At 63.6% G+C, this 40,731-nt stretch carries 46 protein-coding genes and 1 pseudogene (1 of these 47 cut by a window edge); 17 read left to right on the forward strand and 30 right to left on the reverse strand.

What is annotated here, in order from left to right:
• Window position 1: a 1-nt sliver of an anthrone oxygenase family protein gene (locus NKI64_RS28195; protein WP_023669364.1), read on the reverse strand. It extends 461 nt beyond the left edge of the window; a 1-nt sliver of its 462-nt coding sequence is all that appears in the window; only part of the start codon is in view: it crosses the left edge, with 1 base visible at window position 1; its stop codon lies beyond the left edge, outside the window.
• Window positions 2–302: 301 nt separating this feature from the next.
• On the opposite strand from NKI64_RS28195, the gene NKI64_RS28200 reads away from it, so the two are divergent.
• A complete protein-coding gene (locus tag NKI64_RS28200) occupies window positions 303–848 on the forward strand; it encodes a dTDP-4-dehydrorhamnose 3,5-epimerase family protein (protein ID WP_245259899.1) in 546 nt (181 codons plus the stop codon).
• Window positions 778–1,848 carry a glycosyltransferase family 2 protein gene (locus NKI64_RS28205; protein WP_352445119.1) on the forward strand — a complete coding sequence of 357 codons (1,071 nt, stop codon included), beginning with the start codon at window positions 778–780 and terminating at the stop codon, window positions 1,846–1,848. Before NKI64_RS28200 ends, NKI64_RS28205 begins: the two co-directional genes overlap by 71 nt.
• A gap of 77 nt (window positions 1,849–1,925) precedes the next feature.
• On the opposite strand, the gene NKI64_RS28210 is transcribed toward NKI64_RS28205, so the two are convergent.
• From NKI64_RS28210 to NKI64_RS28280, 16 genes and pseudogenes are all read right to left on the reverse strand, one after another.
• On the reverse strand, window positions 1,926–4,067 hold the full coding sequence (locus tag NKI64_RS28210) for a sodium-translocating pyrophosphatase (RefSeq protein ID WP_023689501.1): 2,142 nt from the start codon (window positions 4,065–4,067) through the stop codon (window positions 1,926–1,928).
• A gap of 260 nt (window positions 4,068–4,327) precedes the next feature.
• Window positions 4,328–5,095 (reverse strand): ABC transporter permease, encoded by a 768-nt coding sequence (locus NKI64_RS28215; RefSeq protein ID WP_023689502.1) that lies wholly within the window; start codon window positions 5,093–5,095, stop codon window positions 4,328–4,330.
• Window positions 5,092–6,030 carry an ABC transporter ATP-binding protein gene (locus NKI64_RS28220; RefSeq protein WP_023819344.1) on the reverse strand — a complete coding sequence of 313 codons (939 nt, stop codon included), beginning with the start codon at window positions 6,028–6,030 and terminating at the stop codon, window positions 5,092–5,094. The genes NKI64_RS28215 and NKI64_RS28220 overlap by 4 nt, the downstream gene beginning before the upstream one ends.
• A complete protein-coding gene (locus tag NKI64_RS28225; RefSeq protein WP_352671445.1) occupies window positions 6,027–7,190 on the reverse strand; it encodes an ABC transporter permease in 1,164 nt (387 codons plus the stop codon). The genes NKI64_RS28220 and NKI64_RS28225 overlap by 4 nt, the downstream gene beginning before the upstream one ends.
• Before the next feature lie 316 nt (window positions 7,191–7,506).
• A complete protein-coding gene (gene osmF / locus NKI64_RS28230) occupies window positions 7,507–8,418 on the reverse strand; it encodes a glycine betaine ABC transporter substrate-binding protein OsmF (protein WP_023689505.1) in 912 nt (303 codons plus the stop codon).
• A 177-nt stretch (window positions 8,419–8,595) separates the two neighbouring features.
• Window positions 8,596–9,813, reverse strand: coding sequence for an MFS transporter (locus tag NKI64_RS28235; protein ID WP_023689506.1), 1,218 nt, complete (start codon window positions 9,811–9,813; stop codon window positions 8,596–8,598).
• Window positions 9,810–10,310, reverse strand: a complete 501-nt coding sequence (gene nusB, locus NKI64_RS28240; protein WP_023682390.1) for a transcription antitermination factor NusB — start codon at window positions 10,308–10,310, stop codon at window positions 9,810–9,812. The genes NKI64_RS28235 and nusB overlap by 4 nt, the downstream gene beginning before the upstream one ends.
• Window positions 10,307–10,801 carry a 6,7-dimethyl-8-ribityllumazine synthase gene (gene ribH / locus NKI64_RS28245; RefSeq protein WP_023693260.1) on the reverse strand — a complete coding sequence of 165 codons (495 nt, stop codon included), beginning with the start codon at window positions 10,799–10,801 and terminating at the stop codon, window positions 10,307–10,309. The genes nusB and ribH overlap by 4 nt, the downstream gene beginning before the upstream one ends.
• Before the next feature lie 81 nt (window positions 10,802–10,882).
• Window positions 10,883–10,996 (reverse strand): annotated as a pseudogene (locus NKI64_RS32230) (hypothetical protein); the annotation flags it as partial.
• Window positions 10,997–11,042: 46 nt separating this feature from the next.
• The gene (locus NKI64_RS28250; RefSeq protein ID WP_352671448.1) at window positions 11,043–11,660 is read right to left on the reverse strand and encodes a riboflavin synthase; all 618 of its coding nucleotides are present in this window, start codon (window positions 11,658–11,660) and stop codon (window positions 11,043–11,045) included.
• 1 nt (window position 11,661) lies between these two features.
• Window positions 11,662–12,792, reverse strand: coding sequence for a bifunctional diaminohydroxyphosphoribosylaminopyrimidine deaminase/5-amino-6-(5-phosphoribosylamino)uracil reductase RibD (gene ribD, locus NKI64_RS28255; protein WP_352671451.1), 1,131 nt, complete (start codon window positions 12,790–12,792; stop codon window positions 11,662–11,664).
• A 2-nt stretch (window positions 12,793–12,794) separates the two neighbouring features.
• Complete coding sequence (gene nrdR / locus NKI64_RS28260) at window positions 12,795–13,289, reverse strand: transcriptional regulator NrdR (protein WP_352671453.1); 495 nt, start codon at window positions 13,287–13,289, stop codon at window positions 12,795–12,797.
• A gap of 138 nt (window positions 13,290–13,427) precedes the next feature.
• Window positions 13,428–14,012: an invasion associated locus B family protein gene (locus NKI64_RS28265; RefSeq protein WP_352671456.1), complete on the reverse strand. Its 585-nt coding sequence runs from the start codon at window positions 14,010–14,012 to the stop codon at window positions 13,428–13,430.
• A 79-nt stretch (window positions 14,013–14,091) separates the two neighbouring features.
• Window positions 14,092–15,405, reverse strand: a complete 1,314-nt coding sequence (gene glyA / locus NKI64_RS28270; RefSeq protein WP_023669349.1) for a serine hydroxymethyltransferase — start codon at window positions 15,403–15,405, stop codon at window positions 14,092–14,094.
• Between the two features lie 170 nt (window positions 15,406–15,575).
• Window positions 15,576–17,222: a Na+/H+ antiporter gene (locus NKI64_RS28275; RefSeq protein ID WP_352671459.1), complete on the reverse strand. Its 1,647-nt coding sequence runs from the start codon at window positions 17,220–17,222 to the stop codon at window positions 15,576–15,578.
• A gap of 183 nt (window positions 17,223–17,405) precedes the next feature.
• Window positions 17,406–18,659, reverse strand: coding sequence for a L,D-transpeptidase family protein (locus tag NKI64_RS28280; RefSeq protein ID WP_352671462.1), 1,254 nt, complete (start codon window positions 18,657–18,659; stop codon window positions 17,406–17,408).
• 127 nt (window positions 18,660–18,786) lie between these two features.
• On the opposite strand from NKI64_RS28280, the gene NKI64_RS28285 reads away from it, so the two are divergent.
• Entirely contained in the window at window positions 18,787–19,038 is a 252-nt protein-coding gene (locus tag NKI64_RS28285; protein ID WP_023821124.1) for a hypothetical protein, read from the forward strand.
• Here the strand turns inward: NKI64_RS28285 and ldtR are convergent, their stop codons facing one another.
• The 3 genes from ldtR to NKI64_RS28300 form a co-directional block, all read right to left on the reverse strand.
• Window positions 19,039–19,554 carry a transcriptional regulator LdtR gene (ldtR, locus tag NKI64_RS28290; RefSeq protein WP_023672997.1) on the reverse strand — a complete coding sequence of 172 codons (516 nt, stop codon included), beginning with the start codon at window positions 19,552–19,554 and terminating at the stop codon, window positions 19,039–19,041.
• A 203-nt stretch (window positions 19,555–19,757) separates the two neighbouring features.
• Window positions 19,758–20,180: a DUF6163 family protein gene (locus NKI64_RS28295; protein ID WP_023736468.1), complete on the reverse strand. Its 423-nt coding sequence runs from the start codon at window positions 20,178–20,180 to the stop codon at window positions 19,758–19,760.
• Window positions 20,177–21,214, reverse strand: a complete 1,038-nt coding sequence (locus NKI64_RS28300) for an enoyl-CoA hydratase/isomerase family protein (RefSeq protein ID WP_023697452.1) — start codon at window positions 21,212–21,214, stop codon at window positions 20,177–20,179. Before NKI64_RS28300 ends, NKI64_RS28295 begins: the two co-directional genes overlap by 4 nt.
• A 180-nt stretch (window positions 21,215–21,394) precedes the next feature.
• On the opposite strand from NKI64_RS28300, the gene NKI64_RS28305 reads away from it, so the two are divergent.
• The 3 genes from NKI64_RS28305 to hemB all read left to right on the forward strand — a co-directional run bounded on the left by NKI64_RS28305 (window position 21,395) and on the right by hemB (window position 23,043).
• Complete coding sequence (locus NKI64_RS28305) at window positions 21,395–21,646, forward strand: pyridoxamine 5'-phosphate oxidase family protein (RefSeq protein ID WP_245260289.1); 252 nt, start codon at window positions 21,395–21,397, stop codon at window positions 21,644–21,646.
• Window positions 21,606–21,899, forward strand: a complete 294-nt coding sequence (locus NKI64_RS28310; protein ID WP_245260449.1) for a hypothetical protein — start codon at window positions 21,606–21,608, stop codon at window positions 21,897–21,899. Before NKI64_RS28305 ends, NKI64_RS28310 begins: the two co-directional genes overlap by 41 nt.
• A gap of 88 nt (window positions 21,900–21,987) precedes the next feature.
• Window positions 21,988–23,043: a porphobilinogen synthase gene (hemB, locus tag NKI64_RS28315; RefSeq protein WP_023697453.1), complete on the forward strand. Its 1,056-nt coding sequence runs from the start codon at window positions 21,988–21,990 to the stop codon at window positions 23,041–23,043.
• 34 nt (window positions 23,044–23,077) lie between these two features.
• Here hemB and NKI64_RS28320 read toward each other — a convergent pair whose 3' ends face one another.
• Entirely contained in the window at window positions 23,078–23,404 is a 327-nt protein-coding gene (locus tag NKI64_RS28320; protein ID WP_023693250.1) for a DUF1330 domain-containing protein, read from the reverse strand.
• Between the two features lie 176 nt (window positions 23,405–23,580).
• Here NKI64_RS28320 and NKI64_RS28325 point away from each other — a divergent pair, with 176 nt between their 5' ends.
• The gene (locus tag NKI64_RS28325; protein ID WP_023682403.1) at window positions 23,581–24,276 is read left to right on the forward strand and encodes a winged helix-turn-helix transcriptional regulator; all 696 of its coding nucleotides are present in this window, start codon (window positions 23,581–23,583) and stop codon (window positions 24,274–24,276) included.
• Window positions 24,277–24,385: 109 nt separating this feature from the next.
• A complete protein-coding gene (locus NKI64_RS28330; RefSeq protein ID WP_352597469.1) occupies window positions 24,386–25,030 on the forward strand; it encodes a dihydrofolate reductase family protein in 645 nt (214 codons plus the stop codon).
• A gap of 189 nt (window positions 25,031–25,219) precedes the next feature.
• On the opposite strand, the gene ppk2 is transcribed toward NKI64_RS28330, so the two are convergent.
• The gene (ppk2, locus tag NKI64_RS28335) at window positions 25,220–26,140 is read right to left on the reverse strand and encodes a polyphosphate kinase 2 (RefSeq protein ID WP_023689516.1); all 921 of its coding nucleotides are present in this window, start codon (window positions 26,138–26,140) and stop codon (window positions 25,220–25,222) included.
• Window positions 26,141–26,383: 243 nt separating this feature from the next.
• On the opposite strand from ppk2, the gene NKI64_RS28340 reads away from it, so the two are divergent.
• Window positions 26,384–27,427 (forward strand): aldo/keto reductase, encoded by a 1,044-nt coding sequence (locus NKI64_RS28340; RefSeq protein WP_352671470.1) that lies wholly within the window; start codon window positions 26,384–26,386, stop codon window positions 27,425–27,427.
• 20 nt (window positions 27,428–27,447) lie between these two features.
• On the opposite strand, the gene NKI64_RS28345 is transcribed toward NKI64_RS28340, so the two are convergent.
• Complete coding sequence (locus NKI64_RS28345; protein ID WP_023700560.1) at window positions 27,448–28,419, reverse strand: glycosyl transferase family 90; 972 nt, start codon at window positions 28,417–28,419, stop codon at window positions 27,448–27,450.
• Between the two features lie 178 nt (window positions 28,420–28,597).
• On the opposite strand from NKI64_RS28345, the gene NKI64_RS28350 reads away from it, so the two are divergent.
• The gene (locus NKI64_RS28350; protein ID WP_023673009.1) at window positions 28,598–28,756 is read left to right on the forward strand and encodes a hypothetical protein; all 159 of its coding nucleotides are present in this window, start codon (window positions 28,598–28,600) and stop codon (window positions 28,754–28,756) included.
• Between the two features lie 72 nt (window positions 28,757–28,828).
• Here the strand turns inward: NKI64_RS28350 and NKI64_RS28355 are convergent, their stop codons facing one another.
• Together NKI64_RS28355 and NKI64_RS28360 are read right to left on the reverse strand one after the other, a co-directional pair.
• A complete protein-coding gene (locus NKI64_RS28355) occupies window positions 28,829–29,062 on the reverse strand; it encodes a DUF982 domain-containing protein (RefSeq protein ID WP_245259900.1) in 234 nt (77 codons plus the stop codon).
• 109 nt (window positions 29,063–29,171) lie between these two features.
• The gene (locus NKI64_RS28360; RefSeq protein ID WP_023730845.1) at window positions 29,172–29,837 is read right to left on the reverse strand and encodes a GntR family transcriptional regulator; all 666 of its coding nucleotides are present in this window, start codon (window positions 29,835–29,837) and stop codon (window positions 29,172–29,174) included.
• A 150-nt stretch (window positions 29,838–29,987) separates the two neighbouring features.
• Here NKI64_RS28360 and NKI64_RS28365 point away from each other — a divergent pair, with 150 nt between their 5' ends.
• Both NKI64_RS28365 and NKI64_RS28370 read left to right on the forward strand, forming a co-directional pair.
• Window positions 29,988–31,253, forward strand: coding sequence for a multidrug efflux MFS transporter (locus NKI64_RS28365; RefSeq protein ID WP_023693244.1), 1,266 nt, complete (start codon window positions 29,988–29,990; stop codon window positions 31,251–31,253).
• Between the two features lie 43 nt (window positions 31,254–31,296).
• A complete protein-coding gene (locus NKI64_RS28370; protein ID WP_023673013.1) occupies window positions 31,297–31,671 on the forward strand; it encodes a DUF423 domain-containing protein in 375 nt (124 codons plus the stop codon).
• 39 nt (window positions 31,672–31,710) lie between these two features.
• Here NKI64_RS28370 and NKI64_RS28375 read toward each other — a convergent pair whose 3' ends face one another.
• Both NKI64_RS28375 and NKI64_RS28380 read right to left on the reverse strand, forming a co-directional pair.
• Window positions 31,711–31,854, reverse strand: coding sequence for a hypothetical protein (locus NKI64_RS28375; RefSeq protein WP_023673014.1), 144 nt, complete (start codon window positions 31,852–31,854; stop codon window positions 31,711–31,713).
• A gap of 63 nt (window positions 31,855–31,917) precedes the next feature.
• Window positions 31,918–32,061: a hypothetical protein gene (locus tag NKI64_RS28380; protein WP_023673015.1), complete on the reverse strand. Its 144-nt coding sequence runs from the start codon at window positions 32,059–32,061 to the stop codon at window positions 31,918–31,920.
• 146 nt (window positions 32,062–32,207) lie between these two features.
• Between NKI64_RS28380 and NKI64_RS28385 the strand changes: the two genes are divergently transcribed.
• On the forward strand, window positions 32,208–33,290 hold the full coding sequence (locus NKI64_RS28385; RefSeq protein WP_023753660.1) for a LacI family DNA-binding transcriptional regulator: 1,083 nt from the start codon (window positions 32,208–32,210) through the stop codon (window positions 33,288–33,290).
• 15 nt (window positions 33,291–33,305) lie between these two features.
• Here the strand turns inward: NKI64_RS28385 and NKI64_RS28390 are convergent, their stop codons facing one another.
• Window positions 33,306–34,499, reverse strand: coding sequence for an OpgC family protein (locus NKI64_RS28390; protein ID WP_023753661.1), 1,194 nt, complete (start codon window positions 34,497–34,499; stop codon window positions 33,306–33,308).
• A 217-nt stretch (window positions 34,500–34,716) separates the two neighbouring features.
• Here NKI64_RS28390 and NKI64_RS28395 point away from each other — a divergent pair, with 217 nt between their 5' ends.
• A complete protein-coding gene (locus NKI64_RS28395) occupies window positions 34,717–35,388 on the forward strand; it encodes an alpha/beta hydrolase (protein ID WP_245263482.1) in 672 nt (223 codons plus the stop codon).
• A gap of 57 nt (window positions 35,389–35,445) precedes the next feature.
• On the opposite strand, the gene sthA is transcribed toward NKI64_RS28395, so the two are convergent.
• Window positions 35,446–36,834 carry a Si-specific NAD(P)(+) transhydrogenase gene (gene sthA, locus NKI64_RS28400; protein ID WP_023682415.1) on the reverse strand — a complete coding sequence of 463 codons (1,389 nt, stop codon included), beginning with the start codon at window positions 36,832–36,834 and terminating at the stop codon, window positions 35,446–35,448.
• Between the two features lie 190 nt (window positions 36,835–37,024).
• Between sthA and NKI64_RS28405 the strand changes: the two genes are divergently transcribed.
• The 3 genes from NKI64_RS28405 to NKI64_RS28415 all read left to right on the forward strand — a co-directional run bounded on the left by NKI64_RS28405 (window position 37,025) and on the right by NKI64_RS28415 (window position 39,416).
• Complete coding sequence (locus tag NKI64_RS28405) at window positions 37,025–37,495, forward strand: RDD family protein (RefSeq protein ID WP_023673020.1); 471 nt, start codon at window positions 37,025–37,027, stop codon at window positions 37,493–37,495.
• Between the two features lie 139 nt (window positions 37,496–37,634).
• Window positions 37,635–38,399 carry an arginyltransferase gene (locus tag NKI64_RS28410; RefSeq protein WP_023682417.1) on the forward strand — a complete coding sequence of 255 codons (765 nt, stop codon included), beginning with the start codon at window positions 37,635–37,637 and terminating at the stop codon, window positions 38,397–38,399.
• 120 nt (window positions 38,400–38,519) lie between these two features.
• Complete coding sequence (locus NKI64_RS28415) at window positions 38,520–39,416, forward strand: DMT family transporter (RefSeq protein WP_352650193.1); 897 nt, start codon at window positions 38,520–38,522, stop codon at window positions 39,414–39,416.
• Here NKI64_RS28415 and NKI64_RS28420 read toward each other — a convergent pair.
• Window positions 39,404–40,618 (reverse strand): AI-2E family transporter, encoded by a 1,215-nt coding sequence (locus NKI64_RS28420; RefSeq protein WP_023682419.1) that lies wholly within the window; start codon window positions 40,616–40,618, stop codon window positions 39,404–39,406. The genes NKI64_RS28415 and NKI64_RS28420 overlap by 13 nt on opposite strands.
• Window positions 40,619–40,731 lie beyond the last annotated feature (113 nt).

Raw genomic sequence — 40,731 nt, forward strand, 5'->3', positions numbered from 1 at the left:
TGTCTTTTCCCTGCCCGAATGTCGTTTCCCTGGCCAAAATCGCCGCAGAGGCGAGCCCGACACCGCGTCGATCGCAATGTCCTGGCCAATGGCCGGGGTATTAAAGCAGGCGAACGGTCCGGGCTTGGGTAGGATGGAACGATGTTTTGGGCAATGCGGCCCTCCGATTGCGTCGGAAACATCAAGTGCCGTGAGATCGAAGCCTATCAGCAAACCTTGACGCGTACTTGCCAGCGACCGGTCAAATTCGTATCAGACCGTGCTGGCCAATGGCGCATCACGCTGAATTGGGAGGAGCATCCGTGCCGGAAAAAACCCGGACAAAACCGACAGGCTGGATGGCGACCGGAACGGCTGACGGCCAGGTGGTCACGCCTGACTGGATACCCATCGAGCCGGTGGCGATCGATGGCGTGAGGGTCAAGGAGATCAGGCCGGTCGCAACCTCCACCGGCTATCTGACCGAGATCTTTCGCGAGGAGTGGGAGCTCGATTCGGAGCCGGTCGGCCAGGTCTTCCAACGGACCTTGTATGCCGGCGCGGTGACTGGCTGGCATGCACACGCGGTGACCACCGACCGGCTGTTCTGCTGCGTCGGCAGCGTTCGCATTTCGCTGTTTGACGGACGCAAGGCCTCGCCGACCTTCGGCGCCGTCTGGCACAAGATTATCGGCCCGTTGCGCCCGGCGGTCGTCATCATTCCACCCGGAATATGGCACGGTGTTGTTTCGCTCGGAGCGGAGACGGCGGTGCTGCTCAACCTCGTCGACAAGGCCTATGCCTACGATCAGCCCGACCATTGGCGCCTGCCGCCAGACACTGACCACATTCCCTACAGACTGGTGTAGCGTGGAAGCATCGGCGCAGCGCGATCAGGCCGGCGGCGAACCGCTGGTCTCGATCGTGATCGCGACGCACAACCGGCCGGCAGCACTGCGGCAGGCATTGACCAGCGTCATGCGCCAGACGTTGCAAGGCTGGGAAGCCTTGGTCATCGGCGACGATTGCAGGCCGGATACGGCGGCCGTTGTCGCTGAATTTGACGATGCCCGCATCGTCTACATCGATCTTCCTGTCAATTTCGGCGAACAGTCCGGTCCCAACAATATCGGCTTTGCCAGGGCGCGTGGCCGCTTCGTCGCCTTGCTCAACCACGACGATCTGTGGTTTCCCGACCATTTGGCGGCGATGACCGGCTGGATCGACGCCTCGGGCGCCGACGTGGTGCTGGCGCGCGGTGCCGTCATCCAGCCGCCGTCGGCGGCCGGCAATCCTGTCAATTCGATCTTCGGGATCGGCAAGGATGGTTTTTACGACCCCGTCACGACGGAAGGATTTGGCTCGGCACACATGTTTCGCCGCGCTTCGTTCAGCCTGCTCGGACCTTGGCGACCCGCCAGCCAGTGCTTTTGCGAAAGCTCGCAGGACTGGCTGTTTCGGGCATGGCGAAAGGGCGCGGTGATCGCGACGATGCCGCACCTCACGGTGATCAAGTTGCATTCCGGCATACGCAAGGGTTCCTATCTCGGCGACAATGCGCAGGAACAGAAGGATCTTCTGGATGCCATGCAGACGCCAGACGCCTTGCGCGTGAAAATCCTTGGCTGCGCGGGCGAACCCATTCGCCTGGCGGCATCGAGTTATCTCAGGCGCAGGCTGATGGCGGCTCTTGGCATCCATCCCCGCGCCCGCGCCTTCCGCCGCAAGTATAAGCGTGGCGCCTTCCTTGCCAAGCTGCGGCGCCTGCGTGGCCTGGCGCCGATGCCTGAGCGCGAACCTGGCGTGAGCGAATTGCTCGATCGCTACAGCAAGCGCGGCGATGCCGGGACCGAGCCGGATGAGGGTTGACTGCCACCAGCGTAAATCTCAAACAAAAACCCGCGGGATCGCTCCCGCGGGTTTGTTCCTGAAGCAGTGGCGTTGCCTTAGCCGTGCGCGAGCACGGCCAGCAGCAGAAGCGCCACGATGTTGGTGATCTTGATTGCCGGGTTGACCGCCGGGCCGGCGGTGTCCTTGTAGGGATCGCCAACCGTGTCGCCGGTGACCGAAGCCTTGTGCGCTTCGGACCCCTTGAGGTGCTTGACGCCGTCCTTGTCGACAAAACCGTCCTCGAACGACTTCTTGGCATTGTCCCAGGCGCCGCCGCCCGAAGTCATCGAGATGGCGACGAACAGGCCGTTGACGATGACGCCGAGCAACGAGGCGCCGAGCGCCGCAAAGGCGGACGCCTTGGAGCCCGAGATCAGCTGCACGCCGAAATAGACGACGAGCGGCGCCAGCACCGGCAGCAGCGAGGGGATGATCATTTCGCGGATCGCCGCCTTGGTCAGAAGGTCGACGGCGCGGGCATAGTTTGGCTTGGAGGTGCCGGCCATGATGCCCGGATCCTCGCGGAACTGCTTGCGCACTTCCTCGACGATGGCGCCGGCCGCACGGCCGACGGCCGTCATGGCGATGCCGCCGAACAGATACGGGATCAGACCGCCGAAGATCAGGCCGGCTACGACGTAGGGATTGGAGAGGTCGAAGGAGACATCGCCCATGCCCTGGAAGTACGGATATTTGTCGCCATTGGCGGCAAAGAACTTCAAATCGTTCGAATAGGCCGCAAACAGCACCAGCGCGCCGAGGCCGGCCGAACCGATGGCATAGCCCTTGGTCACCGCCTTGGTGGTGTTGCCGACCGCGTCGAGCGCGTCGGTGGAGTGGCGCACTTCCTTGGGCAGGCCGGCCATTTCGGCAATGCCGCCGGCATTGTCGGTGACCGGGCCGAAGGCGTCGAGGGCGACGATCATGCCGGCAAGGCCGAGCATGGTGGTGACCGCGATCGCCGTGCCGAACAGGCCGGCGAGCTGGTAGGTCGAGATGATGCCGCCGACGATGACGATTGCCGGCAGTGCGGTCGATTCGAGCGACACCGCAAGTCCCTGGATGACGTTGGTGCCGTGACCGGTCACCGAGGCCTGGGCGATGGAGTTCACCGGGCGCTTGTTGGTGCCGGTATAGTATTCGGTGATCACCACGATAAGACCGGTCACAACGAGACCGATCAGGCCGCAGATGAACAGGTTCTTGCCGATGATGGTCATGCCGGCGACGGTGCCGACCTCGCCCCAGCCGACGGTTGCCGAGGTAGCGACACCGAGACCGACGATCGACAGCAGGCCGGTGACGATCAGGCCTTTGTAGAGGGCGCCCATGATCGAGCCGTTGGAACCGAGCTTGACGAAGAAGGTGCCGACGATCGAGGTCAGGATACAGGCGCCGCAGATCGCGAGCGGATAGAGCATCGCCGCACCCAGAGCGGCGGTTCCGCCGAAGAAGATGGCAGCCAGCACCATGGTGGCAACGACGGTCACCGCATAGGTCTCGAAGAGGTCGGCGGCCATGCCGGCGCAATCACCGACATTATCGCCGACATTGTCGGCGATGGTGGCCGGGTTGCGCGGATCGTCTTCGGGAATACCGGCTTCGACCTTGCCCACGAGATCGCCGCCGACGTCGGCGCCCTTGGTGAAGATGCCGCCGCCCAGACGGGCGAAGATCGAGATCAGCGAAGCGCCGAAGCCGAGCGAAACCAGCGCATCGATGACGATGCGGTCATTGGGCTGCAGGCCCATCGGGCCGGTCAGAATATAGTAGTAAATCGACACGCCGAGCAGCGCCAGGCCAGCCACCAGCATACCGGTGATGGCGCCCGACTTGAAGGCGATGTCGAGACCGGCGGCGAGGCTGTTGGACGCAGCCTGCGCGGTGCGCACATTGGCGCGCACCGAGACGTGCATGCCGATGAAACCGGCGGCGCCCGAAAGCACGGCGCCGATCAGGAAGCCGACCGCGGCGGTGATCGAAAGCAGCCACCAGGCGAGCACGAGCACCACCACGCCGACGATGGCGATGGTGGTGTACTGGCGCGCCAGATAGGCCTGCGCGCCTTCGCGGATGGCGGCGGAGATTTCCTGCATGCGTGCATTGCCCTGATCGGCTGCAAGAACCGATCGTGTCGCCCAGATGGCGTAAAGGATTGAAAGCAAGCCGCAGGCGATGACGGCAGAAATGATGGTCATTGCCGAATTTTCCTCGATTGATGGCCCAAAAGAACCCCTCCCTGGGCCGTTGGTGCGGGGAGCGGATAAGCCTAGGCGGAATCCGTCCTTCGCAGCGGTGTATGCGAAACAGGGCTCGGAACGTCAAGATATTGTTCGGTTTTTGCCCCGCTTTCAGCCAAAAGGTTTAGGCCACAACATTCCCATTGCCGATGCCCTGCTATTAGATCGATTGAAATGACGCCGCGTCAGTCAATGCTTTGCCCGCAGTCCAGCGAAGGTCAGTCGCCAGTCTCCTGCCCCATCTTGCGCGCCGTGTAGCGCTCGATGGCGGACAGTCCGTCATAGATCAGCACCGCCAGCGCCGCGACGATCAGGCCGCCTTGCAGGACGAAGGCGAGATTGTTGGACAGCAGGCCGGCGATGATCACCTCGCCCAGCGTCTTGGCGGCAACCGTCGAACCGATCGTCGCCGTGGCCAGGCTGATCACCACCGACAGCCTTATGCCGCCCAGAATGATCGGCGCGCTCAGCGGCAATTCGACCTTGATCAGCCTTTGCCAGCCCGTCATGCCGGCGCCGCGCGCGGCCTCCATGATGTTGCCGGGCAGTGTCGTGAGGCCGGTCAGCACGTTCTCGAAGATCGGCAGCAGGCCGTAGAGAAACAGCGCAATCAGCGTCGGCTTCTCGCCGAAACCGACGGCGGGCACCGCCAGCGCCAGCACCGCCACCGGCGGAAAGGTCTGGCCGATGTTCACCAGACTGCGCGACAGCGGCAGGAATTCGGCGCCCGCCGGCCTGGTCACCAGGATGGCAAGCGCCACGGCAACGATGGTTGCGGCGACGGTAGCGATCAGCACGGTCCTGAGATGCAGCAGGGTCAGCGTCAGCAGGCTGCCCTGATTGTAGATCGCCGGCGCATTGTTTTCGGTCAGCGGCTTCAACAGCGGCTCGAACCAGCCGGGATTGGTGACGAAGGCTATGAGAAGCACCACCAGGGCAAGCCTGAGCAGCGAAGGCAGCCAGGCTTTTAGACCGGCCCCTTTCATGCCGGCCTCGCCGCGCGCTTCACCAGCCCGTCGACGGTGACGCGGCCGAGCAGCTTGCCGTCTTCGCCCTTGACCGGCAGCGCCGGCCGGCCCGACCACAGAAGCTCGGCCAGCGCGTCGCGCTGGCTGGCGTCGCCTGGGATCGCCTCGCCTTCGGCAGTCCCCTTTTCCACGGCGTCGCGCACGCGGCCGAGCGACAAGAGCCGGAACGGCTTTTCGCTGGCGCCGACCAGGGTTTCGACGAAGGCGTTCGCCGGCCGCGCCAGGATCTCTTCCGGCTTGGCGTATTGCACCAGCTTTCCGGCATCCATGACGGCGATCTTGTCGCCCATATGGACCGCCTCCTCCATGTCGTGGGTAACGAGGATGATGGTGGTGCCGAAGCGCTTCTGGATTGCCAGCAGGTCCTCCTGCGCCTTGGTGCGGATGATCGGGTCGAGTGCGCCGAACGGTTCGTCCATCAGAAGCACATTGGGCTCGGCGGCGAGCGCGCGGGCGACGCCGACACGCTGCTGTTGCCCGCCGGACAGTTCGTGCGGGTAGCGCGGGCCATAGGCCTCGGGGTCGAGCTGGTAGAGTGTCATCAACTCATCGACGCGGGCCTTGATGCGGTCCTTGTCCCAGCCCAGCAGGACCGGCACGGTGGCGATGTTCTGCGCAACGGTGCGGTGCGGGAACAGGCCGTGGCCCTGGATAGCGTAGCCGATGCTGCGGCGCAGCTCGTAGCCGGGCAGCGTGCGGTTGTCGTTGCCGTCGAGCTTGATGACGCCGGCGGTCGGCTCGACCAGCCGGTTGATCATTCGCAGCAGCGTCGTCTTGCCGGAACCGGAGGTACCGACAATGACGCAAACCGTGCGCGGCTCGACGACCATGGACACGTCGTTGACCACGGTCGTCGCGTCATAGCGCTTGGTAATGCCTTCGATCTCGATCATGCCGTTTCAACCCTGCGCCTGGTGGCGGTCATTTCGATTACTGCGTCGAGGATGATGGCCGCGGCAAAAGCCAGCGCCACCGTCGGCACGGCGCCAAGCAGCACCAGGTCCATCGCCGTCTGGCCAACTCCCTGGAACACGAAGACGCCAAAGCCGCCGCCGCCGATTAGTGCTGCGATGGTGGCCAGGCCGATGTTCTGCACCAGCACGATGCGGATGCCGGTGAGGATCACCGGAAAGGCCAACGGAAACTCGACGCCGAACAGGCGCTGGCCATCGGTCATGCCCATGCCGCGCGCTGCATCATTGGCCGCGCGGGGTACGCCGGCAAGCCCGACCACGGTGTTGGCCACCACCGGCAGCAGCGAATAGAGGAACAAAGCCACGAAGGCGGGCGCGGTGCCGATGCCTCTGATACCGAGCGCTGCGGCACCCGGAACATGCGCGGCAACCCAGCCGAGCGGCGCGATCAGCAGGCCGAACAGCGCGATCGAGGGTATGGTCTGGACGATGTTGAGCACATTGAGCACGCCGGCCCGCAACCGTTCGACGCGGTGGCACAGGATGCCGAGCGGCAGGCCGACGATCACCGCCGCCGCCAGCGACCCCAGCGCCAGTGTGATGTGCTTGGAGCCTTCCGCCCAGAAACTATCGGCGCGGTTTGCATATTCCTTGAGGATCGACAGGCTGTCCCACTGCCCCGATATCAGCAACAAGCCGATGGCCAGCGCCGCGAGGACGAGCACGCCGATGCGGGCCGGTGGCGACAGGTTGAGCCTGGTCAGCACGTCGGCGAGCAACAATGTGAAGGCAAAGATCAACAGCCAGAACCCGGAAGCCGGCGAGATGCGGGCGAAGGTGTTGCCGGCCGGCGTCAGGAAGGTGCCGGCGACACCGATCAGGATGGCAAGGGCGGCGAGCGCCACGACGCTTGCGGCCAGGCGCAGGACAAGCGGGGTTTTCAGCAAGGCAACAATTGCGGCCACGACGACGATCGCCAGCAGTAGCGGCCCGACTGTGGCCGGCAGCGCCTCCAGGATCGAGCGCGCCTGACCGGGAACGATACGATTGGCGCGGAAGGTGGCGAACGGAGCCAGAAACGCCGCATAGGCAACGATCGCCGCGATAACCATGCCGAGCTTGTCGAAACGCAGGGTCATGGATGCCCCTCATGAGGAGCGATTTTCCACGTTGCGCAGACTACGCTGGTGATCGGTGCAAGCCGACGCGAAGTCCGATCTCCCCCCTTGCGGGGGAGATGGCCGGCAGGCCAGAGGGGGGTGTGAAGGATCGTCAGCTCTCGAGCGTCGGCCTGTTCGGAAGCAACCCTGTCGAGGCACGCACCTGCTACCGGTTGTGAGGTCGGCGGGACAGCACCCCCCTCTGTCCTGCCGGACATCTCCCCCGCAAGGGGGGAGATCAGCAGCTTCCAGAGAGGGGTGTCTCGCACCAGCGTCACGATCAGCTATGCGCTGACTACTTCAAAAACCCGTTCTTCTTCAAAAAGTCCTCGGCGACACCCTTGACCGGCTCGCCGCCGACCTGGACGCGGCCGTTGAGTTCCTGCAGCGTGACGAGGTCGAGCTTGGCGAACACCGGCTTCAACAGCGTCTCGATCTCCGGATGCTCTTTCAGCACCGCTTCGCGGATGATCGGCGCCGGCTGGTAGACCGGCTGCACGCCCTTGTCGTCGGCGAGCACGACCAGGCCGGACGGCGCGATGCCGCCGTCGGTGCCGTAGACCATGGCGGCGTTGGCGCCGTTGGTCTGGTTGGCGGCAGCACCGATTGTCGCGGCGGTGTCGCCGCCCGAAAGCGTGATCAACTGCTCCGGCTTCAGCGTGAAGCCGTAAGTGGTCTGGAACGCCGGCAGGGCTGCCGCCGAATTGACGAACTCAGCCGACGCCGCCAAAACCACCGTGCCGCCGCCGGCGACGTATTTGCCGAAGTCGGTCAGGGTCGCCAGCTTGTTGGTCTCGGCAACCTCCTTGCGCAGCGCGATCGCCCAGGTGTTGTTGGCCGGTGACGGCGACAGCCAGACGATCTTGTTGGCGTCATAGTCGAGCTTCTTGGCGGTCTCATAGGCCTTGGCGGCATCCTTCCAGACCGGATCGTCGGCCTTCTCGAAGAAGAAAGCGGCATTGCCGGTGTACTCGGGATAGATGTCGATCTCGCCGGCGGTGATCGCCTTGCGTACCACCGGCGTGCCGCCGAGCTGGATGCGGTCGGTGGTCTTGATGTTGTTGGCGTTGAGCACAAGCTGGATGATGTTGCCGAGCACGCCGCCCTCGGTGTCGATCTTCGAGGAGACGACCACCTGGGCATTGGCGGAGGCGGCCGTGATGCCGAGCGCCAACGCCGCGCCGGCCAGAATCTTGACTGAAAACATTGTGAAAACCCCTTGCTTTGGACCGAAATGCGGTGGCCGCATATGAGCATGGCTTCAACGCCCCGTCGGGGCACACGGTTTCATAACAATGGGTACAGAAGCAATAATTTTGTGCGGTCGCCGCGATTCGGTCGGCGCCATGCTGACAGGTCGTGCCAAGCCAAAGATAGAACCGGATCAGGCGCGGGCTTTGCGCGATCCGGTCAGTTTGAGCGCGCCAAGGGCGACGAAACACAGGGCGACGACCGGGAAAACCAGCCAGTTCAGCATCTCCCAGCCCCAGGCATTGTAGATGGCGCCCGACATTAGCGAGGCGAAGGCGACGGAGCCGAACAGGACGAAGTCGTGGAAGCCCTGCACCTTGCTCTTTTCGGACGGATGGTAGCTGTCGGCGACCATGGAGGTGGCGCCGATGAAGGCGAAATTCCAGCCGAGGCCAAGCAGGATCAGCGCCGTCCAGAACTGCCACAAATGCAGGCCGGACAATGCCACCGCGGCGCAGCCGATGAGCAGGACCAGGCCGGTTGCGACGATGCGTTCGGCGCCGAAGCGATGGATCAGCGATCCGGTGAAGAAGCTCGGCGCAAACATCGCCATCACATGCCAGGAAATGCCGAGCGTGGCGTCGTCCGTCGACAGGCCGCAGCCGACCATGGCCAGCGGCGCGCCGGTCATGACGAAACTCATCAGCGCATAGCTGCCGACGGCGCAAAACAGTGCCGCGACGAAACGCGGCCGGGTGACGATCTCGGACAGCGGCCGGGCGTCGCTTGACGCGACTTCCGCGTGGCCGGGAGCCTTGGCCGGGATGCGCAGGAATGACAGGATGATGGCGCCGGCCGCCGCCAGAACCGGAATGGCCACGAACGAGCCGGCAAACATCACCGGCGCCAGCAATTCGCGGGTGAAGATGACGATCTGCGGCCCGAGAATCGCGGTGATGACGCCGCCGGCCAGCACGAAGGAAATGGCGCGCGCCTTGAATTCGGGCGGAGCATTATCGGCGGCGGCGAAGCGGAACTGCTGGACGAAGGCGCCGCCGACGCCGATCACCAGCAGCGCGAAAGCGAACAGCCAGAAGCTGGCGTGGAACAGAGCCAACGTGGAGATGACGCCGCCAAGCGCGGTGACGATGGTGCCGGTCATGAAACCGCCGCGCTGGCCGAGCCAACGGATGATGGCCGCGGCCGGCAACGCGCCGAGCGCCACGCCGATGTTGAAGCCAGTGATTGGCGCCGTTGCCAGCGACTTATCGGGGCCAAGCAGATATTGCCCGGCCAGCCCGCCCATGGAAATGGCAATCGGCGCGGCCGAACCGATAATCGCCTGCGACGTCGCCAGGATGATCGCCGTGCGGCGCGCGTCCCGTGCTGCGCCGGCGACGGTGCCGGTCACAATGCGTCCTTGCCGCGCCCCTCGCCCCGCACCCGGCGCGACACACGGTCGAGCACGGCGTTGGTCAGCTTCGGCTCGTCTTCCTCGTAGAAGGCCTTGGCGATGTCGACATATTCCGAAACGATGACGGCCACCGGCACGTCGTCGCGCTTCATCAGTTCGTAGACGCCAGCGCGCAGGATGGCGCGCAACGTCGAATCGAGTCTGGACAGCGGCCAGTCTTCCGTCAGCGCCTGGCGTATGATCGGATCGATGGTCGTCTGGTTCTCGACGACGCCGGCCAGGATGGCGCGGAACCACTGCGCGTCGGCCTCCCGATAAAGCGCGCCGTCGACTTCCTTGCCGAGCCGGAACGCCTCGTATTCGGCGGTGATCTCGAAGACGCCGCTGCCGGCCACGTCCATCTGGTAAAGCGCCTGCACGGCGGCCAGACGGGCGGCGCCACGCTTGTTGGCGTGGCGTATCGCGGGCTGGCCGGGCGAAGCGGGTTCGCTCACGATTGCGCTCCCAGCTTCTCCTTGAGCGCGATCATGGTCAGCGCCGCGCGCGCGGCAAAGCCGCCCTTGTCGCCCTCCGAGCGCTTGGCGCGCGTCCAGGCCTGCGCGTCGTTCTCGGTGGTCAGGATGCCGTTGCCGATCGCAATCGCTTCCTGCACCGAGAGATCCATCAGCGCGCGGCTCGATTCATTGGCGACGATGTCGAAATGATAAGTGTCGCCGCGGATGATGGTGCCGAGCGCGACAAAACCATCATAGTCCTTGCCGCCCTCGCCCATGCCGTCGAGCGCAAAAGTGATCACGGCTGGAATTTCCAGCGAACCGGGAACGGTGACGACGTCATAGGTCGCGCCGGCTTCGTCGAGCGCGCTCGTCGCGCCGTCGAGCAGTGCGTCGGCAAGATCGTCATGAAAGCGCGCCTCGATGATCAGAAGGTGGGCCTTCTTCTTCGGGCGAATGAACGCTTTGCCGTGTTGGGATGTGCCAGCCATAAATGTCTCCGGGGGTAGCCGGTGACTTAGGCCGAAGCCGGTTTGATCGCAAGCGGAAGATTGCTGGAGGCGAAGCCTGGCCTAGCGCGTCTTTGGGCTGGGCGTCGGTAGCGGGCACTCGCTGCAGAGGCTTTCAGCCCAGACGAGAACAGCTTCGTGATCCACTACACGACCCGCGTCTACATCGGCCATTGCTTCGCGCGTAAGCCGCTTTTCTGTTCGATTGTGAGTCTTGCGGCCATCAAAGCCCCTCTTTCGCCGCCTCGACTAGGCGCGCGGCGTAGCGGGCCATGGTGTCGATCTCGAGGTTGACCTTGTCGCCGACCTTGCGCTCGCCCCAAGTGGTCACGGTCAGCGAATGGTGGATCAACAGCACATCGAAACGGGCGCCTTCGACCTTGTTGACGGTGAGCGAGGTGCCGTCGAGTGCGACGGAGCCTTTTGGGGCAATGAATTTTGCCAGTTCGCGCGGCGCCTCCAGCGTGAAGCGAACGGCATCGCCTTCATCCTTCCGCTCGACGATTTCGGCCATGCCATCGACATGGCCGGAGACGATGTGGCCGCCAAGTTCGTCGCCGATCTTCAGTGCCCGCTCGAGATTGACCTTGGTGCCTGATTTCCAGCCCGACGCCGTGGTCAGCCTGAGGGCCTCTTCCCAGGCTTCGACCTCCAACCAGCGTGCGTTGGACCCGCCATCTGGCAGCGCCGTCACCGTCAGGCAGACGCCGCCGCAGGAGATCGAGGCACCGATGGCGATCGTCGCGGGGTCATAGGCGGTGTCGATGCGCAGGCCGACGCCTTCGCTCAGCGGCTTGACGGCCGCGACGGTGCCGATATCGGTGACAATTCCAGTGAACATTTCAGATATCTCTCACCCATTCGGCATAGCTGTCTTCCCCGAAGCGTATCTCGCGCAACTTGCGGAAGCCTGCCGGGATATGGTTGGCGTCGATGGGCGACGCAATGCCGCCCTCGCCGATCGCTTCCGGTCCCTGGAACAGCACGATGCGGTCGACCAGTCCTTCGGCGAGGAAGGCGCTGGCTACCTTGGCGCCGCCTTCGACCAGAACGCTGGCCATGCCGAGCGCGCCGAGATCCTCGAGCAGCTCCGGCAAGGCAATGCCGCCTTCATGGGTTTCGGTGCCGATGAAGCGCACACCGGCACGCTCCAGCACCGACCGCCGCAGCGGGTCGGCCTCCAGGCTCGCGGCGATATAGAGCGGCACCCGGTCGATGCCGGAGACCAGCTTCGAGGCTTCGGGCAGCCTGATCTGGCGGTCGAGCACGATGCGCGCCGGCGAGCGGTTCTCCAGCCCCGGCAGCCTCACGGTGAGCGCGGGATCATCCTCCAGCGCCGTGCCGATGCCGACCAGTATGCCATCGGCTTCGGCGCGCATCAGATAGACTTCGCGGCGGGCGACATCGCCGGTGATCGCAACCTGGCCGGCGCCATACCTGCCGATCTTGCCGTCGCTGGAAAGCGCAAGCTTCAGAGTCACTTCCGGGCGCTTTTTCAGGGATCGAATCAAATAGCCGGCCATCTGCCCGGCGGCTTCCTCGACCAGCACCTTTTCGACCACTTCGATGCCGGCGGCGCGCAGGATGGCGTAGCCTTTGCCGGAGACGCGCGGATCGGGATCGCTGGCAGCGCCTACCACCCGCGCCACTCCGGCATTGACCAGCGCGTTGGCGCAAGGCGGCGTGCGGCCATGGTGGGCGCAGGGCTCCAGCGTGACATAGGCGGTGGCGCCGCGCGCCAACTCGCCGGCTTCAGTCAGCGCCTCGGTCTCGGCATGCGGCCGGCCGCCAACAGCCGTGACCCCTGTGCCGACGATCATCGGGCCGGCGCCATCGTCGCGAACGATTATGGTGCCGACGGAAGGGTTGGTCGAGGTGCGGCCGGCATTTCTGCGCGAGAGCCTCAGCGCCGCGGCCATGAAGCGGCGATCGAGGGCCTGCTGATCGGCCTTCCCTGACGTTTGGCTTGCCATGCTCAGCCGGCGTCCTCTTCGCTCTTCAGCTCGTCGCCTTTGAGTTCGTCACCTTTGAGCTCACCCAGCACGTCATGGAAGTCCTTGGCCTCACGGAAATTGCGATAGACCGAGGCGAAGCGGACATAGGCGACGTCGTCGAGCGACTTCAGCGCTTCCATGACGAGCCGGCCGACCTCGCCCGAGGCGATTTCAGTCTCGCCGGAGCTTTCGAGCTGGCGCACGATGCCGGTGACGGCGCGGTCGATGCGCTCGGGATCGACATTGCGCTTGCGCACCGCGATCTCCACCGAACGCAAGAGCTTGTCGCGGTCGAACGGCACCTTTCTGCCGGACTTCTTCAACACCACGAGGTCGCGCAACTGGACGCGCTCGAAAGTGGTGAAACGGCCACCGCAATCGGGACAGACGCGCCGCCGGCGGATCGCCGCGCCATCCTCGGCGGGGCGCGAATCCTTCACCTGCGTATCTTCGGACTGGCAATAGGGACAGCGCATGGAGAGCCTTCAGGTTGGCGATTCTGGCGGAACGATAGGCTTAGAGGTTTTTGCCGGGACGGCAAAGGTTCGGCAACGGCCGCTCGCGCCCTCAGAGATAGCGAGGCGGGAGGAAAATTGCCAGCCGCGCCAGATATGTCAGGGGGCGACGTCCTTGGTCGGGAAGCCGCAGGACGTTCCGAGGTTGCGGTAGGCCTTGGTGAAGCCATCCATCGGGATGCTGGCGACAGCCTGCTTGCCGAACGTCACATCGAGCGAGATGACCTGGCGCATGGCCCGCAACAAAGCGAGACTGGTCTTGACCTGGTTGTCGACGGTCCAGCTCGGGCGGCCGGCATCATTGGAATAGACGGTCGCGGAAACCTTGACGCCGGGGTCGCCAAAGGTCGTGGCGATCTTCTTGCCGGTCGGCAGCTCCTTGTTGGCGATGGTGAACATGATCGCCGGATAGGCATCGGGCGGCAGGGCGTCGCCAGTCGAGATCGAAAGCGTCAGCGTGCCGGCATTGCCGTTGCCGTCGACAAAGGCTGTCGAGGCCGCACAGGTCTTGTGCGAATCCTGGCCGGTGTCGAGCGCATCGATGATCGTGGTCCACCTGCCAAAGGTGCTGGTGGCCGGGATATCCGTGCCCGGCTGCGTCTGCTCCTCGGCGATCGCGCACGACACAGTGAAGGTGGCAAGCAAGCCGAGGAAGGCCAGAACGGCAGGATGGAACATGCGCATCGTCAGATCTCCACAGGCCGCGCCGCCCGGACAGCAAGCGGCGCAGAGCGCGGGATAAAAGACGATGCGCCGCTGGCGGTCAACCGAGATAGGGATAGAGCGGGAAACGATCGGTCAGCGCCACGACCTTTGCCTTCACCGCCGCTTCCACAGCCGCATTGCCTTCGTCGGAATTGGCGACCTTCAGCCCGTCCAGCACTTCGGCGATCAGCTTGCCGATCTCGCGGAACTCGGCCTGGCCGAAGCCGCGCGTGGTGCCGGCCGGCGTGCCCAGACGCACGCCAGAGGTGACGAAAGGCTTTTCCGGATCGAACGGGATGCCGTTCTTGTTGCAGGTGATGTTGGCGCGGCCGAGCGCTGCCTCGGCGCGCTTGCCGGTGGCGTTCTTGGGCCTGAGATCGACCAGCATCAGATGGTTGTCGGTGCCGCCGGAGACGATGTCGAGGCCGGTTTCCTTGAGGCTCGACGCCAGCGCCTTCGCGTTGGCGGCGACACTCTCGGCATAGAGCTTGAAGCTCGGCTTCAGCGCCTCGCCGAAGGCGACCGCCTTGGCGGCGATGACATGCATCAGCGGGCCGCCCTGCAGGCCGGGGAAAACCGCCGAGTTCATCTTCTTGGCGATGTCCTCGTCATTGCACAGGATCATGCCGCCGCGCGGGCCTCGCAACGATTTGTGCGTGGTCGTGGTCACGACATGGGCGTGCGGCAGCGGTGACGGATGCACGCCGCCGGCAACCAGGCCGGCGATATGGGCCATGTCGACCATCAGATAGGCGCCGACCGCATCGGCGATCTCGCGAAAGCGCTTCCAGTCCCAGATGCGCGAATAGGCGGTGCCGCCGGCCAGGATCAGCTTCGGCTTGGTCTCATGCGCGGTCTTTTCGATCGCGTCCATGTCGAGCAGATGGTCGTCCTTGCGCACGCCATAGGAAACGACCTTGAACCATTTGCCGCTCATATTGACGGGCGAGCCGTGCGTCAGGTGGCCGCCGGAGTTCAGGTCGAGGCCCATGAAGGTATCGCCCGGCTGCAGCAGCGCCAGGAAGACCGCCTGGTTCATCTGGCTGCCGGAATTCGGCTGGACATTGGCGAAGTTGCAGCCGAACAGCTTTTTGGCGCGCTCGATGGCGAGTTCCTCGGCGACGTCGACGAACTGGCAGCCGCCATAATAGCGCTTGCCCGGATAACCCTCGGCGTATTTGTTGGTCATGATCGAGCCCTGCGCCTCGAGCACGGCGCGCGAAACGATGTTTTCCGAGGCGATCAGCTCGATCTCGTGACGCTGGCGGCCAAGCTCGTTGCGGATCGAGCCGAAGATCTCCGGATCGGCATCTTCCAGCGTGGTTTCGAAGAAGGATTCGAATTTGTTCGACGCTGCCGCTGCAGTTGCCATGGCCTGAAATCCTTCGGTTCGGGGCATTTATCTATGCATATCGTTGTCCCGAACCGCTGCACGGTTCCGGGCGACATGCATTGCCGCGCCATTAACACAGTTGTTTTCGCCTCGCCACGTTTGCAGCGCGAAATTTGCTGGCCGGATTGCGCCAGAGCGGCCCTGAACCGCTATTTTCGCTCCTGCCGCCCCTGCAGCAAGGCTTCGGTGAGCGTGATCTCGGTAAACAGCGCCCGCGCCGTATGGTCGTTGATCGCGCCGCTGCTTAACATGTCGCGCACGGCGATGCGCTCGGCCTCGATGCCGGCAAGCCGCATTTCGAGCTCCAGCCGCCCGGCTTCGCGGGCCTCTGCCCGGGCGTCGTCGGCCTCGTCCGAAGTGGCGATCCGGCGCCGGTAGCCGGCGACGATGTTTTCGGCGGCGGCAAGCCTGGCGCCGGGCACCTCGCCCTGGTCGTCGTCGCTGGCGCCCGCCATGCTTTCGACGCGGGCGATGGCCGCCTTGGCGGCGCCGATGCGGGCGAGACGCTCCTCGATGGCGCTGCCATCCTCGCCCGGCCCGACCAGTCCGTGCGCTATCTTCGGCAGCGCCACGCTGGCGATGGCGAGCGAACAGATGATGACGCCGGCGGCGAGGAAGATCACCAGGTCGCGCGCCGGAAAAGACGAGCCGTCCGGCATGGCAACCGGCAGCGACAGGATGCCGGCCAGCGTGATCGCGCCGCGCACGCCCGCCACCGAGCCGGCAAGCCGCACACGCATGCCAAACGGCTCGGCCTTGCGCTTTCCCCATTTTGCCTTGAGGCCTGCCGCGATATCGCCGACCCAGATCCAGAGGAAGCGCAGCGCGATCAGGCACAGCGTCAGCGCTATCACCGTCGCGACCGGCTGGATGATCGGGTAATGGCCGGTCAGTTCGGGCGGCACGCGGCGAATGATTTCGGGAAGCTGCATGCCGAGCACGATGAACAGCGCGCCATTGTAGACGAAGGACAAGGTCGTCCACAGCGAGATCGTTTGCATGCGCGCCGAGACGCCGAGGAAGCGGAAGACGCCGGAGCCGCCGGTCAAAAGCCCGGCGGTGACCGCCGCCAGAATGCCTGAGGCATGCAGATGTTCGGCGACGAGATAGGCAATGAAGGGCAGCAGGACCATGACCAGAACCTGCGCCTCGGCCGGAACGCCGCCGATGCGATTCAGAAGCTGCAGCAGCCTGGCGGCGATGAACAACGCGGCGATGCCGGCCAGGATCCCGATGGCGACGGCATAGACGAAGGACAGCGATGCATCGGCGAAGGAAAAGCTGCCGGTCACGGCGGCGGCGACGGCGAAGCGGAACATGACCAGGCCCGAGGCGTCGTTGAGCAGCGCCTCGCCTTCCAGAATATGCATCAGCCGCGCCGGCACCAGGCTTCTGTCGACGATCGAGGACACCGCGACGGCGTCGGTCGGGGACAGCACGGCGGCGAGCGCGAAGGCGACGACCAGCGGGATGCTCGGCACCAACCAGTGCAAGGCATAACCGAAGCCGACAATGGTAAAGAAGACCAGCCCGATGGCCAGATCGAGGATCGGTCCGCGCAGCGCGATCAGCTCGCGTTTGGGCGCTCCATAGGCATCGCCGAACAAAAGCGGCGGGATGAACACCAGCAGGAAGAGTTCGGGGTCGATCTCGACATGGATGCCCTTCACCGGCCATGCGAGCGCGGCGCCGATGGCAATCTGCAGCACCGGCAGCGGCAGCCGAACCAACCGCACCAGTGCGCCGGAAAGAGCGACGAAGACCAGCACGGTGAGGATGAGGATTGCGACCTGCATGGCGCGATTCCGGCTGTTTTGAGGACCATGCGCAATTGCCGTTAGTCCGTCCAGATGGGCCTGCGGCCCAACGTCCGGCAGTGTTCATGGCCTGCATGGCTGGCGGCCACCAGTCTTCTTCTGTTGGGATGTCGAACGGAAAAGGCCGCCTCACGGCGGCCTTTTCATAAACAATTCAGGCACCTAGAGCGAAGAGGTGATCTGCAGTTCGCTGGCGCCATCGAGCGCGTAGACGTCGTCGCGGAACTGCACGACGCCCGGACCCGTCGACCAGGCCGACACATAGAGGAAGTGGACGGGAACCGGGTTGACGACCTGCACCGGCGTGTTCTCGCCGGTCTTGATGGTCGCCTCGAAATGCTGGCGATCCCAGCCGGGTGTGTCGCGCAGGATCCATGTGACGAGGTCGCGCACGTTCTGGACACGCACGCAGCCCGAGGAATCGAAGCGCATCATCTTGCCGAACAGGCTTTGCTGCGGCGTATCGTGCATGTAGACGCCGTCGGGGCTGGGGAAGTTGATCTTCACCGAGGCCATGGCGTTGCCGGAACCCGGATCCTGGCGGAAGCGGTATTTTGCGGCATCATCCGTCGACCAGTCGACAGTCATCGGATCGACTTCGCTGCCATCAGGCGCAAACAGCCGGATGTGGCTGTCCTTGAGATAGTCGGGGTTCTTCCGCATCAGCGGAATGATGTCCTTGCGCACGATCGAGACCGGCGCGTTCCAGTAAGGATTGACGATGATCTCGTTGATCTTGGAATTGACCACCGGGGTCTGGCGGTCGATCTTGCCGACGATTGCGGTGTGGCGCAGCACGACGCGATCGTTCTCGACCGCCTCGATCTGTGCCGCCGGGATATCGACCAGCACATAACGGCTGCCCAGCGTGCCGGCCTTTTCGCGCAGGCGCTCCAGGTTGGTCTGCAGCTGACCGAGGCGGATCTGCGCCGAAACGTTCATCGCGGCATAGGTGTATTTGCCCATGGCGCCGTCGGCCGGCAGGCCATGGCGCGCCTGGAAGCGCTTGACCGCGGCGTCGACGTAGGAATCGAACGACGTCGAAATGCCGGCGCTCTGCGCCAGGTCGCCCGAAACCATCAGCCGCTTGCGCAGCGGCACCACGTCCGGATCGTCGACGCCAAGCTGCAGCTTCTTGGTCGCCGGCACCTCGCCCCAGCCGCCCTGGGCGACGATGTTCTGATACTGCGCCACCGCCTGTTCGGTGAAGGCGACCGTCTGCAGGCTGAAGATCGGCAGCGTCGAGGCGACCTTGCCGCCCTCCGAGGCGCGGGCATCGAACTGGTCGTCCCAATTGCCACGGTTCGAAGACTTCAGGATATCGTCGATCACATCCTGCGCGCTGGCGGCATTGGCAACCATGGCAACGGCGAGCGCGGAAGCTCCGGAAAGGAAAAGGCGGCGGCTGGTTCTCATGGACGTTCCAGACATTCTTGTCGTGTTTGGCTTCTAGCGTTTGGCTGTTGCAGCGTTCGGCTACGTGCTCGATGTTGGGCGATATCGCCCGCACTCTAAAGTTGGCACTGTTAACAATTAGCCAACCATGACCTGCGTCACCTGGCCGTCAAAAGCGGACCGCGATGCGACCTTACAGGCGCGCGAACAGCTTTCGCCGCCGCATACCCACACCCCTCGCTTCCACCGCGAATATGGCGGCAACGTGGCTTTGCGCCGAATTGGAAGCGCAGGCGGCTCGAAAAAGAAAAGGCCGGTGCTTTTCGGCACCGGCCTGTTGGCTGAGACTTGCCTCCGGCCGCGCTTCTTCCGGCGCAGCTGCTATTCAATGGCCCGCTGATTACATCCTGTAGGCAATCGTGTCGTTCCAGAAGCGGTCGAGGCGCTGCAGCGCGCGGTTCATCTGCTTGAACTCTTCGCTGTTGATGCCGCCGACCTGTTCGATCGAGCCGACATGGCGCTCATAGAGACCGGCGACGACTTCCGCCACTTCATTGCCCTTCGGCGTCAGCGAAACGCGGACCGAACGGCGGTCGATGCGCGAGCGCTGGTGGTTGATGAAGCCGAGATCGACCAGCTTCTTCAGATTGTAGGAGACGTTCGAGCCGAGATAGTAGCCACGCGAGCGCAGCTCGCCGGCGGTCAGTTCGGAATTGCCGATATTGAACAGAAGCAGCGCCTGGATGGCATTGATGTCGGAACGGCCGTTGCGGTCGAACTCGTCCTTGATCACGTCAAGCAGACGGCGATGCAGACGCTCCACCAGCTGCAGCGATTCCATGTAAAGCGAACGGATAGCCTCGCGGCGATCGTCGGATACGTTGGCGGTCTTCGCCGCCGGACGCGAATTGATCATTGTCTTTGCCTCTCGTTTGTCGCCCTGGTGATTTTTTGTTTTTCACCTTGATTGCGACACTATCGAATACTCATAAAATTCGACTTAAACGCTAGGGCTAACAAGAGCTTACCGGTAATAGGTTTCGCAAGACGCTTAACGAACGGTCACCCGAGCAAGGATAATTAACCTAAAGATTTACCCAATGGCTGCGGGGCGGCGTTTCAGGCGCGCGCGGGGCGCTTGCGCATCCAGATAACGGCGCGGAAGGCGATGTAGAGCAGCGCCACCGCGGCATGCGAGAAGACGATCAGCGGCCGGTGGCCGTACAGATCGGGGAAGCCGGCATACATGATGGTCTCGGTCACCGCGCAGATGAACCAGATCACCGGGCCCCACGACGCCAGCATCCAGAGGCCGGCGGCGGCGAAGGGGAAGAACACGGCCAGCATCACCGCCACGACCTGCCAGTGCACCGGCATCAGGTCGAAGCGCCACAGCGGGCCGGGATAAAAGCCGATCAGCCGGATCCAGTACAGGATGCCGAACAGCAGGCAATAGCCCGCTATGACGCGCTGGAACCAGGCGAAGATGATCTCGACACCCGAGGGCTGCAGCACGATGCGCCGCGACGTGACCTCGCTCACAGTTCGAGCTCCCGTTCGAGCGGCGCGAAATAGGCGTCCACCGAAGCAGCGTCGACCTCGGCCAGGCTTGCCGGCCGCCACTGCGGCGTCGAACCCTTGTCGACGAGGACGGCGCGGATGCCTTCATAGAAGTCGTGCCCGGCCAGCATGCGGTTGAGGATGCGGAACTCCATCTTCATGCAGGCTTCCATCGACAGCGTCAGCCCGGCGCTGATCTGGCGCCACGCGACATTGAGGCTGGTCGGCGAGCGGGTGCGGATGGTGGCCAGCGTCTTGGCGGCAAACTCGTCGGCGCCTGCCGCCCGCTCCAGGCTCTCGAGGATTTCGGCGAGCGAGGGTTGGGAAAAATGCCGGGCAATGGCTTCCAGCACCGGCTGGCCGGTCTCCCGCCTGGCCGGCACGAAAAAGCCGCGCAGCACCGATTCCGGATCGCCATTGGCGCAGAGCCGATCGAGAAAGGCAGCCTGGTCGGCGGCCTTGATGGTGTGGGTGGCCAGGCCAGACCACAGCGCATCGCCATAGCGAATGCGGTTGCCGGTCAGCGCCAGATACATGCCGAAGCTGCCGCCAAGGTCGGGCAGAAGATGGCTGCCGCCGACATCGGGGAAGAAACCGATGCCGACTTCGGGCATGGCGAACTGGGCGTTCTCGGTCAGCACACGCTGCGAACCGTGGAAAGAGATGCCGACGCCGCCGCCCATAACGATCCCGTCGATCAGCGCGACATAGGGCTTTTTGTAACTGTTGATGCGGGCGTTGAGCCGGTATTCGTCGGCGAAGAACTCGACCGGCGGCTTTCCGGCGCGGGCCTCGTAGACGTGCATGATGTCGCCGCCGGCGCAAAACGCCCTGCCCTCGGCCTTGACGATGACGACATCGACGCCGGTATCGCGCTCAAAAGCGTCGAGCGCCTTGTCCAGCGCCTTGATCATGCGATGTGTCAGCGCATTGAGCGCCTGCGGCCGCGTCAGCGTGACGACGCCCGCCTTGCCCAACCGTTCGAAGCGGATCTCGTCGCCGCCGCCAAAAACCATCGTCAGAGAATCCCTCCCCGCGCCTGCGGGACTGAAGTGCTAAAGGTGGCGCATGGGTGCGTCAACCGGCGGGCGCGGTTTGGATTTTCGCAAGGGAACGCGACCGTGCTTTGCCCCCGACAGAAATGCGCGCAAAATTGCCGGGCAAAACAGCCTTTCTTCTGATGCAGGGACAAACGCATGACGCTTGAAACCGCAGCGCCGAGCCATGGCTGGGAGATGCCGAAAAAGTTCGACCCGGATGATGTTCTCAGCCGCCCGCTGATGGCCAATCTGGCGACCGTGACGCCTGACGGCGCGCCGCGCAACGCGCCGATGTGGTTCATCTGGGAGGACGCTGCGATCTGGCTGCTCGGCTCGACCGGGGCAAGTGCTGTCAAACACCTCGAACGTGACCCGCTGCGCCGTGGAGATCGTCCATTTCGACAATGAGGCCGGCATCCTGCTGCATCTCGGCCTGCGCGGCGTCGCCACCATCGAAGCGATGGCGCCGAACCGCTTCAAACGGCTGCTGCACAAATATCTCGGCCCGGAGGCGACCTGGAACCGCTGGTTCATCGACAATGTGGCCGACATCGACCATCCGGACGGGCGCCTGATCCGGCTCGCCCCGGAGAGCATCTTCACCAACAATGTGTCGTTCTTCAAAACCGGCCCCGAGCTGGCGTGGCCGCCGAAGCCGTAAGCAGCGCGTTATCGACTGGCACAATCGTGTCGCATTGGTCAGAGGCAAGGCCTCGTGGTAAAAGCCGCCTCGACCCGGAGTTTTTGCGATGAACAAATTCACCCCCGCGACGAGCAACAAATTCGCACCGGCAAAGCCCGCCGGTGCGCGCAGCGTCGACGAGATCACCGGCAGCCGCCGCTTGCGGCGCATGCGCAAGGCCGACTGGTCGCGCCGCCTGGTGCAGGAAAACCGGCTTACCGTGGACGATCTGATCTGGCCGATCTTCGTGATCGACGGCAAGAACACGCGCGAGCCGATCGCCGCCATGCCCGGCGTCTTCCGCCTGTCGCTGGACCTCGCCGTCAAGGAGGCCGAGCGGGCCGCTAAGCTCGGCATTCCGGCGATCGCCACCTTCCCCAATGTTGAACTCAGCCTGCGCGACCAGACGGGATCGCACATCCTCGACCCGGAAAACATCATCAACCGCGCCACCCGCGCCATCAAGGACGCGGTGCCGGAGATCGGCATCATCACCGATGCGGCGCTCGACCCGTTCACCTCGCACGGCCATGACGGCATCTTGCGCGACGGCATCATCGTCAATGACGAGACAGTGGAACAGGTGACCGCCGCGGCCGTCATCCAGGCAGCGGCCGGCGCCGACATCATCGCGCCGTCCGACATGATGGACGGCCGCATCGGCGCCATCCGCGACGCACTCGACGCCAATGGTTTTCAGGATGTGGCGATCATGTCCTATGCGACGAAATTCGCCTCCGCCTTCTACGGCCCCTACCGCGAGGCGGTCGGCACCGCCGGCCTGCTCAAGGGCGACAAGAAGACCTACTATCTCGACCACGCCAATTCCGACGAAGCGGTGCGCGAGGCCGAGCAGGATATCGCCGAGGGCGCCGACATGCTGATGGTCAAGCCCGGCCTGCCCTATCTCGACATCATCCGCCGGCTGAAGGACGAGTTCCAGATGCCGACCTTCGCCTACCAGGTGTCAGGCGAATATTCGATGATCAAGGCGGCGGCCGCCAATGGCTGGATCGACGGCGAAAAGGCAATGCTGGAGAGCCTGCTCGCCTTCAAGCGCGCCGGCTGCGACGGCATCCTGACTTACTTCGCGCCGGAAGTGGCGCAAATGCTGAAGGGTTAGCCGGAACCTGGATGCTCCGGGTTCCGGCTTTTCCTCACGCCTTTGGCAAATAAGGAATCGTTCCGGCGAGATCGGTATCGTCGATCAGTTGGAAGCGGCTGTCGCTGCCCTTCTGACGCTCCGCCACAAACGGAGCGTATTGCGGATCGTTGGTGAAGGCTTCGGCTGCCTTTGCCGACGGAAACGCCATGATGGCGATCAGGCTGGTGTCGAGCGGCTTGCCCTCCAGCGTCTTCACATTGCCGCTGCGGGCGAGATACTTGCCGCCATGCTTGTGGACGAGGTCATGCACCGAAGCGGCATAGGCGGGCACCCATTTGTCGTCCTTCACCTTGATGTCTGCGATCACGTAAGCGGTCATTGTCCAACTCCTCATGGATCGGCACCGGACTGCCCGGTGACGTGACCGCTGCCTCGCACGGCGGCGCCGGACCGCTCCAGTCACAGAACTGTACCGGGGGTGCCAGTACAGCTTCTGTACTGGCTGAACTCAGGTTTTCTGAATAAGGTCCGGCAACATCTTTTGGAGCTCACCACATGACACAAGCCGGTTACAAGCAATTCTGCCCGCTCTCCATGGCCGCCGAGCTGCTCTGCACACGCTGGACCATGGTGCTGCTGCGCGAACTGGTGGCGGGATCGACCCGCTTCAACGATTTGCGCCGCGGCGTGCCGAAAATGTCGCCAACCCTTCTGTCGCAACGGCTCAAGGACCTCGAGGCCGGCGGCATCGTCGAGCGGACCGAGATCGCGACCGAGAAGGGCGTGTTCGAATACCGGCTGACCGAGGCGGGCCGGGATTTGCGCCCGGTTGTCGAGGCGATGGGGTTTTGGGGCCAGAAATGGGTCGAGGCCAGGCTGTCGCTCAAAAACCTCGATCCGTCGCTGCTGATGTGGGACATGCGGCGCAATCTGAACCCCAGTCCGCTGCCGGACGGGCGCACCGTGATACAATTCCTGTACCATGACCTGCCGGCGTCAAAACGATCGTGGTGGCTGATCGTCGAAAAGCAGGGCGAGGTCGATCTTTGCTGGTACGATCCGGGCTTCGACGTCGATCTCTACGTCTCGACCGATCTGTGCACCATGACCTCGATCTGGATGGGGCTGACGACAGTTCACAAGGAACGCGACAAGATCAGCCTGACCGGCGATCTCGACGTCGCCGGCAAGATGCAGATCTGGCTTGGGCTCAGCCCGTTTGCGGTGATGCCGAAGCGCGTGGCGGCTTGAGTCCCTGCGCATTCCACAGATCGGTTTGCCTCTAAAAATACTAGTTGCAAAATGCAATCAGTTTGAATACTGATTGCAAATCACAACTGGTCACCAAAGGGAGTCTTCCATGTCCAAACTGCGCGTCAATGCCTTCACCTTGTCGCTCGACGGTTTCGGCGCCGGTCCTGACCAGGACCTGCAAAATCCGCTCGGCGTTGGTGGCGAAGATCTGCACAAATGGATGACCGGCACCCGCACCTTCCACGAGATGGTCGGCAAGGATGGCGGCAGCACCGATGTGGACGACCGGTTCACCGTCCGCAGCTTCGACAATGTCGGCGCCTGGATCCTCGGCCGCAACATGTTCGGCCCGATCCGCGGCGAATGGCCGGATGAGAACTGGAAGGGCTGGTGGGGCAACAACCCGCCCTATCACGTGCCGACCTTCGTGCTGACCCATCACAAGCGCGACCCCATTGTGATGGAAGGCGGCACCATTTTCCGCTTCGTTACCGGCGGCATCCACGCCGCGCTCGAACAAGCAAAGGCTGCGGCCGGCGGCAAGGATGTCCGCGTCGGCGGCGGCGTTTCCACCATCCGGCAATATCTGCAAGAGAAGCTCATCGACGAGTTGCATCTGGCTGTGTCGCCGGTGTTGCTCGGGAGGGGCGAGAGCCTGTTTGCCGGGCTGGATATGCTGAAGCTGGGTTACCAGTGCACCGAGCAGGTGGCCACGGCGCTCGCCACGCATGTGACGATCAAGCGGGTATAGTGGCGAAGTAACAGGCGCAGGCTTCTTTCTCCCCGTTTTGCGGGGAGAAATGCCCGGCAGGCAATGAGGGGCAGCGCTGCTTTTGGAGGTTAGCAGCGTCCGACGGCTGTGAATTCGTCGATGCCGGCGCTGCCCCTCATCCGCCCTTCAGGCACCTTCTCCCCGTGAAACGGGGAGAAGGAAAAGTGCTCAATACTTCTCCGGCACGTAAAGCTCGCGCGGCAGGACCTGGCGCTCGTACTCCGGGTTGAACACTCGCTCGGGCAGCGTGATTTCTTCGTGCGGCACGTCCTCATAGGGCAGCTGTTTGAGGAGATGGTCGATGCAGTTCAGCCGCGCCCGCTTCTTGTCGTTGCCTTCGACGATGTACCACGGTGCCTCTGGGATGTTGGTGCGGGCAAACGTCTCTTCCTTGGCCTTGGTGTACTGCTCCCAGCGCACGCGCGACTGCAGGTCCATCGGCGACAGCTTCCACTGCTTCATCGGATCGTGGATGCGCATCATGAAGCGCATCTGCTGTTCCTCGTCGGTGATCGAGAACCAGTATTTGACCAGCGTGACGCCGGAGCGGACCAGCATGCGTTCGAACTCCGGCACATCGCGGAAGAACTCTTCGACCTGATCGGGTTCGGCAAAGCCCATCACCCGCTCGACGCCGGAGCGGTTGTACCAGGAGCGGTCGAACAGCACGATCTCGCCGCCGGCCGGCAGATGCGGCACGTAGCGCTGGAAATACCATTGTGACTTTTCGCGCTCGGTCGGCGCCGGCAGCGCCACGACGCGGCAGATGCGCGGGTTGAGGCGCTGGGTGATGCGCTTGATGACGCCGCCCTTGCCGGCGGAATCACGGCCCTCGAAAACCACCACCAGCTTCTTCTTGTGGTAGGCAACCCAGGACTGCAGCTTGATCAGTTCCGACTGCAAGCCGATCAGGTCGCGGAAATACTGCATGCGATCGATCGACGGCGGATGCGCGTTCTTGTAGATCTTGGCGATCTCCAGCGACAGCGCCGGCTCCGAGATTTCCAGCTCATAGTCCTCATCGAGCGTGTCGGCGAGTTCGGCTTCCAGCCAATCCCTGGCCGCAGAATTCTGCTTTAGCTCATTCATTTCCACTGCTCCGCTTGCCGGCTGACATGAAACCCTGAGCCGACTTGATATAGGCCGGCAATGACGGTTTTATTGCAAGCCGCCGGCCAGCCGGTCATCACTGCAAACCAGCGAGCATTGCCGATCCATCGCCCTGGGATGGCGACAAGGCGCTCAAATTGTCCTACAAATGGCGGACCCGTTCGGGCTTCCCCGCCCTTTCCTGCTAAAACCACCTCCCCACCAAAACTACGAGGATCTGACATGGAATACCGCACGCTTGGCCGTTCCGGCTTGAAAGTTTCGGCGCTGACCTTGGGAACCATGACCTTCGGCGGCAGCGGGCCGTTCGCTGCCGTCGGCAATTCCGATCTCGCGGAGGCCTCGCGCATCATCGACACTTGCATCGATGCCGGCATCAATCTCATCGACACCGCCAATGTCTATTCCAACGGTCTGTCGGAAGAGATCATCGGCGAGGCGCTCGGCGGCAAGCGCAAGAACGACGTGCTGATCGCCTCCAAGGCGCGCATGCGGATCGGCAAGGGCCCCAATGACGAAGGCCTGTCGCGCCATCATCTGATCCGCGAATGCGAGAAGAGCCTGAAGCGCCTCAGGACCGATGTCATCGACATCTATTTCCTGCACGAATGGGACGGCGCGACACCGCTCGAGGAAACCATCTCCGCGCTCGACACGCTGGTTGCCCAGGGCAAAATCCGCTATGTCGGCTGCTCCAACTATTCCGGCTGGCAGGTCATGAAGGCGCTCGGCATCAGCGACAGCCAGCACCAGCCGCGTTTCGTCACCCAGCAGATCCACTACACGCTGGAAGCACGCGAGGCCGAGTATGAGCTCTTGCCGATCTCGGTCGACCAGGGCCTTGGCGTGCTGGTGTGGAGCCCGCTCGCCGGCGGCCTGCTGTCGGGCAAATACCGCCGCGACAGTCCGACGGCGCGCCAGATCGGCGGCTGGTCGGAACCGCCGATCCGCGACGAGGGCCGGCTGTGGCGGATCGTCGACGTGCTGGTCGACATCGGCGCCACTCGCGGCGTCTCGGCGGCCCAGGTGGCGCTGGCTTGGTTGCTTGGCCGGCCGGCCGTCAGTTCGCTGGTGATCGGCGCACGCAACGAGGCCCAGTTGAAAGACAATCTCGCCGCGGCAAGCCTGACGCTGTCCTTTGATGAATGCCAGCGTCTCGATGCCGTCAGCCGGCCGCCGGTGCTCTATCCCTACTGGCACCAGCAGTTTACGGCGAAGGACCGCTTCGGCCCGGCCGATCTGGTTATGGACCGCAGCGTCATCTGACTTAAGGGCGCCGGAAGCCGCTAGCCCGCGATAAACCGCCAGACCTGCGGATCGGGCTCGATCTGGCCGCTGAGCACGAAATATTTGTAGAGCACGAGCAGGCAGATCGCCTGCTCGGCCCGCTCGTCGGCGAATTTGCGGCAATAGGCGTTGGCCGCCGCAACGATGCGCTGGGCCTCGGCCGGATGCTGCTCGAGATGATGCACCCGCTCGGCCAGATCGCTGAAGTCGGGCGCCAGCGGCACATAATGGACATCGGGCTCGAGCTGCCCCTCGGCGAACCAGGTCTCGTAAGTCGGCGGCGGCATCAGGCAGAGCGAGTTCGAGCTCATGATCCATTTCAGATTGGTCGCGACATCATTGCCTTCGAGCGAGATGATGTAGCGGTAGCGGCGCTGCTGATCGATGCTGAGATAGGGCTTGCGGTATTCCGCAGGTGCTGTCGCCCTCGGCGTGCCGACATCGCAGAACGGCAGATTGCGGGCTGCATCCAGCAACAAGGTGCGGATCGGATTGTTGAGTTCGCCGCGCCAAACGACGAGCGGATGCTTGTCGGCGAAGGCGACATCGTCGGCCGGCATGTAGAAATGACGGAACTTGTTCAGCTTGAACAGGACGCCGTTGCCGTTGTCGCCCGCTATCGGCCGGTCCTTGACGATCGACGGCATCTTCGGCACTTCGATGACGTCGCCGAATTCCAGGTCGATGCGCAGATCTGGGTCGAAATAACGGGTGAACTCCTTCAGATCGTAATAGTACATGCTGCGGTCCGACGGCAGCCGGCTGACCGGCACGGCCTCGGGGCTGGGGCTAAAAGGCTCCCGCAGCGTGTTGTAGTAATTGAGCCGCTGGCGGACCGATGCGTCGGAAAGCCTGGCCTGATCGAGCAGCCGGCCGAGCCGGCGCCGGAAAAGAACCGGCGGCGCGATGTCGCGCATGGCGTTGCGCGCATAGTAGATCAGCTTCTGTGCGTTTCTTTGAAGCGTGGCCATCGGTCGTTTTGATTCGAAATCGGTCGGCGGCGGCTCCAGCAACTGTCCCGCAGCCTTTTCTAAACCATTGTGTTCGCCATCACGCAAGTCCAGAACCGCTGGCATCTGCCCTCGCGGCGCTGTTGTGTTTGCCGGCCAATGCTTCTAGGCAGGATCAGGCACAGCGAAAGGAAACGATATGGCTCGACCACCGAATTACGGTCAGGAACGCAAAGAGCGCGACCGGCAGAAGGCCGCCAAGAAGGCGGAGAAGCTCGCCGCCAAGGTCGCGGCCAAGGAGCGCGCCGAGCCTGAGAACGAGGCAAGTTCCAAAACCGACACCGAGACAGAAAAATAGGCAAGACAGGATCACCGGCCCGCGAAACGGGCCGGATCCTGGCAAAATGCCGGTCTGATCAGGCCGATGTGATCAGGCCGGGGCCTTGTCGCTGACGAAGACGTTGACCTCGCGCGCGGCGGCGATGAAGGCGCGTCTTGCAATCATCGCCGGCTTGTCGCCGGCCAGCGCGTCATGGCAGGCCTGCAGCGCTTCGCGGTGCTTGGGGCTGCGCTTGCCGGGCCAGCTGTTGAGCAGGTAATCGGAAGCCTCGCGCACCGTACGTAAGAGCTGAGTGCTTCCCTCCGTGCCCGACTTAACGGTCACGGGTGTTTCAAATCGGTTGTTTTCCATGGCCGCCTCTTACGCCATCGGCGTCCGCGAAGCGAGGCCGAAAGCGGATCGCGACGGCGTTCTTTCGTTTTCGTGACCGGTATCAAGCGGCGACGACGGCAAAACCCCTGGCGCGCAGGCCGCGCCGGTCATTGTGCAGCGACGTCACCAGGCGGGCGCGGCTGCCGGCGATATGGGCGGAAAGTCGCGCCGCCGCCGCATCGGCATCGCCGGCCCGCACCGCTGCCAGAATGGCGTGATGCTCGCTCCAGGCGCGGCCGAGCGCTGCCTCGTCGCGCACCTCCAGCCAGCGCGCCCGCGACAGGCGCGTCATGGCATCGCGCACGGCCCGGAACAGGAACTCGTTGCCGGAGAGCCGCGCCAGTTCGATATGGAAATCCATGCCGACGCGGTGCCATTCCTCGCGCGGCGTGGCAGTGTCGCAGGAGTCCAGCATCGCCTTGATGACATCGGCTGCGCTCCTGTCGGCCAGCGCCGAAGTCAGCCTGACCGCCGCGACCTCGACGGCTTCGCGGTACACCGCGATCTGTTCCAGTTCGGCAAGGTTGATCGGCGACACGGTCCAACCGCGCCCGTCGCGGCAGATCAGCCCTTCCGTCTCCAGCCGCAGCAGGGCTGCCCTGACCGGCGTGCGCGAGGCGCCGAAGCGGCTCTCGATCCAGCGCTCCGTCAGCCGCTCGCCAGGACCGACCTCGAGGCCAAGGATCATCTCGCGAAGCGCTTTTTCGACGATGTGCATCTGCGACATAGTTGCTTCCATTGCTGGCGATCGGCCTTGCCCGTTGGTCTTGCCGATCACATTGAGAGCGCCTGATTGACAGCAGCCGGGCTTTGCGTCCATGAGGGTACCAACTTGGTATCCCAAAATGGTATTCGCAGCAAGCGGACAGGACAGGACATGCCGCAGGACAGTGCAGCGCGGGCCGCCGAAGCGCCTTCCACCTACAACATTCATTGGCGGCGCAACCTGTTCGTGTGCTTTGCCGGATCGTTCAGCACGCTTGTGGCGATGACGTTGCTGCTGCCGTTCCTGCCGCTCTATGTCGAACAGCTGGGCGCCGTGGGCCACGCGGCGATCGTGCAATGGTCCGGCATCGCTTTCGGCGCCACCTTCCTTGCCGCCGCCCTTGTCGCGCCACTGTGGGGACGGCTGGGTGACCGTTATGGCCGCAAGGTGATGCTGGTGCGTGCCAGTTTCGGCATGGCGATCTGCATGTCGCTGACCGGCATGGTGCAGACCGTCTGGCAATTGGTGCTTTTGCGCCTGTTGATCGGCTTTGCCGGCGGTTATTCCTCAGGCTCGACGATCCTTGTCGCCATGCAGACGCCGAAGGAGCGCTCCGGCTGGGCGCTTGGCGTGCTGTCGGCCGGCATCACCGCAGGCTCCCTGGTCGGCCCGTTGCTTGGCGGCGCGCTGCCGCCATTGATCGGTATTCGCGCCACCTTCCTCATCGCGGGCGGCGTCATTTTCCTGGCGGCGCTGGCGACGACGTTCCTGATAAAGGAGATGCCTCGCCCGCCAGTACAGGCAAAACGCGAGGAGAAACCAAAGGGAAGTTGGGCGCAGATCCCCGACAAACGCCCTGTCGTGGCCATGCTGGCGACCGGCATGCTGTTCACCTTCGCCAACATGTCGATCGAGCCGATCATCACCGTTTACGTCCAGCAACTGGTCGCGGAGGCAAGCCGGGTGACCCTGGTCTCAGGTGTCGTCATGTCGGCGGCGGCGCTGGGCGCCATCCTGTCGGCGTCACGGCTGGGCAAACTCGCCGACCGCATCGGCCACTGGAACGTCATCGTCGCATCGCTGGCCGTCTCGGCGCTGCTGTTGATACCGCAGGCCTTCGTCACCGAGAGCTGGCAGTTGGTCGGGCTGCGGTTCCTTATGGGTCTGGTGCTGGGCGGGCTGTTGCCCTGCATCACCAGCGTCATCCGCCACAATGTTCCCGATGGGGTCGGCGGCAATGTGCTGGGCCTGGCAATCTCGGCGCAATATGTCGGCCAGGTTGCGGGGCCGCTGCTGGGCGGCTTCGTCGGCGGCCATTTCGGCATGCGCGCGGTGTTTCTCGGCACGTCGTTGCTGATGGCGGGCGGTGCCGCGTATAATTGGCTGGCCCAGGCGCGCCGCACGCGCGACATGCTGGCGATATCGGAAAAATCCTGACAGACAGGTCGCGCCGCCTATCGTCAATCACGGAGCCCGAGACATGAGCATCGCCGAGTCAGCACCAGCAAACAGCGCGCGCATCCTCGTTTTCGCCGGCGGCATTGCCGGCGCGGCGGGCGTGGCGCTGTCGGCGGCATCAGCGCATCTCGGCGGCGCCTTCGTCGGCACGGCCGCATCCTTCCTGCTCATGCATGCGCCGGTGTTTTTGGCCGTCGGCCTCGCCGGCGCAAACCGGATCTTGCGGATCGGCAGCCTGGTGCTGCTCGTCGGGCTTGTTCTGTTCTGCGGCGATCTGCTGGCACGGGATTTCGTGGGATCGCGGCTGTTCCCGATGTCGGCGCCGATCGGCGGCACCTTGCTCATCGCGGGCTGGCTGGTGATCGCGGCCTCGGCGCTCGTGCGGCAACGGTCCTGACGAGCCAAGAACCCTGTCCCATCAGATATCACACGAGGCTTAATCCTGCCGGTTTTGCGGCAGCAGGTCGCGGTTGCGCTTGGCAGACTTGGTCGGCCGCCGCCTTTCCGGCTGCTCCGTGGCAGGCGAGATACCCCAGTAATTGCGATAAATGTCTTCGAACAGATGCTTCACGGGATGCATGTTCGTCTCCTCTTTAAGAACTTGAATCGATCCAATCAGCTGGCACGAAAATGCCGGGGCCGATCAGCTGCGCTTGCGTTTCACAAGGTATTGCAGGTCACGCCTCCACGGCCCGACCTTGTCGCGGCGCCTGCGGGTGGCGGCGTCGGAGACTATGCCCCAATCATTGCCGTAGATGTCTTCGAACAGATAATTCACGGGATGCATGGCACCCTCCTCTTGAATCGATCCAAGTTATACTTGGTGAATCCCTTGGATCGATTCAAATATAGACCCTCTCCGCCGTCCGATCAAGGGAAAATTTGAACCGATCCAACGAAAGTGCTAAACAGGCTCCGGTTCAGGAGACGAAAATGACGGCATTGACCTCCGGCAAGACGAGACCAGTGCGGCTTGCCGACATCGCCAAGGCGGCCGGGGTCTCGCACGGTACCGCGTCCAACGTGTTCGCTCGCCCGGAAATCGTGCGCGAAGAGGTCCGCGAGCGGGTCAAGGCGGCGGCGGAAGCGATGGGCTATGCCGGCCCGGATCCCAAGGGCCGGCTGCTGCGCGCCGGCAAGGTCAACGCCATCGGCGTGGCAACGGCAGAACCATTGTCCTATTTCTTCGACGATCCCTTTGCCCGCGTCATGATGGCCAGCATTTCGCAGGCCTGCGACGCCACCGGCGCCGGAATTTCGCTGGTCTCGGCCGCCAACAGCGAGCAGCTCGCCTGGAACATCCAGAGCGCCCTGGTCGACGGCTTCATCGTGTTCTGCATCGAGGGTGGGTCGCGGCTGGTCGAACTGGCGCGCGAACGCAAACTGCCTTTCGTGGCGCTTGATCTCGATTCGGAAAATGAGGCGGTCGCTGCGATCGGCGTCGACAACGTCGCCGGCGCGGGTCTGGCGGCGCGCCATCTGGCCGAGTTCGGCCATCGCAGCTTTGCCGTACTCGCCCTGGAATCTGCCGACGCTGGCTTTGGTCCCGTCACGCAGGAGCAAGTCGAGACGACATCCCTCTACTCGGGCACACGCGACCGTCTGCGTGGCTATTTCGGCGAGCTCTCCCGCTTCGGCATCGACGTCTCGCAAGTGCCAATCTACGAAACCCTCAATGACGAGGCGAGCGTGCGGGCCGGCCTCGATCATATTTTCGCGCTGCCGCAGACGCCGACGGCAATCCTGGCCATGTCGGACAAGATTGCGCTGCATGCGCTCGACTGGCTGCGCGAGCGTAACATTGCCGTGCCGGGCGATGTGTCCATCGTCGGCTTCGACGGCGTGCCGGAAGGCGCCGACTCCGAGCCGCCACTAACCACCGTCGCCCAGCCGATCGCCGAGATGGGACGCCTGGCCGTCAAGGCGATCCTCGAAAATGACGGCTCGCAGCACCGGCAATTGCTGCCGGTCGATCTCGTGGTGCGGGGGTCGTCCGGCCCCTCGCCTGCTGGCTAGGCGGCTGATGTGGGATCATCGGCTTAGCCTTGGCATCGCGGGCATGCCGAAGGTCTGGTGAACGGCTGGCGCTTCTTTGCGAACCGGCTTTTTGCTCGAGCCGATGCCGGACAGCCACTCAAGATAGAAGGCGAGCACGAATTGCATGGCGATGCCGGCCGAAATCAGCAAGGCGTCATAGGCAAAGCCGCCCGGATTGATCAGCTTCATCACCTGCGCCGCCATGGCGATCAGCGTGCCGGCGAGGAACACCGGCAAGGAGCGCTTGCCGAGCAGCGCTAGCGGATGATCCGGGCTGAGACGGAACAGGTTCGAGAAAGCCGGCAGGGCGACGATCAGATAGCTCACCGCCAATATGTGCAGGAGCCGCGGCAGCGACAGGAACGTCTTGTCGAAGCCGCCGATCACCACGGGCAGGTTAAACCACGTTATCTCGCCCCAGAGCGGGCTGTGCACCCAGACCGCCGCTGCCGCGACATAGGTCGCCGCGGCGCCCACCAGCCAACGATTGACGGGAATTGTGCCGCCGCGCCTGACATGCAGCATGCCGGCAAGGCCGATGTTGAACAGGAATTGCCAGGACAGCGGGTTGAGGAACCAGAAGCCGGGCTCGGGATAGTTCGGCGGCGCGATCTGCCAGAGGCCGGCGGCAAGCCACAGCGCGCCGGAAAAGACCAGCGCCGGGAGCGGCCGGTAGCTGACGAAGAGCAGGAAAAACGGCGCCATCAACAGCAGCGCCGCATAGACCGGCAAAATGTTGTTGTAGCCAAGCTGGTGGCCGAGCGTGACAATGCCGATCATGACCTCCGGCGTGTTCTTCATCAGCGGCTCGATGTTGATCAGCTTGAGCAGTTCCGGCCGCCGGCCGTACACCGCCGCGGCGCAGAACAACGCCATCACAACCATGGTGGTGACGATGTGGGCACTGTAAAGCACGCCGGCCCGGCGCCACATCTTCAACATCGCCAGCAGCCGGCCGCCCGGCTGGAACTTGTTGCCATAGGCGAGTGCGACCGACATGCCGGAGATCAGCACGAAGGCTTCCGCCGCGTCCGAGAATCCGAAATTCTTGTAGGTCAGCGTTTCGAAGACGGTGCCCGGCACGTGGTCGATATAGATGGTCAGGAGTGCGAGCGCACGGAACACGTCAATGCGCGTGTCGCGATCGGCGATACGCGGGGCGCGATCGGGCGGAACTGGCAGGGTCATCGACAAAAGGCCTCAAAGGAGAGCAAGGGTGCTCGCGTTGTTCATGCCGGGATGCGACCATCGGCGCACACCGCTTCGATTCCTCCCGCAGGGAGCATATCGGCGCAGAAACGGTCTGAAATTAGCCTGTTGCAATCACATTTCGCGGAGCGTGAAAATATTCCGTTTTGAAGCTGGCAAAGGACCAATGTCTCCGTGAAATCAATGAGATATGAGCGTGCATCGATATAGCGACGAGAACGCCTTTCTGCATCAGGATCTGGCCTTTCCCTACCGCCTTCTCAAGCCGGAGAATGCCGGCGGCGAGAGCCTGTTTTTACTGCACGGATCGGGTGTCGACGAAACGACGATGGTGCCGATTGCGAGGCAGATCGCCCCCAACGCCACGCTGGTCGCGGTGCGTGGCCGCATCCGCCAAGAAGACGGCTTCCGCTGGTTCGAGCGGATCACGCCGACCAGTTTCGAACAGGCGAGCATCCGTGCCGAAACATCGTACTTTGCCGCCTTCGCAAGCGAGGCCGCAAAGCGCCACGGGCTCGACCTCGCCCGGGCGACTTTCCTCGGCTATTCCAACGGCGCCAATCTGGTTTCCAGCCTGATGCTGCTCAACTCCGGCCTCGTCCGAAAAGCGGCGTTGCTGAGAGCAATGCCCGTGCTTGACGATGCGCCGGCAACCAATCTGACCGCAACGCGCGTCCTGATTGTCGCCGGTGCCGCCGATGAGACCTACGGGCCGTTTGCGCCGCCACTGGTGACGCTGCTCAACAAACATGGCGCCGAGGTCGATGCGCGCATCGTGCCTTCAGGTCACGAAATCGGCGACCCGGATGCCGCCATCGTCCGGCAGTGGCTTGCGGGACCAGCATTGGCCGCACGCCAGGCAGGCTAGGAGACCTTGGTAGACCGCATCGGCGCCCGGCGGAACAGCTGAGCAGATGCTCGTCGCCTAGCCCTGTCCCATCCGGTTCCAAGCATCGAGCCCGGCGATCTTGTAGGCTTCGGCCAGCGTCGGATAGTTGAAGGTGTTGTTGACGAAGAAATCAACCGTGCCGCCGAGGTTGATCACCGCCTGGCCGATATGGATCAGTTCGGTGGCGCCTTCGCCGACGATGTGGGCGCCGAGCAGGCGGCGCGTTTCGACCGAGAACAGCAGCTTCAGAAAGCCGGAGTTGACGCCCATGATGTGGCCGCGCGAGGTTTCGCGGAACCGCGCCAGACCGACTTCATAAGCAGCGCCGCTCTCGCGCACCTGCTCCTCCGACTGACCAACGGTGGAGATTTCCGGCACGGCGTAGATGCCATAGGGGAAGGTTTCCGGCGGCGGTGGCAGTTGCACGCCGAAGGCGTGGCAGGCGGCCACCCTGCCTTGCTCCATCGATGTCGAGGCAAGGCTGGGGAAACCGATGACGTCGCCGGTGGCATAGATGTTGGGCGCACTGGTCTGGAAGGTCTGCGGATCGACCTTGATGCGGCCCCGGGAATCGGCCTCGATGCCGACCACGTCGAGGCCGAGGCTGCCGAGATTGCCGCTGCGGCCGGCGGCGTAAAGCACGATCTCGGAGCGGATGGTGCGGCCATCGGCGAGCGTCACTTCGGCATAGTCGGGTTTTGAGACGATTTCCTTGACCGTACTGCCGAGGCGAATGGTCATGCCGCGGTCGCGCATCTGGTGGATGAAGTCGTCGACGATCTCGCGGTCGACGAAATCGAGGATGGTGTTGCGCGGCTCCACCAGCGTCACCGGTACGTCGAGCGCCGAAAAGATCGTCGCATATTCAACGCCGATGACGCCGGCGCCGATCACCGTCAGCGTGCGCGGCAGATGGTCGAGTTCCAGCATCTCATCGCTGTCGAAGACGCGGATCTTGTCGAAAGGCACGTCGCGCGGCCGGTGCGGCCTGGTGCCGACCGCGATCAGCGCATTGGTGAAACCAACCTCCGAGTAGTCGCCATTGTCTGCCGTCAGGCTGACCTTGTTTGGGCCGACGAATTTCGCCATGGCGCGGACGCTTTTGACGGCGTTGCGCATAAACTGGTGCTGCAGCACCTCGACCTCGTGGTCGAGCGTCTTGTGCAGCCGCTCGACCAGGTCGGCGATGGAGATGTCCTGCTTGACCCGGTAGCCGCGGCCGTAAAAGCCCCGCTCGCGCCAGCCGGACAGGTTCAGCACCGTCTCGCGCAGCGTCTTCGACGGGATGGTGCCGGTGTGCACCGAGACGCCGCCGAGGCGCCGGCCCCTGTCGACCACCAGCACCGATTTGCCGAGCTTTGCCGATTGCACCGCGGCGCGGCGCCCGGAAGGGCCGCTGCCGATGACCAGCATGTCGTAATCCATGTAACCCCGTCCCCTCGGCGTCTTGTTGCGCCGCAGCAAGCTAACGCCATCCGTCCACCAAATTCAATCGGCTCAACCGCGCCACACTGCCGACCCGGACCGATGGACGAACCGATCTTGATTCCGCCCGCGGTCTTCACCATTTCAGTGGCGGCGCACCCTAGCGTGGCGCCTGTTACGAGGACATGACATGAACGCGCGCGTACTTGACGGCGAAATCATCACCAGCAGGCTCGACGACGTCAGGGCCTATGACGGTGTGCGCACGCGGCGCATCCTGGCCTTCATAATCGACTATTGCATCGTGGCGCTGCTCACCATTCCGTTCGCGATCCTGGTGGCCGTGCTTGGCCTTTTGACATTCGGTCTTGGCTGGGCGCTGTATTCCATCCTCGTGCCGGCGGTCGCCATTCTCTACATCTGGAACACGCTGGGCGGTCGCAACCAGGCCACATCAGGCATGAAGATGATGGGCATTCGGCTCGATCGTCTCGACGGCAGCCGTATCGACGGCCTCACCGCCGTTGTCCATTCGGTGCTGTTCTGGGCGAGCACGGTCATCCTGACGCCGCTCGTCCTCCTGGTGACGCTGTTTTCCGATCGCAAGCGCACACTGCACGACCTGCTGCTTGGCACGGTCGTCAGCCGCAGCGACCGTTGAACCGGCGTCCAACCGACGCCAACAGGCATTTGTGCGCAAATGTGAAGGGGTCCGTTCAACCCCGCCTTCACAATCCTGTTGAATTTTTCGCCAGCCAAGCCAAAGGTAGAGCGATTCGCAGGAGTGTTCCCAAGGTTCGATGACGCACCATCCGACCCAGTCGCCGCAGTTCTTCCTGACCGCGCCATCGCCGTGCCCGTATCTCGAGGGCCAGTTCGAACGCAAGGTGTTCACGCATCTGGTCGGCGACAAGGCGCCGGAGATGAACGATCTGTTGACGCAAGGCGGTTTCCGGCGCTCGCAGAACATCGCTTACCGTCCCGCCTGCGAGACCTGCCGCGCCTGCGTCTCGGTGCGTATCCTGGCGCAGGAGTTCACCGCCAGCCGCAACATGAAGCGGGTGATCCAGCGCAATTCCGATCTGATCGGCGCCATGCACGACGCGCAGCCGTCGACCGAGCAGTATTCGCTGTTTCGCGGCTATCTCGACGCTCGCCATCGCCGCGGCGGCATGTCCGACATGACGGTGCTCGACTACGCCATGATGGTCGAGGATACCCATGTCGACACCAAGGTGATCGAATACCGGCGCCGCGGCCCCGACACATTCATCACCGGCAAGGGCCAGGGCGAGCTGATCGCCGTGGCGCTGACCGACAAGATGGCCGATGGCCTGTCGATGGTCTATTCTTACTTCAATCCCGAGTTCGAGGATCGCTCGCTCGGCACCTTCATGATCCTCGACCATATCGCCCGCGCCCGGGCCATGGGCTTGCCCCACGTCTATCTCGGCTACTGGGTCAACGGCTCGCGCAAGATGAACTATAAGATGCGCTTCATGCCGCAGGAGCATCTCGGCCCGAAGGGCTGGGAACGCTACGACCACGAAGCGGTCACGCGCTGATTTTTCTTCTTACCAGATCCTGATCTAAACATTTTCAGCCGAGACGATGCTGGTCTTCCGCCCGTTGGCGGGGCGATTGCGCCGACCGGCATCTGCTCAACTCATTGCGAAAGCCGTTGCATGTCCTCTCACAATGCCCACACCAAAGGACTTCTGCTCACCGCGCTTGGCGGGCTGGCGCTGACCATCGACATTCCCCTGATCCGGCTCGCCCATGGCGAAGCCTGGACGATCCTTTTGCTGCGCACCGGCTGCACCTTCGTGGCAGGGCTGATCGTATGGGCCATCTGGCGCTCGTTCAGCAAGAATGCTCCGCAGCTGATACCCGGCTGGTCGGGGCTCGTCGTCGCCACCCTCTACGGGCTCGGCGCAATCGCCTTCATCACTGCCGTCTACAACACCTCGACCGCCAATCTGGTTTTCATCCTGGCCTTCTCCACCATGTTCTCGGCGCTGCTGTCGTGGCTGTTCCTGAAGGAGCGACCAAAGCCGCTGACGCTTGCGGCAATGGCGCTGATGATCGTCGGCATCGCGATCATCGTCGGCGATTCCGTCGGCACGGGAAATCTGTTCGGCGATGTGATGGCGCTGTGTTCGGCCTTGGCGATTGCCTGCGCCATCACCGTTTCACGCGCCAGCGGCAGGGATATGGGATTCACCGCGCTGACCGGCGTCCTGCTGCCGTTCGGGCTGGCGGCGCTCATGGTCTCCAAGACCGGTTTTCAGGTGGAGGCGCCATGGTGGATCGTTTTCAACGGCGCCGTCATCATGCCGTTCGCCTTCTTCTGCCTAGCCAACGGGCCGAAATACATTTCAGGCCCGGAAGTGGCGATGTTCTATCTCCTGGAAACGGTTCTGGCGCCGGTCTGGATATGGATGATCTTTGCCGAGACGCCGTCGCGCAACAGCTTGATCGGCGGCGTGATCCTGATCGTCACGCTGGTTGCCCATTCCCTGTGGCAGTTGCATGAAGGGCGCAAGCGCCGGGCAGCGCTCGCCGTCGCTTACCCAGCCTGACTTTTCTTCGCCGGGCCGGCGACAATCTCGATCTGCGGCGGCCCGCCTTCGAGCTCGGCCGCCGCGTCGGGAACGGTGTCTTCGGCCAGTTCCACCTCGCGCAGCCATTCGCGCCATATCGCCACCAGCAGCGCCATCAGCACGGGGCCGATGAACAGGCCGAGAAAGCCCATCGTCTTGACGCCGCCGATCAGGCCGAAAAAGGTGGGCAGGAAGGGCAATTTGATCGGTCCGCCGACCAGCTTCGGGCGCAAGGTCTTGTCGACGATGAACAGCTCCACCGCGCCCCAGATGAACAGCGCCAGACCCGCCATCGGCGAGCCGCTGGCGGCGAGGTAGATCGATACCAGCGTAAACGACAGCGGCGCGCCACCGGGGATCAGCGCCATGACGCCGGTGAGTGCGCCGAGCGTCACCGGCGAGGGCACCCCGGCCAGCCAGTAGGCGATGCCCAGCACCAGCCCCTCGCCGATGGCGATCACGGTCATTCCGGTAACGGTCGAGGAAATGGTCGCCGGCACCACGCGCGAAATCCGCTCCCAGCGCGTCGGCAGGATGCGTTCGCCGAGCCGGTCGATCTGGCTGGCAAAGTGTTCGCCGTCGCGGTAGGCGAAGAACAGCGCGATCATCATGAACAGCAGCGTCAGCAACAGGCCGAAGGCGCTGCCGCCGGCAGCCAGCACGCCGCGATAGATGCTGCCGATATTGGCGCCGCTGACCAGCTGGATCAGCTCGCCGATGCCGCCGGGATGGCCGAAATTGTCGATCCACTGTTCGTTCAGCCACTCGCCGACGACAGGCAGCGAGGTGATCCAGTGCGGTGTGACCGCGCCGTGCCTGTTGGTCTCGATCGCCCAGCCCACCCATTCGCGGACCTCGTTGATGGCGTAGGTGCCGGCGAGCGCTATCGGCACCACCAGGAAGGCAAGGATGAACAGGATGGCGAGCGTCGCGGCGACGGTGCGGTTGCCGCCGACACCGGCAAGCAGCCGGCGGTAGAGTGGCCAGCTGGCAAAAGCGATGACGAGGGCTGCCAGCACGGGAAACAGGAAGCCGTGGAAGAAATAGACGCCGGCAGCAACGATCAGCACCAACAGCCAGCGCGCCGCCGACAGCGGCGGAATGACGGCGGATCGCAACGGTGTCGACAGGCCGAACAGGCGCTGCTGACGTTCCGGCTTCTGGATCTTCGCTTCCTTCAAACGGTCAATTCTCCCCGGCCTACACAGCGTTTATGCACTGTTATAGTGCCGCAATAGTGACGATAGTCCAAATGGTTGGTGAAGCTGCCAATCTCCCCCCTTGTGGGGGAGAT

Source organism: Mesorhizobium sp. M0478 (genome assembly GCF_040321305.1).
Lineage (GTDB): Bacteria > Pseudomonadota > Alphaproteobacteria > Rhizobiales > Rhizobiaceae > Mesorhizobium.

What these genes read in the sequence shown, in the direction of transcription:
- NKI64_RS28205 (WP_352445119.1), top strand. Translation starts at nt 778, where the DNA reads ATGCCTACGATCAGCCCGACCATTGGCGCCTGCCGCCAGACACTGACC.
- NKI64_RS28365 (WP_023693244.1), top strand. Translation starts at nt 29,988, where the DNA reads ATGCCGCAGGACAGTGCAGCGCGGGCCGCCGAAGCGCCTTCCACCTAC.
- ldtR (WP_023672997.1), bottom strand. Translation starts at nt 19,554, where the DNA reads ATGATCAATTCGCGTCCGGCGGCGAAGACCGCCAACGTATCCGACGAT.
- NKI64_RS28225 (WP_352671445.1), bottom strand. Translation starts at nt 7,190, where the DNA reads ATGACCCTGCGTTTCGACAAGCTCGGCATGGTTATCGCGGCGATCGTT.
- NKI64_RS28325 (WP_023682403.1), top strand. Translation starts at nt 23,581, where the DNA reads ATGACACAAGCCGGTTACAAGCAATTCTGCCCGCTCTCCATGGCCGCC.
- NKI64_RS28250 (WP_352671448.1), bottom strand. Translation starts at nt 11,660, where the DNA reads ATGTTCACTGGAATTGTCACCGATATCGGCACCGTCGCGGCCGTCAAG.
- NKI64_RS28320 (WP_023693250.1), bottom strand. Translation starts at nt 23,404, where the DNA reads ATGACCGCTTACGTGATCGCAGACATCAAGGTGAAGGACGACAAATGG.
- NKI64_RS28375 (WP_023673014.1), bottom strand. Translation starts at nt 31,854, where the DNA reads ATGCATCCCGTGAAGCATCTGTTCGAAGACATTTATCGCAATTACTGG.
- NKI64_RS28275 (WP_352671459.1), bottom strand. Translation starts at nt 17,222, where the DNA reads ATGCAGGTCGCAATCCTCATCCTCACCGTGCTGGTCTTCGTCGCTCTT.
- NKI64_RS28360 (WP_023730845.1), bottom strand. Translation starts at nt 29,837, where the DNA reads ATGTCGCAGATGCACATCGTCGAAAAAGCGCTTCGCGAGATGATCCTT.
- NKI64_RS28405 (WP_023673020.1), top strand. Translation starts at nt 37,025, where the DNA reads ATGAACGCGCGCGTACTTGACGGCGAAATCATCACCAGCAGGCTCGAC.
- osmF (WP_023689505.1), bottom strand. Translation starts at nt 8,418, where the DNA reads ATGTTTTCAGTCAAGATTCTGGCCGGCGCGGCGTTGGCGCTCGGCATC.
- NKI64_RS28370 (WP_023673013.1), top strand. Translation starts at nt 31,297, where the DNA reads ATGAGCATCGCCGAGTCAGCACCAGCAAACAGCGCGCGCATCCTCGTT.
- nrdR (WP_352671453.1), bottom strand. Translation starts at nt 13,289, where the DNA reads ATGCGCTGTCCCTATTGCCAGTCCGAAGATACGCAGGTGAAGGATTCG.
- NKI64_RS28210 (WP_023689501.1), bottom strand. Translation starts at nt 4,067, where the DNA reads ATGACCATCATTTCTGCCGTCATCGCCTGCGGCTTGCTTTCAATCCTT.
- NKI64_RS28300 (WP_023697452.1), bottom strand. Translation starts at nt 21,214, where the DNA reads ATGGTTTTTGGCGGCGGCGACGAGATCCGCTTCGAACGGTTGGGCAAG.
- NKI64_RS28280 (WP_352671462.1), bottom strand. Translation starts at nt 18,659, where the DNA reads ATGAGAACCAGCCGCCGCCTTTTCCTTTCCGGAGCTTCCGCGCTCGCC.
- NKI64_RS28305 (WP_245260289.1), top strand. Translation starts at nt 21,395, where the DNA reads ATGACGCTTGAAACCGCAGCGCCGAGCCATGGCTGGGAGATGCCGAAA.
- NKI64_RS28350 (WP_023673009.1), top strand. Translation starts at nt 28,598, where the DNA reads ATGGCTCGACCACCGAATTACGGTCAGGAACGCAAAGAGCGCGACCGG.
- hemB (WP_023697453.1), top strand. Translation starts at nt 21,988, where the DNA reads ATGAACAAATTCACCCCCGCGACGAGCAACAAATTCGCACCGGCAAAG.
- ribH (WP_023693260.1), bottom strand. Translation starts at nt 10,801, where the DNA reads ATGGCTGGCACATCCCAACACGGCAAAGCGTTCATTCGCCCGAAGAAG.
- glyA (WP_023669349.1), bottom strand. Translation starts at nt 15,405, where the DNA reads ATGGCAACTGCAGCGGCAGCGTCGAACAAATTCGAATCCTTCTTCGAA.
- NKI64_RS28380 (WP_023673015.1), bottom strand. Translation starts at nt 32,061, where the DNA reads ATGCATCCCGTGAATTATCTGTTCGAAGACATCTACGGCAATGATTGG.
- NKI64_RS28220 (WP_023819344.1), bottom strand. Translation starts at nt 6,030, where the DNA reads ATGATCGAGATCGAAGGCATTACCAAGCGCTATGACGCGACGACCGTG.
- NKI64_RS28345 (WP_023700560.1), bottom strand. Translation starts at nt 28,419, where the DNA reads ATGGCCACGCTTCAAAGAAACGCACAGAAGCTGATCTACTATGCGCGC.
- NKI64_RS28340 (WP_352671470.1), top strand. Translation starts at nt 26,384, where the DNA reads ATGGAATACCGCACGCTTGGCCGTTCCGGCTTGAAAGTTTCGGCGCTG.
- sthA (WP_023682415.1), bottom strand. Translation starts at nt 36,834, where the DNA reads ATGGATTACGACATGCTGGTCATCGGCAGCGGCCCTTCCGGGCGCCGC.
- NKI64_RS28415 (WP_352650193.1), top strand. Translation starts at nt 38,520, where the DNA reads ATGTCCTCTCACAATGCCCACACCAAAGGACTTCTGCTCACCGCGCTT.
- NKI64_RS28215 (WP_023689502.1), bottom strand. Translation starts at nt 5,095, where the DNA reads ATGAAAGGGGCCGGTCTAAAAGCCTGGCTGCCTTCGCTGCTCAGGCTT.
- NKI64_RS28390 (WP_023753661.1), bottom strand. Translation starts at nt 34,499, where the DNA reads ATGACCCTGCCAGTTCCGCCCGATCGCGCCCCGCGTATCGCCGATCGC.
- NKI64_RS28265 (WP_352671456.1), bottom strand. Translation starts at nt 14,012, where the DNA reads ATGCGCATGTTCCATCCTGCCGTTCTGGCCTTCCTCGGCTTGCTTGCC.
- NKI64_RS28330 (WP_352597469.1), top strand. Translation starts at nt 24,386, where the DNA reads ATGTCCAAACTGCGCGTCAATGCCTTCACCTTGTCGCTCGACGGTTTC.
- ppk2 (WP_023689516.1), bottom strand. Translation starts at nt 26,140, where the DNA reads ATGAATGAGCTAAAGCAGAATTCTGCGGCCAGGGATTGGCTGGAAGCC.
- ribD (WP_352671451.1), bottom strand. Translation starts at nt 12,792, where the DNA reads ATGGCAAGCCAAACGTCAGGGAAGGCCGATCAGCAGGCCCTCGATCGC.
- NKI64_RS28385 (WP_023753660.1), top strand. Translation starts at nt 32,208, where the DNA reads ATGACGGCATTGACCTCCGGCAAGACGAGACCAGTGCGGCTTGCCGAC.
- NKI64_RS28410 (WP_023682417.1), top strand. Translation starts at nt 37,635, where the DNA reads ATGACGCACCATCCGACCCAGTCGCCGCAGTTCTTCCTGACCGCGCCA.
- NKI64_RS28285 (WP_023821124.1), top strand. Translation starts at nt 18,787, where the DNA reads ATGACCTGCGTCACCTGGCCGTCAAAAGCGGACCGCGATGCGACCTTA.